Origin of the sequence: Nonomuraea sp. NPDC048901, from assembly GCF_040649695.1 — a bacterium.
GTDB lineage: Bacteria > Actinomycetota > Actinomycetes > Streptosporangiales > Streptosporangiaceae > Nonomuraea.
Window position 1 is genome coordinate 333,314 of sequence record NZ_JBEZFW010000009.1, and the last position, 57,671, is coordinate 390,984.

General features: G+C 71.2%; 30 protein-coding genes (2 of these 30 running past the window's edge). 22 read left to right on the forward strand and 8 right to left on the reverse strand.

Annotated features, from left to right (window positions below):
* From AB0C30_RS31310 to AB0C30_RS31325, 4 genes are all read left to right on the forward strand, one after another.
* Positions 1-7: the final stretch of an FAD-dependent oxidoreductase gene (locus AB0C30_RS31310; protein WP_357951418.1), read on the forward strand. It extends 1,181 nt beyond the left edge of the window; 7 of the gene's 1,188 nt are visible here — the last part of the coding sequence; its start codon lies off the left edge, out of view; the stop codon is at positions 5-7.
* 18 nt (positions 8-25) lie between these two features.
* Entirely contained in the window at positions 26-1,243 is a 1,218-nt protein-coding gene (locus AB0C30_RS31315; RefSeq protein ID WP_357951420.1) for a cytochrome P450, read from the forward strand.
* 32 nt (positions 1,244-1,275) lie between these two features.
* Positions 1,276-1,470, forward strand: a complete 195-nt coding sequence (locus AB0C30_RS31320; RefSeq protein WP_357951422.1) for a ferredoxin — start codon at positions 1,276-1,278, stop codon at positions 1,468-1,470.
* A gap of 119 nt (positions 1,471-1,589) precedes the next feature.
* Entirely contained in the window at positions 1,590-2,222 is a 633-nt protein-coding gene (locus AB0C30_RS31325; protein ID WP_357951424.1) for a hypothetical protein, read from the forward strand.
* Here the strand turns inward: AB0C30_RS31325 and rfbB are convergent.
* A complete protein-coding gene (gene rfbB, locus AB0C30_RS31330) occupies positions 2,108-3,091 on the reverse strand; it encodes a dTDP-glucose 4,6-dehydratase (protein ID WP_357951426.1) in 984 nt (327 codons plus the stop codon). The two genes, AB0C30_RS31325 and rfbB, sit on opposite strands and share 115 nt — an antisense overlap.
* Before the next feature lie 250 nt (positions 3,092-3,341).
* Between rfbB and rfbA the strand changes: the two genes are divergently transcribed.
* Positions 3,342-4,244, forward strand: coding sequence for a glucose-1-phosphate thymidylyltransferase RfbA (gene rfbA, locus AB0C30_RS31335; protein WP_357951428.1), 903 nt, complete (start codon positions 3,342-3,344; stop codon positions 4,242-4,244).
* A gap of 60 nt (positions 4,245-4,304) precedes the next feature.
* Positions 4,305-4,544, forward strand: coding sequence for a DUF5988 family protein (locus AB0C30_RS31340; protein WP_357951430.1), 240 nt, complete (start codon positions 4,305-4,307; stop codon positions 4,542-4,544).
* Positions 4,545-4,611: 67 nt separating this feature from the next.
* Here AB0C30_RS31340 and AB0C30_RS31345 read toward each other — a convergent pair whose 3' ends face one another.
* The gene (locus tag AB0C30_RS31345; RefSeq protein WP_357951432.1) at positions 4,612-5,370 is read right to left on the reverse strand and encodes a TetR/AcrR family transcriptional regulator; all 759 of its coding nucleotides are present in this window, start codon (positions 5,368-5,370) and stop codon (positions 4,612-4,614) included.
* 411 nt (positions 5,371-5,781) lie between these two features.
* Between AB0C30_RS31345 and AB0C30_RS31350 the strand changes: the two genes are divergently transcribed.
* The gene (locus tag AB0C30_RS31350; protein WP_357951434.1) at positions 5,782-7,314 is read left to right on the forward strand and encodes an MFS transporter; all 1,533 of its coding nucleotides are present in this window, start codon (positions 5,782-5,784) and stop codon (positions 7,312-7,314) included.
* 28 nt (positions 7,315-7,342) lie between these two features.
* Here AB0C30_RS31350 and AB0C30_RS31355 read toward each other — a convergent pair whose 3' ends face one another.
* Positions 7,343-10,096, reverse strand: a complete 2,754-nt coding sequence (locus tag AB0C30_RS31355; protein WP_357951436.1) for an AAA family ATPase — start codon at positions 10,094-10,096, stop codon at positions 7,343-7,345.
* A 470-nt stretch (positions 10,097-10,566) separates the two neighbouring features.
* On the opposite strand from AB0C30_RS31355, the gene AB0C30_RS31360 reads away from it, so the two are divergent.
* Positions 10,567-11,343 carry an alpha/beta fold hydrolase gene (locus AB0C30_RS31360; RefSeq protein WP_357951438.1) on the forward strand — a complete coding sequence of 259 codons (777 nt, stop codon included), beginning with the start codon at positions 10,567-10,569 and terminating at the stop codon, positions 11,341-11,343.
* 138 nt (positions 11,344-11,481) lie between these two features.
* Here the strand turns inward: AB0C30_RS31360 and AB0C30_RS31365 are convergent, their stop codons facing one another.
* From AB0C30_RS31365 to AB0C30_RS31380, 4 genes are all read right to left on the reverse strand, one after another.
* Positions 11,482-12,342 carry a 3-hydroxybutyryl-CoA dehydrogenase gene (locus AB0C30_RS31365; protein ID WP_357951440.1) on the reverse strand — a complete coding sequence of 287 codons (861 nt, stop codon included), beginning with the start codon at positions 12,340-12,342 and terminating at the stop codon, positions 11,482-11,484.
* Positions 12,343-12,426: 84 nt separating this feature from the next.
* Positions 12,427-13,425 carry a ketoacyl-ACP synthase III gene (locus AB0C30_RS31370; RefSeq protein ID WP_357951441.1) on the reverse strand — a complete coding sequence of 333 codons (999 nt, stop codon included), beginning with the start codon at positions 13,423-13,425 and terminating at the stop codon, positions 12,427-12,429.
* 31 nt (positions 13,426-13,456) lie between these two features.
* The gene (gene ccrA, locus AB0C30_RS31375; protein WP_357951443.1) at positions 13,457-14,815 is read right to left on the reverse strand and encodes a crotonyl-CoA carboxylase/reductase; all 1,359 of its coding nucleotides are present in this window, start codon (positions 14,813-14,815) and stop codon (positions 13,457-13,459) included.
* A gap of 30 nt (positions 14,816-14,845) precedes the next feature.
* Positions 14,846-16,267: a carboxyl transferase domain-containing protein gene (locus tag AB0C30_RS31380; protein WP_357951445.1), complete on the reverse strand. Its 1,422-nt coding sequence runs from the start codon at positions 16,265-16,267 to the stop codon at positions 14,846-14,848.
* Positions 16,268-16,766: 499 nt separating this feature from the next.
* On the opposite strand from AB0C30_RS31380, the gene rfbC reads away from it, so the two are divergent.
* The 4 genes from rfbC to AB0C30_RS31400 are packed head-to-tail and all read left to right on the forward strand — an operon-like array spanning position 16,767 to position 20,322.
* Positions 16,767-17,357, forward strand: coding sequence for a dTDP-4-dehydrorhamnose 3,5-epimerase (gene rfbC, locus AB0C30_RS31385; protein WP_357951446.1), 591 nt, complete (start codon positions 16,767-16,769; stop codon positions 17,355-17,357).
* Positions 17,358-17,361: 4 nt separating this feature from the next.
* Positions 17,362-18,477, forward strand: coding sequence for an aminotransferase class V-fold PLP-dependent enzyme (locus AB0C30_RS31390; protein ID WP_357951448.1), 1,116 nt, complete (start codon positions 17,362-17,364; stop codon positions 18,475-18,477).
* Positions 18,474-19,385 carry a proline iminopeptidase-family hydrolase gene (locus AB0C30_RS31395; protein ID WP_357951450.1) on the forward strand — a complete coding sequence of 304 codons (912 nt, stop codon included), beginning with the start codon at positions 18,474-18,476 and terminating at the stop codon, positions 19,383-19,385. Before AB0C30_RS31390 ends, AB0C30_RS31395 begins: the two co-directional genes overlap by 4 nt.
* Positions 19,378-20,322 (forward strand): ACP S-malonyltransferase, encoded by a 945-nt coding sequence (locus AB0C30_RS31400; RefSeq protein WP_357951451.1) that lies wholly within the window; start codon positions 19,378-19,380, stop codon positions 20,320-20,322. The genes AB0C30_RS31395 and AB0C30_RS31400 overlap by 8 nt, the downstream gene beginning before the upstream one ends.
* A gap of 95 nt (positions 20,323-20,417) precedes the next feature.
* On the opposite strand, the gene AB0C30_RS31405 is transcribed toward AB0C30_RS31400, so the two are convergent.
* Positions 20,418-20,660, reverse strand: coding sequence for a phosphopantetheine-binding protein (locus AB0C30_RS31405; protein WP_357951452.1), 243 nt, complete (start codon positions 20,658-20,660; stop codon positions 20,418-20,420).
* Between the two features lie 123 nt (positions 20,661-20,783).
* Between AB0C30_RS31405 and AB0C30_RS31410 the strand changes: the two genes are divergently transcribed.
* From AB0C30_RS31410 to AB0C30_RS31455, 10 genes are all read left to right on the forward strand, one after another.
* Positions 20,784-22,346 (forward strand): AMP-binding protein, encoded by a 1,563-nt coding sequence (locus AB0C30_RS31410; protein ID WP_357951454.1) that lies wholly within the window; start codon positions 20,784-20,786, stop codon positions 22,344-22,346.
* A 161-nt stretch (positions 22,347-22,507) separates the two neighbouring features.
* Entirely contained in the window at positions 22,508-24,004 is a 1,497-nt protein-coding gene (locus AB0C30_RS31415) for an AMP-binding protein (RefSeq protein ID WP_357951455.1), read from the forward strand.
* Positions 24,001-25,218 (forward strand): type III PLP-dependent enzyme, encoded by a 1,218-nt coding sequence (locus tag AB0C30_RS31420; protein WP_357951456.1) that lies wholly within the window; start codon positions 24,001-24,003, stop codon positions 25,216-25,218. Before AB0C30_RS31415 ends, AB0C30_RS31420 begins: the two co-directional genes overlap by 4 nt.
* Before the next feature lie 97 nt (positions 25,219-25,315).
* Positions 25,316-38,341: an SDR family NAD(P)-dependent oxidoreductase gene (locus AB0C30_RS31425; RefSeq protein ID WP_357951458.1), complete on the forward strand. Its 13,026-nt coding sequence runs from the start codon at positions 25,316-25,318 to the stop codon at positions 38,339-38,341.
* A gap of 142 nt (positions 38,342-38,483) precedes the next feature.
* On the forward strand, positions 38,484-39,260 hold the full coding sequence (locus AB0C30_RS31430) for an ATP-binding cassette domain-containing protein (RefSeq protein WP_357951459.1): 777 nt from the start codon (positions 38,484-38,486) through the stop codon (positions 39,258-39,260).
* The gene (locus tag AB0C30_RS31435) at positions 39,260-41,824 is read left to right on the forward strand and encodes an ABC transporter permease (RefSeq protein WP_357951461.1); all 2,565 of its coding nucleotides are present in this window, start codon (positions 39,260-39,262) and stop codon (positions 41,822-41,824) included. The genes AB0C30_RS31430 and AB0C30_RS31435 overlap by 1 nt, the downstream gene beginning before the upstream one ends.
* Before the next feature lie 44 nt (positions 41,825-41,868).
* The gene (locus tag AB0C30_RS31440; RefSeq protein WP_357951463.1) at positions 41,869-43,152 is read left to right on the forward strand and encodes an activator-dependent family glycosyltransferase; all 1,284 of its coding nucleotides are present in this window, start codon (positions 41,869-41,871) and stop codon (positions 43,150-43,152) included.
* 3 nt (positions 43,153-43,155) lie between these two features.
* Positions 43,156-49,626 (forward strand): SDR family NAD(P)-dependent oxidoreductase, encoded by a 6,471-nt coding sequence (locus tag AB0C30_RS31445; RefSeq protein WP_357951465.1) that lies wholly within the window; start codon positions 43,156-43,158, stop codon positions 49,624-49,626.
* Entirely contained in the window at positions 49,616-56,119 is a 6,504-nt protein-coding gene (locus AB0C30_RS31450) for a type I polyketide synthase (RefSeq protein WP_357951466.1), read from the forward strand. The genes AB0C30_RS31445 and AB0C30_RS31450 overlap by 11 nt, the downstream gene beginning before the upstream one ends.
* Before the next feature lie 22 nt (positions 56,120-56,141).
* A protein-coding gene (locus AB0C30_RS31455; RefSeq protein WP_357951468.1) for a type I polyketide synthase crosses the window boundary here: on the forward strand, positions 56,142-57,671 show its start. It continues 3,972 nt past the right edge of the window; only the first 1,530 of its 5,502 coding nucleotides appear in the window; its start codon is at positions 56,142-56,144; its stop codon lies off the right edge, out of view.

Sequence of the window (57,671 nt, forward strand, 5' to 3'; positions counted from 1 at the left end):
CCACTGACTTCCCTTGGAGAACCTGATGACCAGTACGTTGGACTCCGCGGCCGAGATTCCGGACTACCCGATGACGAGGGCGGCCGGCTGCCCGTTCGATCCGCCTCCGGTGCTGCGGGAGAAGCAGAAGGAGGGCCCGCTCACCAAGGTCCGCCTGTGGGACGGCAGCACGCCGTGGCTGGTCACCCGTTACGCCGATCAGCGGGCGCTGCTGGCCGACCCGAGGGTCAGCGCCGACGCCTACCAGCCCGGCTATCCGAGCCCGACCGCCCTTGTCGGCTCGGGCTCGCCCATCAGCTTCATCATGATGGACGACCCCGAGCATGCCCGGCTGCGGCGGATGGTGACGGCGCCGTTCACCATCAAGCGGGTGGAGGCGATGCGGCCGGCCGTACAGAAGATCGTGGACGACCTGATCGACGACCTGCTGGCCGGGCCGAAGCCGGTCGACCTGGTGGAGGCGTTCGCGCTGCCGGTCCCGTCGCTGGTGATCTGCGAACTGCTCGGCGTCCCGTACGCCGACCACGACTTCTTCCAGGACAACAGCAAGACCATCATCAACCGGGACGCCGACCCCGAGCAGCGGGCGGCCGCCCTCGGCCGGCTGGCCGGCTACCTGGACACGCTGCTGGGCGAGAAGCTCGCCAACCCCGGCGACGACCTGCTGTCCGGGCTGACCGAGCGGGTCAAGAGCGGGGAGCTGTCCCAGCGGGACGCGGCCGGGATCGGGGTGCTGCTGCTGATCGCCGGGCACGAGACGACCGCGAACATGATCGCGCTGGGCACGCTCGCCCTGCTGGAACACCCCGACCAGCTGGCCCTCCTGCGCGACACGGCGGATCAGAAACTGGTCACCTCGGCGGTGGAGGAACTGCTGCGCTACCTCCACATCACGCACAACGGGCGGCGCCGGGCGGTGCTGGCGGACATCGAGATCGCCGGACAGGTCATCCGCGCCGGCGAAGGGCTGATCATGGCCAACGACATCGGCAACCGCGACCCCGACGCCTTCCCCGACCCCGACCGGCTGGACCTCCAGCGCGACGCCCGCCACCACGTGGCCTTCGGCTTTGGCATCCACCAGTGCCTGGGCCAGCCGCTGGCCCGGATGGAGCTGCAGGTCGTCTACAGCACCCTCTATCGGCGCATCCCCACCCTGCGGCTGGCCACGGACCTGGACCAGATCCCGTTCAAGCACGATGGGTCCGTGTACGGGGTCTACGAACTCCCCGTGACCTGGTGACCTTCCCCCACAACGACGATCAAGAGGATCCCATGAAGGTCATCATCGACCAGGACAAGTGCGTCGCTTCCGGGCAGTGTGTGGTCGCCGCGGCGGAGGTGTTCGACCAGCGCGACGAGGACGGCATCGTGGTGCTGCTCAACCCGGACCCGCCGGCGGAGCAGGCCGCCGACGTCAGGCATGCCGCGGTGGTCTGCCCGGCGCTGGCCATCCACATCGAGGACTGACACCCGACCCGGCGCCCCCCGCACGCGCGACGGGGCGCCGCTGCGGCGACCGTCTGACCAGGAGGTTTATCCTTCGCGCCCTTCGGTAGTCCACCCTGTGACGAACGGGGGCCGACGCCATGCGAAAGAAGCCGATCCTGCGTTCCGGGGCCAGGGGCGCGATCGCCGCCATGGCGATGTCCGGCCTCAGGCAGTTCTCCACATCGATCGGCCTGATGGAGAAGGTGCCGCCGGAGGCCGTGCTGGAGCACACCGCGCCCCGATTCTTCCGCGGTGTCCCGGCCGCTCGCCGGCCCGCGATCATCGAACTCGCGCACTGGTCGTACGGGGCGTTCGGCGGCGCGCTCTTCGGGGCGCTGCCCGAGTCCGTGCGCCGGCACCCGTGGGCCGGGCCCGCCTACGGCCTGCTGGTCTGGGCGGGCTTCCAAGCCGTCATCGCGCCCGCGCTCGGCCTGCCGCACAAGGACAAGACCACAGTCACGGAACGTCTGACGCTACTCGCCGACCACGTGCTGTACGGGATCGTGGTGGCCGCCTCTCCCTGGCCGCACCACGACATTCCTGAAGACGCCGCACCGGAACGCCCAACCGGCCACCGCGAGCAGCCGACGCACTCGGACGCGTCCGTGGCTTGTCGTCACGCGCCTGGCGGCGTGCGGGCGGGCAGGAGTGGCTCCCACCAGGGGCGATTGTTCCGGTACCAGGCGACGGTCTCCGCCAGGCCGGTGTCGAAGTCCTTGCGTGGCCGGTAGCCCAGCTCGGTGCGGGCCTTGGTGCAGTCGACCGAGTAGCGGAGGTCGTGGCCCTTGCGGTCCTCGACGTAGGAGACCTGGTCCCAGTCGGCGTCGCAGGCTTTGAGGAGCAGGCCGGTGAGCTCCCTGTTGGTGAGCTCGGTGCCGCCGCCGATGTTGTAGATCTCGCCGGGACGGCCGCCGGAACGGACCAGTTCGATGCCCCGCACATGGTCGTCGATGTGCAGCCAGTCACGGGTGTTGCCCCCGTCGCCGTACAGCGGCACCCGCCGGCCGTCGAGCAGGTTGGTGATGAACAGGGGGATGACCTTCTCTGGGAAGTGATGGTGGCCGTAGTTGTTGGAGCAACGGGTCACCCGTACGTCGAGACCGTGGGTGCGGTGATAGGCCAGGGCGAGCAGGTCGGAGGCCGCCTTCGAGGCGGAGTAGGGGGAGCTGGGCCGCAGCGCGTCGCTCTCCAGCGAGGAGCCCTCCGCGACCGAGCCGTAGACCTCGTCGGTGGAGACGTGCACGAAAGTCCTGAGGCCGCTGCGGACCGCCGCGTCGAGCAGGGTCTGGGTGCCGGTCACATTGGTGCGCACGAACTCGGCGGCACCCATGATGGACCGGTCGACATGCGACTCGGCCGCGAAGTGGACCACCTGGTCGTGGCGGGCGACGAGCTGCTCGACGAGTCCGGTGTCGCATATGTCGCCCTGGACGAAGGTGAACCTCTCGCTCGTACGGACCTGCTCAAGATTCGCCGGATTGCCCGCGTAGGTGAGCTTGTCGAGAACGGTGATCTCCACGTCCCCGTCGGTCCCGCCGAGCAGGGTGCGTACGTAGTGGGAGCCGATGAAGCCGGCGCCGCCCGTCACCAGGATCCTCATCGGGTGATCTCCTCCCCAGGCTTCAGCACTGGACGCCGCTTCCCTGCGGTCACGATCTGTCTTTCGCCGTGGAAATCATATCGCCGGTAAACCGGGCGCAACCGTTTAGTGGCCGACATAGGGGGGCGCGGGGGGATGGCTAGGGGGTGAACGAGGGTCGTCTTGGAGTCCATTCCGATGTGCAGCGGTGTGATGCTCGGTGCACGAATATCGACTCCGGCTACCGGTTTTCCCTGACGAAGGGTATTTCGTGAAAGGCATAATTCTGGCCGGCGGGCACGGGACCCGGTTGTATCCTATTACGCTCGCGGTCTCGAAACAGCTCCTGCCGGTGAACGACAAGCCGATGATCTATTATCCCTTGTCCGTGCTCATGCTGGCGAATATCAGAGAGATCCTGGTGATCTCCACCCCGGAGGACCTGCCGAACCTGGCACGCCTGCTGCGAGACGGCTCCCACCTCGGGCTCGACATCAGCTACGCCCGCCAGGACGAGCCCGTCGGCCTGGCCGACGCCTTCATTCTCGGCGCCGACCATATCGGCGACGATTCCGCGGCGCTCGTGCTCGGCGACAACATCTTCCACGGAAATTCGTTCTACGACATCCTCCAGGAGAACACCGCGGACGTGGACGGCTGCGTGTTGTTCGGCCATCCGGTCAGCGATCCCGAGCGCTACGCCATCGCCGAGAGGGACGCGCTCGGCGGGCTCGTCTCCATCGAGGAGAAACCCGCGCACCCGCGTTCCAACTGCGCCGTCGTCGGCCTTTATCTCTATGACAACGACGTCATCGACATCGCCAAGAACGTCCAGCCGTCCGCTCGCGGAGAGCTTGAGATCACCGATGTCAACCGGGTGTATCTCGACCGGGGCAAGGCGAAGTTCGTCGAACTCGGCCGCGGGTTCGCCTGGCTCGACGCGGGCACGCCCGACTCCATCCTGCAGGCCAGCCAGTACGTTCACATGCTCGAAGCCCGGCAGGGCGTACGCATCGCCTGCGTCGAGGAGATCGCGCTGCGGATGGGCTACATCAACGCCGAGCAGTGCCACCGCCTCGGCGCGGAACTCCTGCCCTCCAGCTACGGCCGGTACGTCTGCGCCCTCGCCACCGAGTTCCGCCATGCCCGTCAACCGGCCGGCTCGTTCTCCTAGAGCCCCTAGAGATCGCCGATGGCCGGCCACCCCCGGCCACGATCACCGGAGGTACCCGACATGACCATCCCCTCCGCCGCCTCACCCCTGCCCGGCCGTGGACCCGTGGAGGTCGCGCTCGAAGGCGGCCCCGCCGATGTCCCGCGAACGCTCCGCGTCATGCACGACGTGGTCTCGGATGGAAAGATAAAGATTCCACGCAATGGCGGGTACGAGCATTTCGAACGGGTCGGCGCAGCGCCGGAGTCCGGCGGCCCGCCGCTGTTTCGGTGGACCACGCGGACCAAAGTGGCCGAATGAGCCGGCCCAGGGCGCACAGCCTCTTACCGCGACCCGGGGCGCACAGCACCTTTCCGAGTCTCGGGTCTCACAGCGCCTTGCGCAGGCCCGGTCCGAGGTCGGCCGAGCCGGAATTCTCCCGATCCTCGACGAAGACGGCCACCCCGTCGAGCAGTCGGCGCAGACTGAACCAGAGCCATTCGTCGATGTGGGCCACTTCCTCCTGTCTCTCCAGCAAGCTCGACAGCATAGGGAACTGCCCGGATTCGAGAATCTCCGACAGCATCGGCATCTTGGCCGCGCGCCATTGCCGCGTGGTGACGCCGGTGCGCCGCTCCGCCTCCCACTCGCTGACGCGAAGCAGGGCGGCGCCTTGTACCTGAGCGCTTACGGCGATGGTCACCCAATGCATCATCACCGGATCGAGGCCAAGGCCGTCCAAGGCACCCATGGCCCGCTCGAGGTCGGCCAGAATGTTCGGCCCGAGCGGAGGTTGCGGGGTCGCGATGACCTGCAGCACCCATGGGTGGCGCGAATAGAGTCTCCACTCGCGCAGCGCGGACAGTTCGAGCCGGGCGCGCCAGTCGTCCGGAACGGGCGTCAGATTCTTGTCTTCGCCGTGTACGCGATCGACCATCAATTCGATCAAGGCGTCCTTGCTCGACACGTATCGGTAGAGAGACATCGTGCCGACGCCCAGGTCCGCCGCCACCCGGCGCATGGACAGCGTCTCCAGGCCTTCGGTGTCGGCGATCTCGATGCCGGTGCCCACGATGCGTTCGAGAGTGAGCCCTTCGCGAGGCTCCCGCGGGATCGGCTCGGGCTTGGCAGGCTTGTCGACTTCCATGACCGGTTCCGCGGGGAGCTCTTCAGAGAGTGGCCCTTCGGAGCAGGGCAGGGCACGTGCCGCCACACGCGCTCTGTACGCCCGACCCTGGCACGACCGCGAGCAGTATCGCGGACGTCGCCCCCGAGGTGCGGCATACAACGGTCTGCCGCATTGTGCGCAGGTGAGCATCTGGCCTCACAGATTTTGTCACGCGCATATTGATATGTAGTGAAATTATATCACACGAAGTCGTGATGAAACTGATCGGCGAGTGTGATGAAATGCCCCCGACCGCCACCAAAATTGCGTGATATATACCCGCTGGTGCCTCTTTGTCGGAATTTATTACTCGATAAAGATCTTGAATTCGGTCGAAGGCAAGTCTGAGTACGTCGTATGCACGCGTACACGCTATCCGAGGAGTGTGGGATGGAAACGGCTTCGACGACCGCTGGACGACGGGAGTGGGTGGGACTGGCGGTTCTGGTCCTCCCCGTCCTGCTGATCTCCATCACCGTCACGGTCCTCTACTTCGCGCTGCCGTTCCTCAGCGCGGAGCTCAAGCCGAGCGGGCCCGAACTGCTCTGGATCGTCGACATCTACGCCTTCTGGCTGGCGGGCCTGCTGCTCGTCATGGGCACGCTCGGCGACAGGATCGGCCGACGGCGCCTGCTGCTCCTCGGCGCCGCCGTCTTCGGCATCACCTCCGCCGTGGCCGCCTACGCGCCCAGCGCGGAGATGCTCATCGTCCTGCGCGCCCTGCAAGGGGCGGCGGCCGCCACGCTCATGCCGTCCACCCTGGCGTTGATCCGCAACATGTTCCACGATCCGCGCCAGCGCCGGCTGGCCGTAGCGATCTGGGCGGCCGGGTTCTCCGGAGGCAGCGTGCTCGGCCCGATCGTGGGCGGGTGGATGCTGGAGAGATTCTGGTGGGGCTCGGTGTTCCTGATCAACGTGCCGATCATGGCCCTGCTGCTGGTGCTCGGTCCCATCCTGCTGCCGGAGTATCGCGATCCGCAGGCGGGCCGGCTCGACGTGTTGAGCACCGTACTGTCGCTGGTGGCCGTGCTCCCGGTCGTCTACGGGGTGAAGGACATCGCCGAGCAGGGTCTGACCCCGACGGCCGCGCTGGCCATGGCCCTGGGCCTGGCGGCCGGCGCCTCGTTCATCTGGCGCCAGCGCGCGCTGGCCGACCCGATGCTCGACCTGCGCCTGTTCGCGAATCGGGCCTTCGGCATCTCGTTGATCACGAGCACGCTCGCGATCTTCGCCCTCATGGGACTGTTCTACTTCATCGCCCAGTACCTGCAACTGGTGCTGGGGCTGCGCCCGTTCGTCGCGGGGATACTGACGCTGCCCGCCGCGGGGATGGCCCTCGTCGGGTCGATGCTGGCCGTGGCGGTGGTGCGCTGGGTCCGCCCCGGCTTCGTCATCGGCGGCGGCATGTTCGTCGCCGGTCTGGGGTTCGCGGTGCTCTCGCAGCTCGAAGGCGAGCCGGGCGTGCAGACACTCGTGATCGGACTGGGCCTGCTGGGCCTGGGCCTGGGCGCCGTACAGGCGGTGGCCTCCGACCTGGTGATCGCGGTGGCGCCGCCGGAGCGGGCCGGCTCGGCGTCGGCGGTGCTGGAGGCCGGCACCGAGTTCGGCGCCGCGCTCGGCGTCGCCGTCCTGGGCAGTATGGGGCTGTTGATCTACCGCTGGACGTTCGAGGTGCCCGTCGACCTTCCCGGTGAGGCCGCCCAGACGGCGCGTGAAACGCTCGGCGGGGCGGTCCAGGTGGCGGCCCAGCTGTCGGGCCCCGCGCAGGAGGCCCTTCTCCAGGCGGCACGTACGGCCTTCACCGAGGGCATGCGGGTGGCCGCGCTGTCGGGCACGGCCATCCTGGTGGCCACGGCGATCCTGGCCACGATCCAGCTCCGGCGGGTGTCCATCGAGGAGAAGAGCCCCGATCGGGCGATGTGAGGGTCAGCCGAGTTCGACAGATGTGAGGTCAGCGGAGTTCGACGTAGGAGAACTGTGAGGGCAGGTCTCTTCTGCCACGCACGTTGAGCTTGCGGTAGATCCGGGTCAGATGCTGCTCGACGGTGCTGATCGTGATGTAGATCTTCCGGGAGATCTCCCGGTTGGTGTAGCCCAGCGCGGCGAGGGAGGCGACCCGCTGTTCGGCGTCGCTCAGCAGGCCCATGCTCTCCGGGGTCTCCGCCTCCTGCTCGGCCGGATCGTCCTGCCGCACCGCCCAGCGCAGCGGCTCGGCCTGGCACTCGTCGGCGACCCGGTCGGCCCAATATCCGATCATCCTGGCCTTGTGGAGTTCGCCGATCTCGTTGAAGGCGTGGGTCAGATCGACGAGCGCGTACGCCATCTCCAGCCGGTCTCCCGCGTCCTGGAGCATGTCCACGGCCTCCCTGAGCAGGGCCGGGCGCTTCTTGAGGTCACCGATGGCGGCCAGCAGCCGCAGCGTGGCCCCTCTCGCCCTGAGCGAGTCGCCACCGGGCAGATCATAGGGTTCCTGGAGGAAGGCTCTGGCCTGGTTCAGCTGGCCCATCTGCAGGTGCGCGGCGGCCGCACCCTGCCGCCAGGGCACCAGCACGGGAGTGTCGAGGTTCCAGGCCCGCATCAGTCTCCCGCAGCTCAGGAAGTCGCTGAGCGCCGCGTGCGACAGGCCCGTCGCCAGGTGGAAATGGGCCCGTGCCTGGAGATAGTGCAGCCCGAACCGGGTCTGGTAGATCGCGGTGGGTACGGGATGCCTGAGCAGGCGCGCCGCGACGTCGAACTTCCCCATTTCGGTGTTGACCCGGATCAAGGCGGCCAGCGGCAGGGCGATATGAATCCCCAGGCTCCGGCGCGGTAGTACATCCAACGCTATAGAGGCATATTTAACGGCTATCGCTAGATCTCCGTGGCGAATGGCGATGTGTGCCCGGACGCCGGCCAGCACGGCGCGCCAGGTGGGGGAGCGCCGTTGGACGGCTTCTTCGAACAGGACATCACAGAGTGGTGCCGCCCGATCCGCCTGATCGGAGTAGAGCAATGTGAAAAGAGAGGACTCTACGGCTTCAAGGTTCGAGTCGTCCAGTGTGGTGGACTGGAGGACGCGTTCCGCGGTATCGATCTTTTGCTCATTCTCCTCCGTTCGCAAGAAGCGTGACAATAGGGCGGCCCCCGGAAGGGGAGATACGCCGGGTGTCCCCGGCTTGGGGGTGCCGGAAGGGGCGTCCGCCACCTCGAGGAGAATCGAGGGAAAGGCGGTGGACAACCACTGATGAGTGACTTCCAGCCGCATGGGCGTGTCTTTTTCGCCCGATTCGGCGGCCAGGACGTTCAGCCGCCGAAGCACCTCTGCGGCTTCTTCAAGTCGTCCGTGCCACAGGAAGAACCTCAGCAGCATGCGAAGGTCGTCGAAGCCGAGGCCGCCCTCTCGCGCGATCGACATCAGATGATCGAGATGCTGGGTGGTGGCCGCGGGGTTGATCAGCCACTCCGCCCGCGCGAGCGAGACCCGCAGGGACGCTCGGCGCGCGTCGTCGTGACAGAAGGCGATCGCCAGCTTCAGGCATTGGATCGCGAACTCGTGCTCGTCGTTGAGCAGCGTCTGATCGGCGGCTTCACGCAACTCCACCGTCGCCCATGGCTCCGGGCAGTCGGAGGCGTGGATGAGGTGCTCGGCGACCGCGGTGCTCGCCGCTCCCTCCATGTGGAGCAGCCGGGCGGCGCGCCGGTGCATCTCCCTGCGCTCTTCGGCGTCGAGGTCGTCGAGAACGGCGGAGCGGGTCTCAGGATGGCAGAAGTGCTCTCCATCGGTGATGCCGACGGCGGCGAGATGGTTAAGGGTCTGCTGGACGGTCGCCGGCGGAAGTTCGATTAGTTCGGGCAGTAGGTTGGGAAAGGCTCCCTCCCCGAGTACGGCGAGGCCGCGAGCGGTGCGCAGCGAGGTCGGGTCGGTGCGATGGAGCAGGGCGCGCACCGATCTGGAGAAGGCATCGCCGATGACCAGCGAATTGGCTTCGCCGGACTCGTGTAAATAGTCCTCCACCAACGCCTCGACAAGTAAGGGGTTGCCGCCGCCGGCCGCATGGAAATCAGGACCGAGTTTTTCCGCCGTATCCTGGTCCATGGATTTGCAGAGCATCTTCGTGACGCCTTCCTGGGAAAGCGTGCCCAATCTCATGTGCTGGCAGTGCGGGTGGCGCATCAGGTCCACCTCGATGAGCGGATCCATGCCCTGCGGGTTTTCTGTCGCGGTCACCACGACGAATACGTTCGCATTGTTGAGACGCTGTACGAAATTGAGCAGGAGTTGCCAGGACAATGCGTCCGAATATTCGACGTCGTCGACGGTGATGAGCACCGGCGCACTCGTGGAGAGCTCCAGGACTATCGACCACAGCCCCTGGATGGTGTGCAGCCAGTCAGGATTGTGCGCCGACGTTTCGATGGATTTCGCGCTGAAGGCGGCCTCCTCGATCAGCCGGGCCGCCTCCGAGGCGTGCTCGATCGGCAGCGCCGCGCTGTGAAAGCTCTGGCTGGCCATCCCGAGCGGCAGGTTGCGGTCGGCTCGTGAGCAGGTGGCGCTCAGCCAGGTGACGCCGCCCGCGGCGGCGCGCTGGCTGAAGGTGTAGGCGAGTTCGGTCTTGCCGACTCCTGTGGGTCCGGTGATCACCATGACCCGTCCCTTGCCTTGTAGGCAATCGGTGAGCAGGTTGTCCAGCTCCGTGATTTCGTGGTCACGCTCGATGAGGGTCATCGTGATTCCCGTTCGTCCCCTAACGCGGTATGAGGGATCATGCCCCGTCCCGATCCTTGCACAGACCCTTGAGAATCATTCTCCTACGGCCGCCACGGCACTTGTCAATACATTTGGACAAGCCTGGGAGTGGCGGTGGATTTCATCACATTGCGTCTCGGCTATTTCATCATTTCGTCACGCTGGGTCTGCGGTTTCGGGCTGGTACGCCGAGGTCGACTACCCGATGTGGACTATCGAAGCCCCCCTCAATGACCCTTACTCGGCGGATGAATCTAGGGGTCTCGTTGTGCGCGCGGCGGGACTGAATGAGTTATTCTCCTGTTCATCGCAAAGAGGGCCGGCCGAATGTGGGCGGCTACCGAGAGATTTCACCGCGCGGTGCAGCGCGAGGTGAAGTTTCGTAGATAAAGTCCACTGTTTTTCTTCATTTGCGCTAGCCCGAAAAACGAGCCGAGAAAGGGATTGCTGTGAGTGACGCGGTAAACACCGGTGAAGCCTGGATCCGGCGTTACCACCCTTCGCCCGAGGCGTCGTCCGTACTCGTCTGCCTGCCGCACGCGGGCGGCTCGGCCAGCTTCTATTTCCCGGTCTCGCGGATGACGCCGGCCTCGATGGAGGTCCTGGCGGTCCAGTTCCCCGGCAGGCAGGACAGGCGCGGTGAGCCGTGCGTCGAGAGCATCGGGGAGCTGGCCGATCGCGTCGTGGAGATGCTGCGGCCGTGGACCGGTATGCCCATGGGGCTGTTCGGGCACAGCATGGGCGCGACCGTCGCCTTCGAGGTGGCTCGCAGGCTTGAACGGGAGGGTACGTACCCTCTGGCGCTGTTCGCGTCGGGGCGACCGGCACCGTCGGCGCTGCGCCCCGGCTTCGCCGGGCGGCGCTCGGACGAATGGCTCCTGGGGGAGCTACGGGGTCTGGGCGGCACCGACGCGCAGGTGCTCGGCGACGACGAGTTCGTGCGGGCGATATTGCCGGCGCTCAGAGGCGACTACCGGGCGGTGGACACCTATCGCTACCTGCCCGGGCCGAGGCTGTCCTGTCCTGTCGTCGCTCTCAGGGGCGAGGACGATCCCAAGGTCGACCACGACGAGGCCCGGGCATGGGGCGACCACACAACGGCCGGATTCGAGTTGCGTACGTTCGCCGGTGACCACTTCTATCTCGCGGAGCACGCGGCGGAGGTCATCGCCCTGGTCGTCGACCGAATGAGCGCCGCGCTGAACTCGACCCGAGCGGCGCGCTAAATGCGCCCACCGCCCGAGTGGCGCGCTGAATGGCGCGCGTCCGGAGCGGATGCTGAACCGCGCGCGGCCCGATCGGGGCGTTGAACGAGGCCCGCGCGGGCCGCTGAGGACCCTTGAGCCCTGCGGTGCGAGCAGAGCCTACGAATAGTCGTAGAAGCCGCGTCCGGACTTCCTGCCCAGCAGACCACCCTCCACCATGCGCAGCAGAACCGGCGGCGGCGAGTAGCTCGGCTCCTTGAACTCGGCGTACAACGCGTCGGCGATGGAGGCCACCGTGTCGAGCCCGATCAGGTCGGCCAGGCTCAGCGGGCCCATCGGATGGGAGCACCCCAGCACCATGCCCCGGTCGACGACCTCCGCGGTGGCGAACCCGGACTCCACCATCCTCATGGCCGCGAGGAGATAGGGGATCAGGAGGGCGTTCACCACGAATCCCGCACGATCCGCGGAGTGAATCACCTGCTTGCCGAGCGTTCCGGTGACGAACGCCTCGGCGCGGGTCTTGGTCTGGTCCGTCGTGAGGAGCGACCCGGTCAGCTCCACCAGCGCCAGCGCGGGAACGGGGTTGAAGAAGTGGACGCCGATGACCTGGCCGGGCCGGCCGGTCGCGCGCGCGAGCCTGATGATCGGAATGGAGGAGGTGTTCGACGCCAGGATGGCGTCGGGGGATTCCACGATCTTGTCCAGCGCGCCGAACAGGTCGAGCTTGGTCGACTCCGTCTCGGGGACGGTCTCGAAGACGATCTGCCGATCGCCGAGATCGTTGAGATCCGCGGTGAAGACGACGCGGCCCACCGCCGCGTCCCGTTCCTCCTCGGTGATCGTCCCCTTGCGCAGGCCGCGGTCGAGCGACCTGACCAGGCGCCGCCGCCCGTGGGCCACGGACGCCTCCGTGGAGACCGCCACTCGCACATCGAGGCCCGCGCGGGCGCACACGTCGGCGAGGCCGGAGCCCATCACCCCGCATCCCACGATGCCGATCCTGTCGAACTGGGTCATCTCGCCTCCCGTGCTGCTCTGGTCGTCAAGCTCTGGTCGCTAAAGCTCTGGTCGCTAAAGCTCTGGTCGCTAAAGCTCTGGCCGTCATGCTCCGGTCGTCCAGCGGAGCAGGCAGGCGCCCACCGACATGCCGCCGCCGAAGCCGGCGAGCAGGACGAGATCGTCCTGTTTGAGGATTCCTGACCGATTCGCCTCGTCGAGCGCGACGGCCACGGAGGCGCTGCCCAGGTTGCCGTACCTCTCGAGGGTGCGCGGGGTGTGCGAGCCGGTGAGGCCGCAGCGCTCGACCAGTTCCGTCACCAGGCGGCCGTTCGCCTGATGGGGTACGAACGTGTCGATCTCCTCCAGCCCGAACCCAGCACGGTCCACCAGGCTCTTCATCGCGGGCGGCACATGCTCCAGCACGAACTCCGTCACCGCGCGGCCGTCCATTCTGAAGTAGTGCTCGCCGTCCGCGACGGTCTGAGGCGAGGCCGGATGCCTGCTGCCGCCCGCCTTGATGCCGATGAGCCGGTGATCGGCACCGTGGCTGGACAGCTCGAAGTCGATGAACCCCGAGCGCTCGGGCACCGCGCCGACGATGGCGGCGCCGGACCCGTCGCCGAACAGCACGGAGGTGCGGCGGTCGGTGAAGTCGAGTTGCCTGCTGTACAGGTCGGCGCCGACGACCAGGGCGTAGGTGTCCGGGCGGCGCGCGATGAGGCTGTCGGCGATGGCGAGCGCGTACACGAATCCGCTGCAGACGACGTTGATGTCGAAACAGGCGGCGGCACGCGCGCCCAGCGCGTCCTGTACGAGGTAGGACGTCGGGGGCTGGGGGAAGTCGCCGGTGGAGGTCGCCACGATGATGTAGCCGATGCGGCCCACGTCGATGTCGGCCCGCCGCAACGCGTCCAGGCCGGCCTGTATGGCCAGGTCCGAGGTCGCCTCGTGCGCCGCGGCGTGCCGGCGGAACCCGATCTGCGTCTTGCGCAGGATCCATTCCGCGTCGACGCCCACCCGCTCCGCCAGGTCCTCGTTGGCGACCTCGTCCCCGGGGAGATACGAACCGGTCGCCAGGATCCCGGTAGTGTGTCCGGCCACTGTCAGCTCCGCCTTCTCCTGGAAGCCACGCCTACGCCAGCGCCGCGGGGGCGGCGTCCGCCAAGCCGCGCAGCGGATTGATCCGCTGCTCGCCGATCTCGGCGCGCCGCGCGGGGTCGGTGACGCCCAGTCCGGGTTCGGGCGCCATGCACAGCACGCCGACCTTGCCGATGTGGCCGTTGGTCTGCACCAGCCGGGTGGCCTCCGCGACCTCGTCCAGCGGATAGACCGTCGACAGGGTCGGCATCACCATCCCGAGGTCGAACAGCCGCACGCACTCCCGCACCTCCTGCAGGTTCGCCGCATGGCTGCCGATGATGCGCTTGAGGTGCATCCAGAGATACCGGTTGTCGTAGTGGTGCTGGAATCCGGTGCTGGAGCCGCAGGTGACGACCGAGCCGCCCCGGCGGGTCACGAACACCGAGGTGGCGAACGTCGCCCGGCCCACGTAGTCCATGACGATGTGCGGGTCCTCGCCGACCGCCGCGCGGATGGCCGCTCCCAGGCGCTTGCCCAGCGCGATCGCCTGTTCGGGCGTGCTGTCGACGTCGTCGGTCATCCCGATGTCGTTGCGGTTGATGATGACGTCGCAGCCGAGACTTCTCAGGATCTGAGCCTTCGAGTCCGAGCCGACGACTCCCACGGGGATGCCGCCGCCGTTCTTCACCATCTGCACGGCGTACGCGCCAAGGCCGCCGGCCGCGCCCCAGATGAGGACGATGTCGCCCTGTTTCATCCGGGCGCCCCGGGCGCTGACCAGCATGCGGTAGACCGTGCCCGCGCACAGCGTGACGCAGGCGGCCTCCTCCCAGGTCAGGTGTGCCGGCTTGGGCGCCAGCTGACTGGCCCGCGCCAGGGTGTAGTGCGCCAGCCCGCCGAAGTTGGTCTCGAATCCCCAGACCCGCTGCTCGGCGCCGAGCATGCCGTCGTCGTGCGTCGCCGCTTCCTGGTCGTCGGCCTGGATCGGACTGATCACGACGTGGTCGCCGACGCTCCAGCGCCGCACGCCCGCGCCGACCGCGACGATGACCCCGGCTCCGTCGGAACCCAGCACGTGGTACGGCTGGTCGTGCCGCGCCGCGAACCCGCCGGTCCGGCCGAAGCGCTTGAGGAAGCCGAACGTCGGCAGCGGCTCGAAGGTCGCCGACCAGACGGTGTTGTAGTTGATCGAACTGGCCATCACCGCCACCACGACCTCGTCGGGCGCGAGCTCCGGCATGGGCACCAGGCCGACGCGCAGCGATTTGCGCACGTCCTTGTCCTCCATGCCGGCGAACATCTCGGTGTCCTCGACCCGGAGGTAAGAAGCCGGATACTCCTTCGGCAACGCGATCTTCGCCAGGTCGCCGGGCGCGGCTCCGCCCAGCAGGGCCTCGGCCATGGGATCCATGTCACTCCTCTTGATGTGGTGGTAAGCCGGTCACAGCGGGATGTTGCCGTGACGGCCTCGTGTCGCCGCGGCCGCCGCGAGCGCCATGGCGAGCTTGGGCCGGGTCTGCGCGGGGTCGATCACTTCGTCGACGACGCCCAGCGCCACGGCGCGGGCGACACCTCCCGCGACGAGGGTGTGCTCGGCGACGAGCCGCTGCCGCAGCTCCGCACGCTCGTCGTCGTCGTGCGCGGCGGCCAGGCGCTTGCGGTGCAGGATGCCCACCGCCGCCTCCGCGCTCATCACCGCGATCTTCGCCTCCGGCCAGGCGAACACCGCGGACGCGCCGAGCGAGCGGGAGTTCATGGCGATGTACGCCCCGCCGTACGACTGGCGCGTGACCAGCGTGACGCGGGGGACCGCCGCCTCGGCGAAGGCGTGCAGCAGCTTGGCGCCCCGCCTGACCACGCCGCCCCATTCCTGGGTGACGCCGGGCAGGTAGCCGGGAACGTCGACGAGCACGATCAGCGGAATGCCGAACGCGTTGCACATGCGGACGAATCGCGAGGCCTTCTCGGCGCTCAGCGAGTCGAGGCAGCCGCCCATGCGCAGGGGATTGTTGGCGATCACGCCGACGCTCCCGCCGGTCAGGCGGCCGAGACCGACGACGACGTTGGGGGCCCAGCGCGGCTGGAGCTCCATGAAGGGGGTGCCCTCGTCGAGGATCTCGCGTACCAGCGGGCGCACGTCGTAGGCCCGCCGCGCCCGCTCCGGCAGCAGTGAGCGCAGGTCCTTCCCGGCCGTGGCGAGGTGGGGTTCGATGCGGGCGCGATGGGCCAGCAGCAGGGTCACCTGGCGCGTGGCCTCGTACGCGTCGCTCTCGGAGTCGACCACGATATGCGCGACGCCCGACTTGCGGCTGTGCGTCTCGGCGCCACCCAGCGACTCCATGTCGATCTGCTCACCGGTGACGGACCGCACGACGTCGGGACCGGTCACGAACATCCGGCCGGCCCTGGACATGATCACCACGTCGGTGAGCGCGGGACCGTAGGCGGCGGCTCCGGCGGCCGGGCCGAGGATGACCGAGATCTGCGGCACGCGCCCGGAGGCACGGGTCATCGCGGCGAACATCCGCCCGACACCGTCCATCGACTCCACGCCGTCCGCCAGCCGGGCGCCGCCGGAGTGCCACAGGCCGATCACCGGGCAGCCTTCGAGCAGCGCCGTGTCGATGGCCGACACGATCTTGTCGCAGCCCGCGGCGCCGAGCGCGCCGCCCATGTTGGCCGGGTCGGTGCAGAAGGTGATCACCTTGTGGCCCGCGATGCGGCCGCTGGCCGCGGACACGCCGCTGGCGTCCGGGTCATGCAGGGGCACGACCGAGTCGGCGTCGAGCAGCCGGGCCAGCCGTACGGCCGGCGCACGCTGATCGAGCGGGAAGTGTTCCTGCGTGATCGGTGTGGCGGTCAACGCCGTCTCCCGTTCTCATGCAGGGTTGAATTTATTGTTTCCCGCATGTTTCCTACCTCCAGCGCCAACGCTGAGGACTTTTCTGATGGATTCCAGCAGACTGCTGAAAATAGGCTTATCTACGCACTATCTCCACACAACCCTTACCAGTCCCCCTAAGCGCCCTGTAGCGTTGCTGAGCGAGGGCGAACGGCGTCGTCCCGGTGCTGATCCGCGGCGATGTTTCGTGGGCGAAGCCACCACTGCCGCGATCATGTCCGCACGTCAGGCCCGATGCCGATCCGCATCCGGGTCGTCCGGCCGACGACGCAGGCCCTGCGGAGTGGGAACGTTCCGAAAAATAATGACTTTATCCCATATTGCGCCATAGTTGCCGCTAGGGGGGCCGGTAGGGGTTGTTCCGCGCGTCTCCGACAGCCAATCATGGTGCCGTCATTTCGACGTACGGCCAGATTTCCTATGGCTGAAAGGCATGCGCATGGAGATAGCCGAGCTTGGCGTGGAGAAAGCTTTCCTGATCACTCCGGACGTCCACTCCGACCACCGGGGAGTTTTCCTCGAAGTGTTCAGTCAGCCGGCGTTCGAGCGGGCGGTGGGCCATCGGTTGACGGTCGCGCAGCTCAACTGCTCGCTGTCCCGGCGCGGGACCATCCGCGGCATGCATGCCATCGCGCTGCCGGGTCAGGCCCGTTATGTCAGCTGTGCGCAGGGGGGCATCGTCGACATCGTGCTCGACATCCGCGTGGGCTCGCCCACGTACGGCGAGCACGTCGCGGTCGAGCTGACCGCCGCGAACCGGCACGCCCTGTACCTGGCGGAAGGGCTGGCGCACGGGTTCGCGCCGCTGACCGACGAGGCGACCGTCGTGTACATGTGCTCGAGCACCTGGTCGCCGGGCTCTGAGGTCATCATCAACTCGCTCGACCCGGAACTCGGCCTGCCCTGGCCCACCGAGCCCGAGCCCGTGCGCTCCGACAAGGACGCGGCGGCGCCTTCGCTGCGCGAGGCCGCGAAGCGCGGGCTGCTGCCCACCATGGCCGAGTGCCGGGCGTTGTACGCCGAACTCGACGATCTCACCCTCACGAGGTGACGGCATGATCCCACTGTTCCGGGTGGCGATGTCTCCCGAGGCGCCGGCCATGGCCGCCCAGGTCATCGGCAGCGGCATGATCGGCCAGGGCGCCAAGGTCCAGGAGTTCGAGCGGGCGCTCGCCGGGCGGATCGGCCGGGACGAGGTGGTCACGGTCAACAGCGCCACGGCGGGCCTGCACCTCGCCCTGCACATGGTCGCCCGCAAGGATGCCGACGACGGCGGCGAGGTGCTGTCCACGCCGTTGACCATGGAGGCCACCAACTGGGCGATCATGGCCAACCGGCTGCGCGTCAAGTGGGTGGACGTCGACCCGGCCACCCTCAACGTCGATCTGGACGACCTGGCCCGCAAGATCTCGCCGAAGACGCGGGCGATCATGATCGTGCACTTCGGCGGCTACCCCCTCGACCTCGACCGGCTCCGCGCGATCCTCGACGAGGCGGAGGCCAGATTCGGGTTCCGCCCGCCGGTGATCGAGGACTGCGCGCACGCGTGGGGCGCGACCTACCGCGGCGCGCCCATCGGCAGCCATGGCAACCTGTGCGTGTTCAGCTTCCAGGCCATCAAGCACCTGACCTGCGGCGACGGGGGCGCTCTCGTCCTGCCGAACGAGGAGCTGCGCCGGCGCGCCGAGCGGCTGCGCTGGTTCGGCATCGACCGTACGGCCGACCGGCTGCGCAACCCGCCGGACGTCACGGAGTGGGGCTTCAAGTTCCACATGAACGACATCAACGCCTCCATCGGCCTGGCCAATCTGGCGTGGGCGGAGGAGGTGGTGGCCCGGCACCGTGCCAACGCCGCCTTCTACGACAGGGAACTGGCCGGCGTCCCCGGCGTCGAGCTGACCGAGCGGGCCGCCGACCGCCAGTCCTCCTTCTGGATCTATCCGATGAAGGTGGAGGACCGCGAGGGCTTCATGAAGCGCATGGACGAGGCCGGGATCATGGTCAGCAACGTGCACGAGCGCAACGACCTGCACACGGTCATGCGCCCGTACGCGTCGCTGCTGCCCGGCCTCGACCACGTGGCCCCGCGCGTGGTGTGCGTGCCCGTCGGCTGGTGGGTCACCGAGGAGCAGCGCGCGCACATCGCGGACACCGTCAGGCGGGGCTGGTGACCGCGCCGGCCGCCGTCCACACGAAGGGCACGGTGCCGTTCGGGGAGCACCGGACCTGGTACCGGATCACCGGCGAGCCGGGCGGCGCGGGCCGTCCGGCCGTCATCGTCCTGCACGGCGGCCCCGGCAGCACGCACGACTATCTGGTCGGCCTGGCCGTCCTCGCCCAGCACGGCTGGCCCGTCGTGCACTACGACCAGCTCGGCAACGGTGGCTCCACCCATCTGCCCGACAAGGGGGCGGAGTTCTGGACGCCGCAGCTGTTCCTCGACGAGCTGGACAACCTGCTGCGCCGGCTCGACGTGCGCGACGACTACGTGCTGGTCGGACAGTCGTGGGGCGGCATGCTGGCCGCCCTGCACGCCTCGGCCAGACCGGAGGGCCTGCGCGGCCTGGTGATCGCCGACGCCCCCGCCTCCTACCGGCTCTGGCTGAGTGAGATGCGGGTGCTGCGCGACCGGCTGCCCGACGGCGTCGACGAGACGCTGCGCCGGCACGAGGCCGCGGGCACGACCGACTCCCAGGAGTACTTCGACGCGATGATGGTCTTCTACAACCGGCACGTCTGCACCCTGGACCCCTGGCCGCGCGAGTTCGTCGCCACGTTCATGGAGATCTACAACGACCCGACGGTCTACTACGCCATGAACGGCCCCAGCGAGTTCCACGTGATCGGCTCGCTGCGTGACTGGGGCGTGGAGGACCGCGTCGCGGACATCGAGGTGCCCACACTGCTCATCTCCGGGCGGCACGACGAGGCCACGCCCGCCACCGTGCGACCGTACTTCGACCTCATCCCCGACGTGCGGTGGGAGGTCTTCGAGGAGTCCAGCCACACGCCGCACCTGGAGGAGCCCGAACGGTTCACCCAGGTGCTGATCGACTTTCTGAAGGGCCTGGGTGAGTGAAGTGGACATGCGGACCGCGATCGTCTTCCCCGGGATGGGACCCACCCGGTTCACCGACGTCGACGCGTTCATGCTCGGCGACCCCGTCGCACGGCGGCTGGTCGCGCGCGCCGACGAGGTGCTGGGCTACTCGCTGGCCGACCGCTTCCGCGACTCGGAGGACGATTACTCGGAGGCGGCCCAGGTGGCGTTCCTGGTGAACAGCCTGGCCCTGGCCGAATGGGCCGAGCGGACGCTGGACATCGCCCCGCACGTGTGCGCGGGCCCGAGCTTCGGCGGCAAGGCGGCCGCCGCCTACTCGGGCGCGCTGTCCTTCCCCGACGCCGTGCGCATGACCGCCGAGCTGGCCCGCTGTACGGCGGACTACTTCGCGCACGAGCACCGTGACCTCGTCACCTGCTCCTTCGTCCGCGTTCCCGAGGACAAGCTGAGCGAACTGCTGGCCGAACTGCGCGAGCAGGGGGAATGGCACGAAGTCTCCTGCTACATCGACCACGACTTCTCCATGGTCTCGCTGCGGGAGCGGCGGGCGGCGTGGCTGGAAGGCAGGATCCGGGCGCTCGGCGGGCTGCCGCTGTACAGGATGCGGCCGCCCATGCACGCGGCCGTGCTGGAGCCGCTGCGCAAGAGGGCCGAGGAGGAGGTGTTCGGCGCTCTGCGCTTCACCGACCCGCGGCTGCCGGTCGTCGACGATCACGATGGGACGCTGCTGACCGGCGCGGCGGGCGTGCGGGCCATGGTGCTCGACGGCTTCGTCCGGCCGCTGCGCTGGCCCGAGGTGGTGGCCACGCTGCGGCGGCTCAACGTCACGAAGATCGTCGTCAGCGGCCAGGACGCCATGTTCGGCCGGGTGCCGGTCACCACGCGGAGCTTCACCGTGGTCCCGGTCAACCCGAGGATGGCGGTGCTGCCGCGGCCATCGGTCCCATCGGCCTGACGAGGCCCCGTGGACCTCGTCAGGCGCCGGTCGATCAGGCGGACGGCCGGTCGGGCGGCGGCCGGTCGGGCGGCGGTCGGTCGGGCGGCGGTCGGTCAGGTCGCGGGAATCCCGGACAGGACTTTCCAGAGTGTGCCCGGAGTCGCGAACGTCTCCTTCGTCAGCGCCTCGTCCCTGAATCGCACGCCGTACGTCTCCTCGAGCGCGGCCAGCAACTCGACGATGCCGAGCGAATCGAGGCCGAGACCGGGAAGATCGGCATTTTCGGCGAGCTTGTCATCAGGCGGCAGAAACGGCAGAAGTGGCCGCAGGAGTTCTTCGAATCGGGCATCCCACATGACAGCTGATTTCCTTTCTCCTGGTCGCGAATCTCCTTGTCGCGAATCTTCGGTTATCGCGAAAGAGCTCACGGCGCCGACGTTATCCGGCGGCAAGGCGAATGTCCATAATGGGTGGTTCAGATGAGCGCAGATTATTCGCGACCCCTCTACGCGCATTTCCTGCGCGGCCTCGGTATGGCGCCCGAGCGGCCGGCCTTCCGGGCCGGGCCGGACACGGCGAGTTACGCCGAGCTCCATCGGTCGGCGCTGCGCTGGGCCGGCGCGCTGCTGCGGGCCGCGCCCCGCCCGCTCGGCGCCGTAGGGGTTCTGGCCGACAAAGGGGGCACGGCCTACGCGGGCCTGCTCGCCGGCCTGTACGCGGGCGCGGCGGTGGTGCCGCTCCAGCCCGACTTCCCGGCCGCCCGGACCCGCCAGATGATCGAGGCCGCCGGGGTGTCGGCGCTGATCGTCGATGATCGCGGCCAGAAGCGGGCGGCCGAGCTCCGCGCCCAGGGGGTGGACGTGCTCGTCCTCACCCCCGACGCGCTCGGCGGCGGGCGGGCGCTGGCCGCGCCGCGGCCGGTCGACCCCGCCGACACCGCGTACGTGCTGTTCACTTCGGGGTCGACGGGCCGTCCCAAGGGGGTGCCCATCACCCACGGGAACACCGCGCACTACTTCGAACTGCTGGCCGGACGCTACGACTTCACCCCTGACGACGTGTTCTCGCAGACCTTCGACCTGACCTTCGACTGCGCCATGTTCGACCTGTTCTGCGCCTGGGCCGCCGGCGGGACCGCGGTGGCCGTGCCGCCGCACGCGTACGGCGACCTGCCCCGATACCTGGCCGAGCAGGGGATCACCGTGTGGTTCTCCACCCCCAGCGCGATCTCCCTGGTGCGCAGGACGGGCGGGCTCGGCGCGGGCGCGATGCCGACCCTGCGCTGGAGCTTCTTCGCCGGAGAGGCGCTGAAGTGCGCGGACGCCGCCGACTGGCAGCGGGCCGCGAGCGCCTCCATCGTGGAGAACCTCTACGGCCCGACCGAGCTGACGATCACGATCACCGGTCACCGCTGGTCGGGGGAGACCTCGCCCGGCCGCTGCGTCAACGGCCTGTCCCCGATCGGCACGGTACATCCCGGCCACGGCCACCTCCTGGTGGACGAGGACGGCCGGACCGTCCGCGACGAGGGGGAACTGTGGATCACCGGGCCGCAGCTGACCCCGGGATACCTCGATCCGGCCGACGACAAGGGCCGATTCGTCGAGCGGGACGGCCGCACCTGGTACAACACCGGCGACCGCGTCCGGGTCGCCGACAACGGCGAACTCGTCTACCTCGGCAGAGCCGACGCCCAGATCCAGGTGCACGGCTGGCGGGTCGAGCTGGCCGAGATCGATCACGCCGTGCGCGGCGTCGCCGGAGTGGCCGACGCGGTCACCGTGAGTGCCGAGAAGGACGGCACCGCCGTGCCCGTGGTGTTCTACACCGGCGTTCGGCTACCCCCTACCGATTTCACCACCCGGCTCGTCGAGACGCTGCCGGCCGGTCTCATTCCGCGGCACTATCGGTATCTCGACGAGCTGCCGCTGAATCCCAACAGAAAAGTCGACAGGGCGGGTCTGCGGGAGCTGGCGGCGGGCCTGGTGGGTAAACGTGAGCGGGTCGCGGAAGAGGGGAGGGGCGCTTTAGGGGGGCGGTAGGGGTCTATTGGAAATCAGGGTTCGGGATAACTTTTCAGTGATTTGCTTTTTCATTGATCGACATTCCTGGAAATTCCTTTTCCCACCTGGGCGGGAGGACGATATTGGACGGGACGCGGTTTCTTCGATCGGGCCTCATCCACGATCTGCTCGATGAGGCCATGGACGCGAGACCCGAGGGCGACGCGGTCCGCGACGCGCGCGGAGCGTGGAGCTACCAACGGGTCGGCGAGCTCAGCCACGCCGTCGCCCGCCGGCTGGCGGCCAGTGGCGTGGGCCCGGGGGACCGGGTCATCGTCCAGCTGGCCAACCGGCGGGAGACGGTGCCCATCGTCTACGGCCTCTCGCGGCTCGGCGCGGTCTTCGTGCCGCTGCACCCCGAGATGAAGGCCTTCCACCTCCGCTCCGTCCTGCAGGACGCGGAGCCCACGCTGGTCATCGGGGGCGGCGAGGCCATGCGCGAGGTCGCCACCATGCCGGTGCGCGACATCGACGACTTCTGGCCCGAGGTCGAGGACCTGGCGGGGCAGCCGGCCGCGCATGAGCCGGCCGCGTACAAGCCGGCCGGGCGTGAGCCGGCCGCGCGTGAGCCGGTCAAGGTCCTGCCCTCGGACGTCGCCATTCTGATCTACACCTCGGGCAGCACCGCCGCGCCCAAGGGGGTGATCTGCCCGCACGCGCAGGTCACCTTCGCCGCCTCGGCGATCAACGCGGTGCTCGGCTACGGGCCGGACGACGTGGTCTTCTGCCGGCTGCCCATGTCCTTCGACTACGGCCTCTACCAGATCTTCCTCGCCGCCCTCGGCGGTGCCGAGCTGGTCCTGGCCGAGGACGGATCCGACCTGATGCTGCTCGGCCAGATCAGCGACGCCGGCGCGACCGTCGTACCCGTCGTCCCCTCGCTGGGCGGCATGATCGCGACCCTGGCCCGGCGGGCGACCGGCTCGGTGTCGAAGGTGCGGATGTTCACCAACACCGGGGCCGCGCTGCCGGAGGCGACCATCCGCAGCCTGCGCGCCTGCGCCCCCGGCGCTCGGGTGGTGCGCATGTACGGCATCACCGAGTGCAAGCGCGTCACGATCATGGAGCCGGAGCTCGATCACGACCGGCCCGGCGCGGTCGGCCGTCCGCTGCCCGGCACCCGGGTGGACATCCTCGACAGCGCGGGCCGCCCGCTGCCGGCCGGGGAGACCGGGGAGATCGTGGTCGCCGGTCCCAACGTGATGGCGGGCTACTGGCGCGACCCCGAGCTCACCGCGCGCGCCTACCGCCGCGACCCGGTCACCGGCGAGGTCCGCCTGCACACCGGCGACTACGGCCGGCTCGACCAGGACGGCTACCTGTACTTCGAAGGCCGCAGAGACGACATGTTCAAACGCCGGGGCACCCGGATGAGCACGACCGAGATCGAGGCGGCCGCCATGGACGTCCCCGGCGTGCGCGCGGCCGTGGTGCTGCCCCCGGCCGACGGCCGTGACCTCGTGGTCTTCGTCGAGGCCGATCTGACGCCCAGCAGCGTGCTCAACGCGCTGAAACAGCGGCTCGAACCCGCGAAGGTGCCGGCCGCCTGTCATGTCCTGCCCCGCTTCCCGCTGACGCTCAACGGCAAGAACGAGCGCAAACAGCTGGCCCTGCTGCTCGACGGAGGTCACGCGTGAACTGGTACGCCGAGCTCGCCGCTCGCTACGGCTCCCCGCTGTACGTCTACGACCTGGACCGCGTCGCCACCGCGCAGAAGGACCTGCGTCAGGCCCTGCCCGGCGGGTTCTCGCTGTTCTACTCCTTCAAGGCCAACCCGCACCCGGAGATCGCGCGAGCGCTGCGCGACGGCGGCGCGCTCGCCGAGATCAGCTCGACCGGCGAGCTGAACGCGGCGTTCGCCGCGGGCTTCGACGGCTCCGAGGTGCTCCTCACCGGACCGGGCAAGACCACCGAGGAGCTGGAGGTCGCCGTCGACGGCGGCGTCCGCCTGTTCTCCGTCGAGTCGCCCACCGATCTGTGGCATGTCGGGCAGGTCGCCTCCCGGCGCGGCGTGCTCGTGGACTGCCTGCTGCGCGTCAACAGCGCCGAGCCCGGCGCCGCCACCAGCATCCGGATGACCGGTGCGCCCTCCCAGTTCGGCTTCGACGAGGAGACGATCCCCGCGCTGATGCCGGAGCTCCGGGCGGTGCCCGGCACGCGGCTGGCGGGGGCGCACCTTTTCTCCCTGAGCAACTCCAAGGACGAGGAGAGCCTGGTCGCCGAGTTCGACCACACCATCTCGGTGGCCGCGCGCCTGGAGCGGGAGACGGGCCTGCCGATCCGTCTGCTGGACATCGGCGGCGGATTCGCCGCGCCGTACCTCACCGGTGGAGAGCGGCCCGTGTACGGCGGCCTGCGCGCCGGGCTGGAGACCGTCCTCGACGCGAAGTTCGCCGGCTGGCGGGCGGGCACGCCCCAGATCGCCTGCGAGTCCGGCCGTTACCTGGCCGGCGACTGCGGAACGCTGGTCTGCACCGTGGTCAACGTCAAGGAGAGCCGCGGCCGCAGATTCGTCATCCTGGACGCCGGCATCAACACCCTCGGCGGCATGTCCGGCCTGGGCAGGCTCCTGCCGGTCTCGGTGGAGCTCAACGGCGCCACCCACGACGGCGAACGGTCGCCCGCGACCCTGGTCGGCCCGCTCTGCACCCCCGGCGACATCCTGGCCAGGAACGTCTCGCTGCCCCCGCTGGCACCCGGCGACGTCGTGACCATCCCCAACGCGGGCGCCTACGGCATGACCGCGAGCCTCGTGATGTTCCTGGGCCACCCCGCGCCCATCGAGGTCGTCGCGCACGGCCACCAGGTGGTGTCCGTCTCCCGGATCGAATTCAACCGCAAGTACGAGTGACACCCCCCGGATCGCCTTCAGCCGCGAGTACGAGTGACCCCCCCGGATTGACGTCAACCGCAAGTACGAAATGACACGAGTGAGCGGAGTGTGTGTCTTGAGCGAGCAGCGTCGCTTCCTCGCCGACCTGGTGCACGACCTGACCGTCGAGGTCCTGCGGACCGTGCTCCCAGACGCCCCCGACGCGGTGGATCCCCAGCGCGGCTTCAGGGAACTGGGACTCGACTCGCTGGCCGCCGTCGAGCTGCATGATCGCCTGGCGCAGGCGGTCGGCGCCGAGCTGCCGGTCACGATCGCCTTCGACCACCCCACCCCCGAGGCGGTCGTCGAGTACCTGTTCACCGAGGTGCTCGGGCTGGCCGACACGGAGGCTGACGATGCGGAGATGGCTGAAGCCGATCCGGTCACCGCCGGGGCACGGGCGGACGAGCCGCTCGCCATCATCGGCGTCGGCTGCCGCTATCCGGGCGGGATCACCACTCCCGAAGAGTTGTGGCGGCTGGTCGCCGAGAGCGGGGAGACCCTGACCGGGTTCCCCGTCGACCGGGGCTGGGACCTCGACCGGCTGTTCGACGACGACCCGGACGCGCCCAACGCCACCTATGTCCGGTCGGGTCACTTCCTGCACGACGCCGGTGAGTTCGACGCCGACTTCTTCGGCATCAACCCGCGTGAGGCCGTCGCCATGGACCCCCAGCAGCGGCTGGTGCTCGAGGCCTCCTGGGAGGCGTTCGAGCGGGCGGGCATCGACCCGCGCTCGCTGCGCGGCAGCCAGGCCGGCGTGTTCATCGGCGCCGAGCCGCAGGACTACGGCCCCCGGCTGGACAAGGCGCCGGAAGAGGTCGAGGGCTATCTCGTGACGGGCAACGCCCCGAGCGTGGTGTCCGGCCGGATCGCCTACGCCCTCGGTCTCGAAGGGCCCACGCTCACCGTCGACACCGCCTGCTCCGCCTCCCTGGTCGCCCTGCACCTGGCCTGCCAGGCGCTGCGCAACGGCGAGACCGACCTCGCGCTGGCCGGTGGCGTGACCGTGATGTCCACCCCCGGCACCTACACCGCGTTCAGCCGGCAGCGGGTGCTCGCCGCGGACGGCCGGTGCAAGGCGTTCGCCGCCTCCGCCGACGGCACCGGCTTCTCCGAGGGTGTCGGCATCCTCGCGATCGAGCGGCTGTCGGACGCGCGCCGCCGGGGCCACCCCGTGCTGGCGGTCATCCGGGGTTCGGCGATCAACCAGGACGGCGCGAGCAGCGGCCTGACCGCGCCGAACGGTCCTTCCCAGGAACGCGTGATCCGGCGGGCGCTGGGCAACGCGGGCCTGTCCCCGGCCGACGTCGACGTGGTCGAGGCGCACGGCACCGGCACCAAGCTGGGCGACCCGATCGAGGCGCACGCTTTGATGGCGACGTACGGCCGTGACCGGGGCGAACGCGGGCCGCTGCGCATCGGCTCCCTCAAGTCGAACATCGGGCACACCCAGGCGGCGGCCGGCGTCGCCGGTGTGATCAAGATGGCCATGGCCATGCGCCACGAGACGCTGCCGCGCACCCTGCACGTGGACGAGCCGTCGCCGTACGTCAACTGGTCCCTCGGCGAGGTCGAACTGCTCACCGAGAGCCGCCCCTGGCCCGCGGGCGGTGCCCCGCGGCGAGCCGGCGTCTCCTCCTTCGGCGTGAGTGGCACCAACGCGCACCTGATCCTGGAGGAGCCGCCCGTAGCAGCCACCCCGGATGGGGACGGCGGTTCGCCCCCGGCCGTCGTCCCCCTGGTGTTGTCGGGCAAGGCGCCCGAGGCGTTGCGCGCGCAGGCCGCCCGGCTGGCGGCCCATCTGGCGGAACACGAGGACCTTCGCCCAGTCGACGTCGCCCACTCGCTGGTGACCTCGCGCTCGACCTGGCAGCACCGCGCGGTGGTCGCCGCCGGTGACCGGACCGGCCTGCTCGCCGGGCTGACCGCGCTGTCCGAAGGCGAGCCCGCCGCGGAGGTGACCGAGGGCGAGGCCACCGCTGAGCGCCGCGTGGTCTTCATCTTCCCCGGCCAGGGCTCGCAGTGGGCCGGCATGGCGGTGGACCTCCTGGACACCTCGCCGGTCTTCGCCCGGAGCATGGCGGAGTGCGCGGCGGAGATCGAGACCCACGTCGACTGGCGGCTGCTCGACGTGCTGCGCGGCGAGCCGGGCGCGCCCTCGCTGGACCGGCTCGAGGTCGTCCAGCCGGTGCTGTTCGCGGTGATGGTGTCGGTGGCCGCCCTGTGGAAGTCGCTGGGCGTGCGGCCCGCCGCCGTCGTCGGCCACTCCCAGGGCGAGGTCGCCGCCGCGTACGTGGCCGGCGGGCTGTCCCTGGCCGACGCCGTACGCGTGATCGTGCTGCGCAGCCGCCTGTTCGCCGAGCGCCTGGTGGGCAAGGGCGCCATCGCGGCCATCGCCGCGGCGGCCGGCGAGGTGGAGGAACGGCTGGCCCGCTGGGACGGACGGCTGTCCATCGGGGCGAAGAACGGCCCCTCGTCGTGCACCGCGGTGGGCGATGAGCAGGCGCTCGCCGAGCTCGTCGCCGAGTACGAGGCGGCGGGCGTCCGCGCCCGCCTGCTGGCCAGCACCGTCGCCTCCCACTGCGACCAGGTCGACCCGCTGCGCGAGGAGCTGACCCGGCTGCTCGAAACCGTGTCCCCGACCACGGGAGAGGTGCCGTTCCACTCCACCGTCACGGGGCGGCTCCTGGACACCGGCGAGCTGACCGCCGACTACTGGTTCCACAACGCCCGCCAGCCGATCGAGTTCCAGGCCGTGATCGAGGAGCTGCTCGCCGGGGGACACGACGCGTTCCTCGAAATGAGCGCCCATCCGGTGCTCGTGATGAGCGTGCAGGACACGATCGACGAGGCCGGGGCCGACGCGTTCGCCGGCGGCACTCTGCGCCGTGGGGAAGGCGATCTGCGCCGCGCGCTGACCTCGGTCGCGGAGGCGTACGTGCGTGGCGTGGCCGTCGACTGGGACGCCCTCCTCCCCGGCGCGAACCTGGTCGAGCTGCCCACGTACGCCTTCCAGCACCGCCACTACTGGCTGGAGACCCGCACCTCGGCCGGCGACGTCGCCTCGGCGGGGCTGACCGACGCCGGCCATCCGCTGCTGGGCGCGGCCGTGACGCTCGCCGAATCCGGTGGCGCCCTCCTGACCGGACGCCTCTCGGTCCAGCTGCACCCCTGGCTGGCCGACCACGCGGCCGCGGGCACGCCGCTCCTGCCCGGCACCGCCTTCGTCGAACTCGCCATCCGCGCGGGCGACCAGGTCGGCTGCGGGCTGCTGGAGGAGCTGACGCTGGAGGCCCCGCTGGTCGTACCCGAGCGCGGCGGGGTGTGGCTGCAGGTGTCCGTCGGAGCGCCCGAGGACGCGGGCCGGCGCGGCATCACCGTGCACTCACGGGCGGAGGACGCCCCGGCCGACGCGCCGTGGATCCGCCACGCGAGCGGGTACGTCGCCCCCGACGTCGCCCCCGAGGTCTTCGACCTGGCCCAGTGGCCGCCGGAGGGAGCGACTCCCGCGGACCTGGACGGCCTCTACGACCGGCTCGCCGACGCCGGCTACGGCTACGGCCCGCTGTTCCAAGGGCTGAAGGCGGCGTGGCTGCGCGGTGACGAGGTCTTCGCCGAGGTCAGGCTGCCCGAGCAGGCGACCCGCGACGCCGAACTGTACGGCCTGCACCCGGCGCTGCTCGACGCGGCGCTGCACGCGGGGTCGCTGCTGGACCCCGCCGACGACCGTCTGAGCCTGCCCTTCGCCTGGACCGGCGTGTCCCTGCGCGCCACGGGCGCGGCGGCCGTACGGGTCCGGCTGTCGCCGACGGGCCCCGACACCCTGTCGCTGTGGCTGGCCGACGCCTCGGGCGCGCCCGTCGCCACGGTGGACTCGCTGGTCTCGCGGCCGGCCTCGGCACAGCAGCTCTCCGCCGCCTCGGTGGCCCACGGCGATTCGCTGTTCCGCGTCGAGTGGACGGCGGCGCCCGCCGCTCAGCCGACGCCGGCCGGGGGCGCCGCGGTGCTCGGGCCGGACCCGTACGGCTTGCGCCGGGCGGGCGTCGCGAGCGCCGAGTACACGGACCTGGCGACGCTGACCTCGTCGAATCCGCTCCCCGACACCGTGTTCGTGAGCTTCCGGTCGGACAGCGTGAGCTTCTCGCCGGACGGCTCCGCACCGTTCGTGAGCGTCGGGCCGGACGGCTCCGCACCGCTCGTGAGTGTCGGGCCGGACGGCTCCGCACCGGGAGAAGTGGTGGGTGGCGCGCGGTCGGCCACGCATCGGGCGCTGGGGCTCGTACAGGCCTGGCTGGCCGATGAGCGGCTGAGCTCGGCGCGGCTCGTCGTGGTGACCCGTGGCGCGGTGGCGGCGGGGCCCGACGCGGAGGTACGGGACCTGGCGAGCGCGCCGGTCTGGGGCCTGCTGCGGTCCGCGCAGTCGGAGCACCCCGGCCGGTTCGTACTGCTGGACCTCGACGACTCCGAGGTGCCGGTGCCCGCCGTGCTGGCGGCGCTCGCCGAGCCGCAGCTGGCCGTGCGATCCGGCGAGGTGCTGGTGCCCAGGCTGGCCCGCGCGGCCACCAAGGACACGCTGGCCCTGCCCGTGGGCGTCGCGGAATGGCGCCTGGACGCGGCGGTCAAGGGCAGCCTGGACGGCCTGTCCCTGGTTCCCTGCCCGGAGGCGGCTCGGCCGCTGGGGCCGGACGAGGTGCGGGTGTCGGTGCGGGCGGCCGGTCTCAACTTCCGCGACCTGGTCGTCACCCTCGGCATGGTGCCCGAACACGGCGAGCCCATCGGCGGCGAGGTCGCGGGCGTGGTGCTGGAGGTCGGGTCGGCCGTGGCCGATCTGGCGCCCGGTGATCGAGTGCTGGGGCTGCTGGACGGCGCGTTCGGTCCGGTAGGAGTGACCGATCGGCGGTTGCTGGCGCCCATGCCCGCCGGTTGGTCGTTCGCGGAGGCGGCGTCGGTGCCGGTGGCGTTCCTGACCGCCTACTACGGCCTGGCTGATCTGGCCGACCTTAAAACGGGTGACCGGGTGCTGGTGCACGCGGCCGCCGGTGGGGTGGGCATGGCGGCGGTACAGCTCGCCCGGTCGTTCGGCGCGGAGGTGTTCGGTACGGCGAGCCCCGGCAAGTGGGCGGCGACGACCCTGGACGACGCGCATGTGGCCTCCTCGCGGACACTGGAGTTCGCGCAGAAGTTCGGCCAGGTCGACGTGGTGCTCAACTCGCTGGCCGGCGAGTTCACCGACGCCTCCCTGGACATGGTGGCCTCGGGCGGCCGGTTCCTGGAGATCGGCAAGACCGACCTGCGCGAACCCGGCCAGGTCGCCGACGCGCACCCCGGCCTGCGTTACCTCCCCTACTCCCTGATGGAGGCCGGTCCCGACCGCCTGGGCGAGCTGCTGGCCGAGGTGATGGCCCTGTTCGAGCGGGGCGCGCTGGAGCTGCCGCCGGTCCGGGTCTGGGACGTGCGGCGGGCCGGCGAGGCGCTGCGGTTCATGTCGCTCGCCCGGCACACCGGCAAGATCGTGCTGTCGATGCCGCCCACGTTCGGCGGCGGCGGGACGGTGCTGGTCACCGGTGGCACGGGCGGCCTGGGCGCGCTGGTGGCCCGTCATCTGGTGACGGTGCACGGCGTACAGGATCTGCTGCTCGTGAGCCGGTCCGGGATCTCGGCCGCCGGAGCGCCGGAGCTGCTGGAAGAGCTGTCCGAGGCGGGCGCGCGGGTGCGCGTCGTGGCCTGCGACGTGGCGGATCGGGCGGCCCTGGCCGAACTGCTGGCCGAGGTACAGACTCCGCTGCGCGGGGTGGTGCACACCGCCGGGGCGCTGGACGACGGCGTGGTGGCCGCGCTGACGCCGGAGCGCGTGGACGCGGTGCTGCGGCCCAAGGTCGACGGGGCGTGGAACCTGCACGAGCTGACACGGGAACTCGACGTCTCGGCGTTCGTGCTGTTCTCCTCCGCGGCCGGTGTCCTGGGCGATGCCGGACAGGGCAACTACGCGGCGGCGAATGTGTTCATGGACGCGCTGGCCGCTCACCGGCGTGCCCACGGCCTCGCCGCCGTATCGCTGGCCTGGGGCTTCTGGGAACAGCGCAGCAACATGAGCGCCCATCTGCAGGACACCGACATAGCGCGGATGGAGCGGTCGGGCGCCCGTGGCCTGTCCTCCGAGGACGGGCTGGCGCTCTTCGACGCCGCCCTGACGGTGGACGAGGCCCTGCTGGCGCCGATCCGCCTCGACCTCGCCGCGATGCGCCGCGACCCCGCCGGGGTCCAGCCGATGCTGCGCGGCCTGGTCCACGCGCCCGCGCAGCGCAACGTCGCGGCGGGCGCCGTACCCGGCGGTGTCGCCTCCGCGCTGGAGCAGCAGCTGGCCGGGCTGCCCGAGAGCGACCGCGACCAGGTGCTGGTCTCCCTGATCCGGGCGCAGGCCGCCACCGTGCTCGGCCACGCCGACGCCGGCTCGGTGGACGCCGGCCGGGCGTTCAAGGAGCTCGGCTTCGACTCGCTGACCGCCATCGAGCTGCGCAACCGGCTCAACGCCGCCACCGGGCTGCGGCTGCCCGCGACGCTGGTCTTCGACTATCCGACGCCCGCCGCGCTCGCCCAGCACATCAAGGGCAGGCTGCTCGGCGCGGCGGCCCCCGTCGCGCCGGTCGCCACCCCCGCCGCCTCGCTCGACGACGATCCGATCGCCATCGTCGGGATGGGCTGCCGCTATCCCGGCGGCGTCGACTCGCCGGAGGCGCTGTGGCGCATGCTCGCCGAAGGCCGGGACGCGATGTCGGAGTTCCCCGCCGACCGCGGCTGGGACCTGGAGCGGCTCTACGACCCCGACACCGAGAGCGCCGGCAGCAGCTACGTGCGGGTCGGCGGCTTCGTGTACGAGGCCGGGGACTTCGACGCGGCCTTCTTCGGGATCTCGCCGCGTGAGGCGCTGGCCACCGACCCGCAGCAGCGGCTGCTGCTCGAAGCCGCCTGGGAGACCCTCGAACGCGCGGGCATCGACCCCGGCGACCTCAGGGGCAGCTCGACGGGCGTGTTCGTCGGCGCCTCCGCCACCGGCTACGGCACCGGCCCCGGGCCCCTGCCCGAAGAGGTGGAGGGATACCTGATCACCGGCAACTCCAGCTCGGTGATGTCCGGCCGCGTCGCCTACGCGCTTGGCCTGGAAGGTCCGGCCGTCACCTTGGACACGGCGTGCTCGTCGTCCCTGGTCGCGCTCCATCTGGCCTGCGAGTCGCTGCGCCGAGGCGAAAGTACGCTCGCGCTCGCCGGTGGTGTGACCGTGCTGTCCACGCCGGAGATCTTCGTGGAGTTCAGCCGGCAGCGGGGTCTGGCGCGGGACGGGCGTTGTAAGGCGTTCGCGGAGGCGGCGGACGGTACGGCGTTCGCCGAGGGCGTGGGTCTGCTGCTGCTGGAGCGGCTGTCGGACGCGCGTCGCAACGGCCACCAGGTGATGGCGGTCGTGCGAGGGAGCGCGGTCAACCAGGATGGTGCCAGTAATGGGCTCACCGCGCCGAACGGGCCGTCCCAGCAGCGGGTCATCCGCCAGGCGGTGGCCAACGCCGGTCTCGGCCTGGCCGACATCGACGCGGTCGAGGCCCACGGCACCGGCACCACGCTCGGGGACCCGATCGAGGCGCAGGCGCTGCTGGCCACGTACGGACAAGACCGTCCGGAGGATCGGCCGCTGTGGCTGGGCACGGTCAAGTCCAACATCGGGCACACCCAGTGCGCCGCCGGCGTCGCCGGTGTGATCAAGATGGTCCTGGCGATGCGGCACGGCGTACTGCCGAAGACGCTGCACGTCGACGCCCCGTCCTCGCACGTGGACTGGTCGGCGGGCGCGGTGTCGCTGGTGACCGAGGCGACCCCCTGGCAGGACCGCGACGGGCGGCCACGCCGGGCGGGCGTGTCGTCGTTCGGCATCAGCGGGACCAACGCGCACGTGGTGATCGAGGGTGTTCCCGCCGAGGAGCCGGTCCCCGCTGAGGTGCCGGTCGCCGACGTACCGGTACCGGTGGTGGTCTCCGCGCGTGGCGCGGACGCGGTGCGGGCGCAGGCGGAGCGGCTGCGGGACTTCGTGGCGGCCTCCGAGTACGTGGGCCCCGCGCAGGTGGGGTACTCGCTGGTCAGAACGCGGTCGCTGCTGAGCCATCGGGCCGTCGTGGTGGCGGCCGATCGGGCGCAACTGGTCGCGGGTCTGGCGCGGGTCGCCGAAGGGGCCGAGCCGGTCGACGTCGTGAGCGGTCCCGGGGACACTGAGGGCGCCGGGCTGGGCTTCATGTTCACCGGCCAGGGGAGCCAGCGGGTGGGGATGGGCCTGGAGCTGACCAGGGCGTTCCCCACGTTCAAGAAGCACCTGGAGGCGGTCGCCGCGGGCTTGGACCGCCATCTGGACGTGCCCCTGACCGAGGTGATGTGGGGCAGGCCGGAACTCCTCGACCAGACGCAGTACGCCCAGACCGGGTTGTTCGCCCTGGAAGTGGCCCTCTATCGGCTCCTGGAGTCGTGGGGGATGGCGCCGGACTACCTGATGGGCCATTCGGTGGGCGAGCTCGCGGCGGCGCACGTCGCGGGCGTGCTGTCACTGGAGGACGCGTGCGCGCTCGTGGCGGCGCGGGGCCGGCTGATGCAGGGGCTCCCGCAGGGCGGGGCGATGCTCGCGGTCGCGGCGGGAGAGGCAACGGTCGCCAAGCTGCTGGCCGAGCTCTCCGACGTGGCGGGCCAGGTGGAGATCGCCTCGGTGAACGGACCGGCCTCGATCGTGGTCTCGGGCGACGAGCCCGCGGTGGAGCGGGTGGCGGCGGAGTTCGGCCGGCGCGGGCTGAGATGCCGGCGGCTGCGGGTCAGCGACGCGTTCCACTCCCACCGCATGGAGCCGATCCTCGGCGCCTTCGGTGAGGTGGCCGCCGGACTGGAGTACCAGGACGCGGCGATCCCGGTGGTGTCGAACCTGACCGGTGAGCCGGTGTCGCGGTTCTCGGCCGAGTACTGGGTGCGGCACGTGCGCGAGCCGGTACGGTTCGCCGACGGCGTCGCCTTCCTGCGCGAGCGGGGCGTACGGACCCTCCTGGAGCTGGGTCCCGACGCGGTGCTGTCGGGGCTGGTACAGGAAGGCGCCTCAGAGCGGGAAGCCGCGCCGGTGGCGGTGCCGCTGCTGCGGCGAGACCGGGACGAGGCCGGGCAACTGATCACGGCCGTCGGCCGGGCGTACGCGCGCGGCGCGGAGGTGGATTGGGACACCTTCTTCACCGGAGCCGAGCGGGTGGATCTTCCCACCTACGCCTTCCAGCGCCGGCACTACTGGCTGAAGCTCGCCCACCACGGCGGCGATCCCGCCTCGCTCGGACTCGAGGCCGCGGCTCACCCGCTGCTGGGCGCCGCGGTCGAGCTGCCCGACACCGGTGGGTCGCTGTACACCGGCAGGCTCTCGCTCGCCGGCCACCCCTGGCTGGCCGATCATCGGATCCTCGGCACCGTGCTGGTTCCGGGCACGGCCTTCGTCGAGCTCGCCGTCGCGGCCGGTCACCAGGCCGGGTGCGACCTCGTCGAAGAGCTGACCCTGGAGGCTCCCCTCGTACTGGGGGAGCGGGACGCCGTCACGATCGAGGTGATCGTCTCCGGGGCGGACGACTCGGGCCGCCGTACGGTGACCGTCTACTCGCGGGCCACCACGGGCGAGCGGCCCTGGACCCGGCACGCGACCGGGACGCTCGCCGTCGCGGACCAACGAGCCGCCTTCGACCTGGCCGAATGGCCGCCGCCCGGCGCCACGCCCATCGACGTCGGCGACCTCTACGCGCAGCTGGCCGTCGAAGGCACCGAATACGGGCCCGCCTTCCGCGGGCTGCGCGCGGCCTGGCGGCGCGACGGCACGGTGTTCGCCGACATTGAGCTGCCCGACGGCGTGGTGGCGGACGCGGGCAGCTTCGGCCTGCATCCCGCGCTGTTCGATGCCGTGCTGCACGCCATCGGGCTGGCGACCGAGGATCCCCGGGACGGCAGGGCGATGGCGTCCGGGGATCCTCGGGTTGAGCTGCCCTTCAGCTGGACCGACGTCAGCCTGTACGCGACCGGCGCCACTGCCGTCCGCGTCCAGGTGTCCGCCGACGGCTCGGGCGCGCCGCTGCTGACCGTGGCGGACGCGACGGGCGCGCCGCTGGCCAGCGTGGGCTCGCTGGCCATGCGGCCCGTCTCCGGCGCCGGGCTCGGCGCCGGCCGGAGCGGGGCGGGCGCCTCGCCGTACCAGGTGAAGTGGACGCGGGTGGCCATCGGCGGCCCGCACGAGGACTGGGCGGTGCTCGGCGCCGACGACGGCGAGCTGCTCACGGGCCTGCGCGCCGCGGGACTCTCCGCGCGCGCCGTCCCGGACCTGGACGCACTGGCCGCACTGACCCCGCCGCCGACGGCGGTGCTGGTCCGCGCCGGGTACGAGCCTGCGGGGCTGGTCTCCGCAGGACGCGAGCCCGCGTCGGCGGATCCCTCGGCGGATCCCTCGGCGGACGCGCGCGAGCTGACCGGCCGCACGCTCGGCCTGCTGCAGGGCTGGCTGGCCGATGAGCGCTTGGGCGGCGCCAGGCTGGTGCTGGTGACCGGCGACTCGGTGCGCACCGGTGCCGACGACGGCACCCCCGATCTGGCCCACGCCCCCATCTGGGGTCTGGTACGTGCCGCGCAGGCCGAGAACCCCGGCCGGTTCCTCCTCGTAGACGTGGACGGCACGGCGGCCTCCTACCGGGCGCTGCCCACCGTACTGACAGGTCAGGAGCCTGAGCTGGCCCTTCGCGACGGCGACACCCTCGCGCCACGGCTGGCCAGGACCGGCGAGGACGGCCTGCTGAGGCCGCCGGCCGGTGCGGAGTCCTGGCATCTGGAGATCACCGAGCCGGGGACGATCGACGCCCTGGCGGCGACCGCCTGCGACGCGGCCCGGCGGCCGTTGGAGGAGTTCGAGGTACGCGTGTCCATGCGGGCCTGCGGACTGAACTTCCGCGACGTCCTGATGGCCCTCGGCATGTACCCGGGCGAGGCGTCCATCGGCGGCGAGGGCGCCGGCGTGGTCGTCGAGGTCGGCTCCGGCGTCACCCGGTTCGCTCCAGGAGACAGGGTGTTCGGGCTGTTCGAGGGTGGTTTCGGGCCCTATACGGTGACCGATCACCGGATGGTGGTGCACATGCCGGACGGCTGGTCCTTCGTGGACGCGGCCGCCGTGCCGGCCGTGTTCGCGACCGCCTACTACGGGCTGGTCGATCTGGCCGACCTTAAAACGGGTGACCGGGTGCTGGTGCACGCGGCCGCCGGTGGGGTCGGCATGGCGGCGGTGCAGCTCGCGCGGTGGCTGGGCGCGGAGGTGTTCGGTACGGCGAGTCCCGGCAAGTGGGCGTCGCTGCCGCTGGATGAGGAGCATGTGGCCTCGTCGCGGACGCTGGAGTTCGCGGCGAAGTTCGGCCAGGTCGACGTGGTGCTCAACTCGCTCGCGGGTGAGTTCACCGATGCCTCCCTGGGCATGCTGGCTCCCGGTGGCCGGTTCGTGGAGATGGGCAAGACCGACATCCGGGACGTGGAGACGATCGCCTCCGGCGTCCGTTACGCGCCCTTCGACCTCTCCGACGCCGGGCCGGATCGGACCCAGGAGATCCTGACCGAGCTGGTGAAGCTGTTCGAGGAAGGCACCTTCGCACCCCTCCCGACCCGTGTCTGGGACGTGCGACGCGCGCCCGAGGCGTTCCGGTACATGGCGCAGGCCCGGCACACCGGCAAGATCGTGCTGACCGTGCCCGCGCCGATCGGCGGAGTCGGCACCGTGCTCGTCACCGGCGGCACGGGCGGGCTCGGCGCGCTGGTGGCCCGGCATCTGGTGGCCGCGCACGGCGTACGCGACCTGCTGCTGGTCGGCCGCAGGGGGCTCGACGCCCCGGGCGCCGAGCGGCTGCGCGCGGAGCTCACCGAGCAGGGGGCCCGCGTCGAGGTCGCGGCGTGCGACGTCGCCGACCGCGACGCGCTCGCGGAGCTGCTCGCGGGCCGTCCCATAACCGCGGTCGTGCACACGGCGGGCGTCGTGGCCGACGGCGTCATCGGCTCGCTCACGCCCGCGCAGGTGGACACGGTCTGGCACCCCAAAGCCCGCGCAGCCTGGCATCTTCACCAACTCACGAAAAATCTCGATCTGTCGGCGTTCGTGCTCTTCTCCTCCTCGGCCGGCACGCTCGACGCCGCCGGGCAGGGCAACTACGCGGCGGCCAACGCCTTCCTCGACGCGCTGGCCGCGCACCGCAGGGCGGCCGGTCTGCCGGGGCTCTCGCTGGCCTGGGGCATGTGGGCGCCCGAGGTGGGCGGCATGACCGCCCAGCTCGGCGAGGCCGATCTGCGCCGGCTGCGTCACTCCGGCCTGCTGCCGCTGTCGGCCGAGGCGGGGCTGGCGCTGTTCGACGAGTCGCTCGCGCTCGACGAGGCCGCGCTGGTGCCGATCCGGCTGGATCTCGCGGCCGTCCGGTCGCGGGAGGAAGGGCCGCCGCCGATGCTCCGGGGCCTGGTCACCGCCCCTGTCGGGCGGGCGCCCGCCACGGCCTCGGTCACGGCCCCCGCCGCCGCGCCCGTCTCGTTGACGGACCGGCTGACCCCGCTGTCCAGGGCGGCGCGTGACCGCATGCTGCTGAGCCTGGTACGTACCCATGTCGCCGCCGTGCTCGGCCACGACACCGAGGACCCGGTCGATCCGGTGCGGGGGTTCAAGGAGCTGGGGTTCGACTCGCTGACCGCGGTCGAACTGCGCAACCGGCTGAGCGCGGCGGCGGACGTACGCCTGCCCGCCACGCTCGTCTTCGACTACCCGACACCGGAAGCCGTTGCCGCCTTCATCAAGGCCGAACTGCTCGGCGACGACGACACGGCCGCCGAACCGCTGGAGGCCGAGCTGGCCGAGCTGGAACAGGCGCTGGACCGGCTCGTACCGGATCCCGACGGGCACGCGCGGATCACCGCCCGGCTCAAGGCGCTCACGGCGAAGTGGGCCGAGGCGCACGGCCGGACGGAGGACCCGGCGGAGCCGACGCTCGCATCGGCCAGCGCCGAAGAACTTTTCAACATTCTCGACAAAGAATTCTGATGCCATGTCATGGCCGCCGACAAAGAGTCCGATTTTCCGTCCCGAGTACCGTTCATGCCACCGAACCATCCCTGAAGAGGAGGGCCCGGATGGCCCTTCAGGCCGATGCGCGGAATATGAATCGGTGATTAACATCCGTTCTATGAGCAGACCTGCGGACAATCCAAGGAGCGAAGAGGACGACATCGTGCGGTTGAATTCCGTACGACAGACGTACCACACGAGGAAGGGCAGCTTCGAGGCGCTGAGCGGCGTCACGATCGGCTGCCGGAAACGGGCGCTCACCGCGGTCATCGGGCCGTCGCGGTCCGGCAAGAGCACGCTGCTGCGCTGCGCGTCGGGGCTGGAGCGGCCGGCGTCAGGGTCGGTGCTCCTCGACGGCGAGGAGCTGACCGACCTCGACGACGCGTCGCTGACCAGGCTGCGGCGTGACCGGCTCGGCTTCGTCTTCCAGGGGTCCAATCTGCTGCCCGCGCTCAACGTGGCGGAGAACATCGCGCTGCCCGGCTACCTGGCCGGCCGGAGCGTCGACACCGTCCTGCTGGACCGGGTGATCGCGCAGATCGGCCTGACCGACCACCTGCACGACCTGCCGCACCGCCTGTCCTTCGCCGAGCAGCAGCGGGTGGCGGTCGCGCGGGCCCTCGTCGGCCGGGCGCCGGTGATCTTCGCCGACGAGCCCACCTGCGCGCAGGACAACGAGGGCGTCGGCCAGGTGCTCGGCCTGCTGCGCGAAGCGGCGCGGGCGGGACAGACAGTGGTGGTGGCCACGCACGACTCGCGGATCGCCGCCTACGCCGACCACGTCTTCTTCATGGCCGGCGGCCGGGTCGTGGAGGAGCTGGAGCTCCCGCCCAGCAAGGCGGCGGCGGAGCGGATGGCCCACCTGGCGATGTGGGACCGGGGAGAGCCGTCCTGATGTGGCGCCTGGCCCTGCGCACTCTGTCCCACCGCAGGGGCGCGTTCTCGGCGGTGCTCGCCACGGTCTTCGCCGCCACCGCCATCGTGGCGGCGTGCGCGGGGCTGATGGCGGCGGGGATCCAGGCCGCGTTCCCGCCCGAGCGGCTGGCCGGCGCCGCGGTGGTGGTCGCGGGCGACCCGTCCTACCGGCTGCCGGACACCGACCCCCGCGACGACGACGTCGAATGGGCGAGCCTGTCCGAGACCGTACGCCTGAGCCGGTCCCTGCTGGAGACCGTACGGGCGGTGCCCGGCGTCGCCGACGTCATCGGCGACGTCTCCATCCCCGTCACCATGCTCGGCGGGGACACGCCCCGGGCCACGGGGCACGAATGGACCTCCGCCGGGCTGCTGCCGTACGAGCTGCGGTCCGGCACCGCGCCCGCGACGGCCGGAGACGTCGTGCTGGACGCGGCGCTCGCCGCGCGATCGGGCAGCCGCGTGGGCGACCGGATCCAGGTCGTGGCCCGCGGCGCCGTAGCGACCTTCCGGGTGACCGGTGTGGTCGCCCCGGCGGCGGGACGTACGGCCACGGCGGCCGCGTTGTTCTTCACGCCCTACGACGCGCGGTGGCTGTCCGGCCATCCGGACTCGGTGGACGCGATAGCCGTGATCCCCGTGCCCGGGACGGGCGAGCAGGCGCTCGCCGACCGGGTGCGCGCCACCCTGCGCGGCCAGCCCGCGGTGACGCTCACCGGGGACGACCGGGGGCTCGCGGAGTTCGCGCAGGCGCGCGCCGGCCGCGAGAACCTGATCACCATCGCCGGCCTGATCGGCGGCACGACGCTCCTGGTCGGCATGCTCGTCCTGGTCAGCACCATGAAACTCCTGGTCGAGCACCGGGCGCCGGAGCTGACGCTGCTGCAGGCGATGGGCACGCCGCCGCGCCGCGTCCGCCTGATGATGTTCGGCGAGGTGACGACGATCGCGGTGGTCGCCACGGTGGCGGGCACGGTGCTCGGCGGCCACCTCGGCGGTCAGTTGTTCGGGCACCTGGTGCGCGACGGGGTCGTACCGGCGGCGCTGCGGTTCGACCCGGGCTGGCTCCCGGCCGCGCTCGCGGCCGCGGTGTGCCTGTGCACCGGGCTGGCGGCCGCCTTCTTCCCGATCTGGCGGGCCGCGCGACCTCGCCCCGCCACGGCGCTCAGCTCGGTGCCGCAGGACCACGGGCTCGACCGGGCGCGCGCGGCGCTGGCCCTGATCTGCCTCGGCGTGGTGGGCACGACGATCTGCTCGGCCATGGTGATGATCCGCTCCGCCGCGGTGAGCGTCGCCTGCCTCGCCGCGATCGTGGTGATCCTCGGCGTGGCCGTGGTGGCGTCCAGGATGACGAAGGCGATGAGCGGGCTGGTCGGCCGGGCCGTACGCGCCCGGCCCAGGACGATCGGCCGCCTCGCCCTGCTCAACAGCTGCGCCCGGCCGTTCGGCATGGCCACCGCGATCCTGCCCATCATGCTCGCGACCGGCATCAGCACCGCGAACATCTATCTGCAGATGACGCAGGCCGACCAGGTCCGGCAGGTCCGCCTGGAGGACCTGCGGGCCGACCACGTGATCACCGGCGGCCTCGGTCCCGGCCTGCTCGGCCGCGTCCGGTCCGTCCCAGGGGTCATGGCCGCGTCGGAGCTGGCGACCAGCAGCGGGTACGTCGAGAGCCCGTACGACTCATCGCAGAGCGAGCACGGCTGGCCGCTCCTGGGCCTCACGGCGGACGGCGCGGCCGGGGTCACGGACATCTCCCTCACGGCGGGCACGCTCACCGGGCTGCGTGGCGACTCCGTCGCCCTCACCCGGCAGCACGCCCGCGAGCTCGGCAAGGGGATCGGCGACGCGATCACCCTGCGGCTGGGCGACGGCGCCAAGGTGGACCTGAGGGTGGTCGCGCTGCTCGCGGACCGGCCCGGCGGCGAGATGATCCTGATGCCCGCCACGCTGCTCGCCGCCCACACGACCGCCGGCTCGCCGACCCAGATCCTGGTCCTGGAGGCGCCTGGCAGCGACCCGCGGAAACTGCGCGCCGACCTCGTCGAGGCGACGGGCCGCCTGCCCACGCTGCGGGTCAGCGACGGCATCGGGCCGTCCACGACCGCCGTCGAGCAGGGGCGGACCCGGGCCTGGATCAACTACCTGTTCACCGGAGTGATCATCATCTTCGCCGGTATCTCGGTGATCAGCGCCCAGGCGATGGGAGCCGGCTCGCGGCGCAGGGAGTTCCGTCTACAGCGCCTGATCGGGTTCACCCGTGGCCAGATCCTGCGCATGGTGGGGATCGAGGCCGTGGTGGTCGCCATGGTCGGCGTCGTGCTCGGCACGGCGGCGGTCGCCCCCATCCTGATTCCGTTCGCCATGGCGGTCAACGGCTCACCGATGCCCCCGGGGCCGGCCTGGGTCTATCTGGCCGTGATCTGCTCCGCCACGCTGTCCGCCCTGGTGGCCACGCTGTCTCCCGTGTGGGCGATCATCCGGCCGCGCACAGGGGAGCGTGAGGGGTCCCCTAGGGGTCGGGCGGTCATCCGCGCATAGGTAGCGTCCCATTCGACGCGATAAATAATTTGGAGGAATTGTTCATGCGTGTTCTGTTCACTCAACACGCGGCAAACGCGCACCTCTTTCTCATGGTCCCCATCGCCTGGGCGATGAAAGCCGCGGGCCACGAAGTAATCGTCGCCGGCCAGCCGGACATCGTCGACGCCATTACCCGGACCGGCTTGACCGCTTTATCGGTCGGCGGAAAGTCCGACGTGGCCGAGCGACTGGCGGAAACACCACTTGACCGGCAGATATACGGCTCCGGATACGACATCGCGGAGGAGCGCCCCGAGGTGCTCACGTACGAGTACGTCCGCGACTGCCTGGACGCCTTCTGCTCCCCGATGGCCCTGGACTTCATCACCGACGAGTCCATGTACGCCGACCTGGTCGCCTTCTGCCGGAGCTGGCAGCCCGACCTGGTGGTCTGGGACTCCATCACCTTCCCGGGCCCCGTGGCCGCCCGGGCCTGCGGCGCGGCGCAGGTACGGACCACCTTCGGGCGCGATCACTGGGCGCGGATGCGCTCGCTGTTCCTCCGGCTGCGCGCGGAGCAACCGGACGATCCGCGTGAGGACCCCGTGGTCGAGTGGATCACGGCGAAGCTGGCCGCGTACGGCTGCGACTTCGACGAGGAGGTGATCCTCGGCCAGGCCACGGTCGACTCCATGCCGGCCTGGCTGCGCTTCCCCGGCGAGGACGACCACCTGCGCGTCCGTTTCATCCCCTACAACGGCCCCTCGACCATCCCGGCCTGGCTCAGAGAGCCGCCGTCCCGGCGACGCGTCTGCTTCACCCTAGGGGTGTCCGGCAGGGAGGTCTGGGGCGGGCGCGGCAGCGTCAAGGCCGCCGAGCTGTTCGAGGCCGTGGCCGACCTGGACGTCGAGGTGGTCGCCACCCTGAAGGAGAACCAGCTGGACGGCGCGAAGGTCCCGGCGAACGTCCGCATCGTGGACTTCGTCCCGCTCAACTCCCTGCTGCCCGGCTGCTCGGCCATCGTCCACCACGGCGGCACGGGGACCACCTGCACGGCCATCACCCATGGCGTGCCCCAGCTCATCGTCCCCGCCCAGCTCTACGACGAGACGGGCATGGCCCTTCAGATAGCCCAGCAGGGAGCGGGCCTGGTCATCGAGCCCGATCAGCTCTCGGCGCGGACACTGCGCGACGGGCTGGTGCGGCTGCTGGAGGACGAGGGGTTCCGGCGGAACGCGGTCCGGATCCAGCAGGACATGGCGAAGACGCCGACCCCCGCCGACAGCGTACGTGATCTAGAAGAGCTGGTCGCCCGTCACCAGGCGGCTTCCCCGACCCGGAGATGAGCCGTGGACAACGAGACCAGGCTGCTGGAATACCTCAGGCGGGCCACCGCCGACCTGCGGGAGACCCGCCGCCGGCTGCGGCAGGCCGAGGACAGGGACGCCGAGCCCATCGCGATCATCGGGATGAGCTGCCGCTTCCCCGGCGACGCGGGCTCGCCCGAGGAGCTGTGGCGGCTGCTGGTCGCCGGGACCGACGCGATCTCGCCGTTCCCCACCGACCGGGGCTGGGACGTCGACCTCTATGACCCGGATCCGGACAGTCCCGGCAAGAGCCTGACGAGTTCCGGCGGCTTCCTCCACGACGCGGCGCGGTTCGACCCGCACTTCTTCGGGATCAGCCCGCGAGAGGCCCTGGCGATGGATCCGCAGCAGCGGCTGCTGCTGGAGACCGCGTGGGAGGCGTTCGAAGGCGCGGGCATCGATCCGGCCTCGGCCCGGGGCAGCTCCACGGGCGTCTTCGCCGGAGTCATCTACCACGACTACGGCTCCAGGGTCCGCGCCGTGCCCGCCGACCTCGGCGGCTACATCGGCAACGGCAGCGACGGCAGCATCGCCTCCGGCCGGGTCTCCTACCTGATGGGCCTGGAGGGCCCGGCGATCACGGTGGACACGGCCTGCTCATCCTCCCTGGTGGCGCTGCACCTCGCGGCCCAGGCCCTGCGCCAGGACGAATGCGCCATGGCGCTGGCCGGCGGCGTCACGGTGATGTCGACCCCGAGCACGTTCGTGGAGTTCAGCAGGCAGCGCGGGCTGTCACCGGACGGCCGGTGCAAGGCGTTCTCGGCGGCCGCCGACGGGACGGGCTGGGGTGAGGGCGCGGGCATGCTCCTGCTGGAGCGCCTGTCGGACGCCACCCGCAACGGCCACCAGGTGCTGGCCGTGATCCGCGGCAGCGCGATCAACCAGGACGGCGCCAGCAGCGGGCTGACCGTGCCCAACGGTCCCTCCCAGCAGCGGGTGATCGCCCGGGCGCTGGCCGCCGCGGGCCTGACTCCCGCCGAGGTCGACGTGGTCGAGGCGCACGGCACCGGTACGACGCTGGGCGACCCCATCGAGGCGCGCGCCCTGTTCGCCGCCTACGGTCAGGGCCGCCCGGCGGACAGACCCCTCTACCTGGGCTCGATCAAGTCGAACATCGGCCACACCCAGGCCGCCGCCGGCGTGGCCGGGGTGATCAAGATGGTGCTCGCGATGCGGCACGGCACCCTGCCCAAGACCCTGTACGCCGACGAGCCCTCGCCGAACGTGGACTGGTCGTCCGGAAGCATCGCCTTGCTCACCGAGAACGTCCCCTGGGACACGGCGGAGGACACCCCGCGCCGCGCGGCCATCTCCTCGTTCGGCGTCAGCGGCACCAACGCGCACGTCATCATCGAGGAACACCCGCACGCCGAGGCCCCCCGCGACGAGACGGCCACCCCTGTGGTGCCCTGGGTGGTCACGGCCAAGAGCGAGCAGGCGCTACGGGCCCAGGCCGGGCGACTGGCCGCCCGCGTCGAGCAGGACCCCGGGCTGTCGCCGGTCGACGTCGGCCACTCCCTGGTCAGCTCGCGCGCCGCCCTCCCGTACCGCGCGGCGGTGATCGGCGACGACCGTGACACCCTCCTTGCGGCCCTGCGCGCCGTCGCGGACGCGGTCCCCGACCCGAACGTCGTGTACGGCACGGCGACCGCCTCGCCCCGAGTGGCCTTCGTCTTCCCCGGCCAGGCCGTCCTGTCGAAGGACATGATCCTCGGACTCCTCGACGCCGCGCCGCCGTTCGCCGCCCGCATGGCGGAGTGCGCGGACGCGCTCGAGAAGTTCGTGGACTGGAAGCTGATGGACGTGCTGCGCGGCGAGTCGCCCGCGTGGCCACTCGACCGGATGGACGTGATCCAGCCCGCGGCATGGGCGGTCATGGTCTCGCTGGCGCACCTGTGGCGCTCCTACGGCGTCGAACCCGAGGCCGTCGTGGGGCATTCCCAGGGCGAGATCGCCGCCGCCTGCGTGGCGGGAGCGCTGTCCCTCGAAGACGCGGCCAAGGTGGTGGCCCTCCGCAGCCGGGCCATCACCGAAGACCTGTCCGGCCGCGGCGGCATGCTGGCCGTCTCGCTCCCGCCCGCCGAGGCGCTCGACCGGCTCGCCCCCTGGGCGGACCGTCTGTCGATAGCGGCGGTGAACAGCCCGACCGCGGTCGTGGTCGCCGGCGACTCGGCGGCACTCGACGAACTGCTCGAGCTCCTGAAGGCCGAGGACGTCAGAGCCAAGATGATCCCGGTCGACTATCCCTCACACACGGCCTACGCCGAGCCGCTGCGCGACCGGCTGCTGGCCGACCTGGCCGGGATCGTGCCCTGGACGGCCGAAGTGGCGTTCTGCTCCACGGTGACCGGCGAGCCGCTCGACACCGAGGAACTCGACGCCGCCTACTGGTACACCAACCTGCGCCGCCCGGTGCGCTTCGAGCAGGCGGTCCAGAGCCTGGTCCAGCAGGGCTACGGAATGTTCGTCGAGGTCAGCCCGCACCCGACGCTGACCGCCGCGGTCCAGGAGACGGCCGAGGCCGCGGGCGCCGGCGTGGTGGCCATCGGCTCGCTGCGCCGCGACGAGGACGCGGCGGCCAGGTTCGTCACCTCGGTCGCGGAGTCCTGCGCGCACGGCGCGCCGGTCGACTGGACGCCCCTGTTCGCCTCGGCCGACGCCCGCAAGGTGGACCTGCCCACGTACGCCTTCCAGCGCGAACGCTATTGGCTGGAGGCCGGCGACTCGGCCGACGTCGAGCAGGCGGGCCTGACCGCGGCCGACCACCCCTTCCTCGGCGGGGCGCTGTCCCTGGCCGACTCCGACGAGATCGTCCTCACCGGCCGGCTGTCGCTGCGCTCGCACCCCTGGCTGGCCGGCCACACGGTGTCCGGCACTGTCCTGTTCCCCGGAGCGGCCTTCGCCGAGCTGGCCGTCAGCGCGGGCCGCCAGGTCGGCTGCGCCCTGCTGGAGGAGCTGGTCCTGGAGGCGCCGCTGGCGCTGCCCGCGCAGGACGCCGTGTTGGTGCAGGTACGGATCGACGCGCCGGACGAGACCGGGCGACGGCCGCTGACGCTGCACGCGCGCCCCGAGAACGACACGGACTGGACCCGGCACGCGACCGGCGTCGTGTCGGCCGCCCGTCCCACGGCGGACTTCGACCTGTCCGCCTGGCCGCCGCCGGGCGCCGAGGCCGTCGACGTGACCGAGGTCTACGACCGCCTCGCCGCGCGCGGTCTGGACTACGACGGGCCGTTCCGCGGGCTCCAGGCCGCGTGGCGGCTCGGGGACGAGGTGTTCGCCGAGGTCACCCTGCCACAGCGGGAGACGGGGGGCTTCGGCCTGCATCCCGCGCTGCTCGACGCCGCGCTGCACGCGGAGTCGCTGCTTGACGGCGCCGCCGCAGGGGTGAGCCTGCCGTTCACCTGGTCCGGCCTGTCGCTGTACGCGGAAGGCGCGTCCACGTTGCGGGTCCGCCTGACCCCGTCGGGTCCGGACGAGATCTCGCTGCGGCTGGCGGACCCCTCGGGAGCTCCGGTGGCCGCGGTGGAGTCGCTGCTGTCCCGGCCGCTCGCGTCGTCGGCGCCGGATCCGCGCCGCGAGTCGCTGTTCCGCGTCGGCTGGATCGCCTCGCCGTACACCGGCGACCCGACGCCGACGCACTCCCGGAGCCGCTGCGCCGTGGTGGACGCGAGCGGGCTCGCTGCCACGCCCGGAGTGGACGCGAGCGGGCTGGGTTCTGGGCTCGCCGCTGCCCTGGGCGCCCCCGTCTATCCCGATCTGGCCTCCTTGCCGTCGGCTCCCGAGCTGGTGTTCGTCACCTTCTCGGGCGGCGGAGACGTGCGGGAGGCGATCCATCGGGCCCTGGCCACCGTACGGTCCTGGCTGGCCGACGACCGGTTCGAGGAGTCCACGTTCGCCCTGGTCACCAGGGGAGCGGTCGCCCTGGAGGGCGAGGACGTGACCGACCTGGCCGCCGCCGCGGTGCTCGGCCTGATGCGCTCCGCGCAGTCGGAGCACCCCGGCCGGTTCGTGACGCTGGACCTCGACGACTCCGAGGTGCCGTTGCCCGCCGTGCTCGCCGCGCTCGCCGAGCCGCAGCTGGCCGTACGCGGGGGAGCGGTATGGGTGCCCAGGCTGGCGCGGGCCACGACCGGCGAGGCGCTGCTGCCACCCTTGGGCGGCGAGCCGTGGCGGCTCGAAGCCACCGGCGCGGGCACGCTGGACGGCCTGGCGCTGGTCCCGTGCCCGGAGGCGGCCCGCCCGCTGGGGCCGGGCGAGGTACGGCTGTCGATACGGGCGGCCGGGATGAACTTCCGCGACGTCGTCGTGGCGCTGGGCATGGTCCCGGAGCGCGACGTCCCGATCGGCGGAGAGGTCGCCGGTGTGGTGCTGGAGGTGGGCTCGGCCGTGACCGATCTGGCGCCCGGTGATCGGGTGCTGGGGCTGCTCGATGGCGCGTACGGTCCCGTGGGAGTGACCGATCGGCGGTTGCTGGCTCCGATGCCCGCCGGTTGGTCGTTCGCGGAGGCCGCGTCGGTGCCGGCGGCGTTCCTGACGGCGTTCTACGGCCTGGTGGACGTGGCCGGTGTGCGGGCCGGTGATCGGGTGCTGGTGCACGCGGCCGCCGGTGGGGTCGGGATGGCCGCCGTACAGGTGGCTCGCTGGCTGGGCGCGGAGGTGTTCGGTACGGCGAGCCCCGGCAAGTGGGCGTCGCTGCCGCTGGACGATGACCATGTGGCCTCGTCGCGGACGCTGGAGTTCGCGGAGAAGTTCGGCCAGGTGGACGTGGTGCTCAACTCGCTGGCCGGGGAGTTCATCGACGCCTCGCTGGGCATGCTGCCGGTCGGTGGCCGGTTCGTGGAGATGGGCAAGACCGACATCCGGGACACGGAGACGATCGCCCCCGGAGTCCGTTACACCGCCTTCGACCTGATCGACACGGGGCCGGACCGTCTGGGCGAGATGCTGGCCGAGGTCCTGGGCCTGTTCGAGGAGGGCGTGTTCGAGCGGTCGCCCATCCAGGTGTGGGACGTGCGGCGGGCGCGGGAGGCGTTCCGGTTCATGTCGCAGGCCCGGCATGTCGGGAAGGTCGTACTCACGCTGCCGGTCCCGTTCGACCGGGAGGGCACCGTGCTGGTGACCGGAGGCACCGGGATGATCGGCGGGCTGGTGGCCCGGCACCTGGTTGCCGAGCACGGCGTACGCGATCTGGTGCTCGTGGGACGCAGAGGCATCGAGGCCCCCGGCGCGGAGGAACTGCGCGCCGAGCTCGCGGCCTCGGGGGCGCGGGCCGAGATCGTGGCGTGCGACGTCGCCGACCGTACGGCGCTGGCCGGGCTCCTGGACCGCCTGCGCGCGGAACACCGGCTGTCCGCCGTGGTGCACGCGGCCGGGGCGCTGGACGACGGAATGGTGGAGTCGCTCACGGCTGAGCAGGTCGACGCGGTGGTGGGCGCCAAGGCGGAGGCGGCCTGGCAGCTGCACCAGCTGACCGAGGGCCTGGATCTGTCGGCGTTCGTGCTGTTCTCCTCGGCGGCGGGCGTACTGGGCGAGGCCGGGCAGGGCAACTACGCTGCGGCGAACGCGTTCCTGGACGCGCTGGCGGCCCACCGGCGGGCGCACGGCCTCGCCGCGATGTCGCTGGCCTGGGGCTTCTGGGAGCAACGCAGCGGCATGACCGCGCACCTCGACGACACCGCCATGAGCGGCATGGCACGGTCCGGCTTCGTCCAGATCCCCTCCGCCGACGGGCTGGCGTTGTTCGACGCGGCCCGGACGGTGGACGAGCCCGTGCTGCTGCCGATCCGGCTGGACCTCGCCGCGCTGCGGTCGAGCGCCACCCCGCCGCCGGCGCTGCTGCGCGGCCTGGTCCGCGACCAGACTCGCGCCCACGTACGGCGGGCCGCCCAGTCCGGCATCTCGACACTCAAGCACCGGCTCGACGGCCTGCCCGAGGAGGAACGCAAGGCCGAGCTCGTGCGGCTCGTCCGCGCCGAGGCGGCCGGCGTGCTCGGGCACCCGAGCCCCGACTCGGTGCTACCCGACCGGGCCTTCAAGGAGCTGGGCTTCGACTCGCTGACCGGCGTCGAGCTGCGCAACCGGCTCAGCGCCGCCACCGGCCTGCGCCTGCCCAGCACGCTCGTCTTCGACCACCCCACGCCGAACGCCCTCGCGGACCGGGTGGGAGAGGCGTTCCGCCCGGCCGTCCAGGACTCCGCCGCCGCCGTACTCGCCGAGGTCGACCGGCTGGAAGCCGCACTCGCCACGGTGGCGGCGACCGACGACCGGCCGGCGGTCACCGCCCGGCTGCGGTCACTGGTCCGCAAATGGAACGACCTGCAGGGCGAGGCGCCCGAGTCCGAACAGGACGGCTCCGAGCAGTACGAGTCGGCCACGGACGACGAGCTCTTCACAATCCTCGACAACGCGCTTGGCTCCTCGCGACGGAGGTCTGAGTCTGATGGCGAATGACGGCAAGCTCCGCGAATACCTGAGGCTGGCGACCGCCGAACTCCAGTCGGTCCATCGCCGGATGGACGAGATGGAGGCCCGGCGGCACGAGCCCATCGCTATCGTGGCCATGAGCTGCCGCCTGCCCGGCGGAGTGAACGATCCCGAACAGCTCTGGCGCCTGGTCGCCGAAGGCCGGGACGCGATGTCGGAGTTCCCCGCCGACCGCAGCTGGGACCTGGAGCGGCTCTACGACCCCGATCCCGAGCGCGCCGGTACGTGCTATGTCCGCACGGGCGGCTTCCTGACGGACGCGGGTGACTTCGACGCGGGCTTCTTCGGGATGAGCCCGCGAGAGGCGCTGGCCACGGATCCGCAGCAGCGGCTCCTGCTGGAGACCTCATGGGAGCTGCTCGAACAGGCCGGCCTCGACCCCGCGACGCTGCGGGGCAGCGAGACGGGCGTCTTCGTCGGCGCCGCCTCCACCGGCTACGGCGTCGGCCCGGCCGGATTCCCCGACGGGGTCGAGGGCCATCTGCTGACCGGCGGCTCCACGGCCGTGATGTCCGGCCGCATCGCCTATGTCCTGGGCCTGGAGGGTCCGGCCGTCACCTTGGACACGGCGTGCTCGTCGTCCCTGGTCGCGCTCCACCTGGCCTGCGAGTCGCTGCGCAGGGGCGAGTGCGCCCTGGCCATCAGCGGTGGCGCCACCATCATCTTCACGCCGGAGATCTTCGTGGAGTTCAGCCGGCAGCGGGGTCTGGCGCGGGACGGGCGTTGTAAGGCGTTCGCGGAGGCGGCGGATGGTACGGCGTTCGCCGAAGGCGTGGGTTTGTTGCTGCTGGAGCGGCTGTCGGACGCGCGCCGTCACGGTCACCGGGTGTTGGCGGTCGTGCGGGGGAGCGCGGTCAATCAGGACGGCGCGAGCAACGGGCTCACCGCGCCGAACGGGCCGTCCCAGCAGCGGGTGATCCGCCAGGCGCTGGTCGACGCCGAGCTGTCTCCCGCCGACGTGGACGCCGTCGAAGCCCACGGCACCGGTACGACCCTGGGCGATCCGATCGAGGCGCAGGCGCTGCTGGCCACGTACGGCAAGGACCGGCCGCAGGATCGGCCGCTGTGGCTGGGCACCGTCAAGTCCAACATCGGGCACACCCAGGCCGCCGCCGGCGTCGCCGGTGTGATCAAGATGGTCATGGCGATGCGGCACGGCGTACTGCCCAGAACCCTGCACATCGACACCCCCTCCTCGCACGTGGACTGGTCGGCCGGGAACGTCCGGCTGCTGACCGAGCCGATCCCCTGGCCCGGTGGCGAACGCCCGCGCCGGGCGGGCGTGTCGTCGTTCGGCATCAGCGGGACCAACGCCCATGTCGTCCTGGAAGCGGTCGAGACCGAACACGAAGAGCCGACGGCCCTGGCTTTGCCGGCCTTGCCGCTGCCGATCTCCGGGAGGAGCGCGGCCGGGTTGCGCGCTCAGGCGGAGCGGCTGAGGTCATACCTGGAGGAGCGGGAAGACGCTTCTCTGCCGGACGTGGCCTACTCGCTGGCGACGGCACGGGCGGCTCTGGAACATCGTGCCGTGGTGACCGCCTCGGACCGCGCCGGGCTGCTGGCGGGTCTGTCGCAGGTGGCCGACGGCGTGGTGAGCGGCGGGAAGCTGGCGTTCCTGTTCACTGGACAGGGGAGCCAGCGGGTGGGGATGGGGCGCGAGCTGGTGGCGGCCTATCCGGTGTTCGCCGAGCACCTGGCGGCGGTGTGCGCGCGGCTGGATCCGCTGCTGGAGCGTCCGCTGACGGAGGTGATGTGGGAGCGGCCGGAACTGCTGGACCAGACGGGGTACACCCAGGCCGCCTTGTTCGCGGTGGAGGTGGCGCTCTATCGGCTGGTCGAGTCGTGGGGCGTCGTTCCCGACTTCCTGCTCGGGCACTCGATCGGGGAGGTGGCGGCCGCGCACGCGGCGGGGGTGCTGTCGCTGGATGACGCGTGCGCGCTCGTGGCGGCCCGGGGCAGGCTGATGCAGGCGTTGCCGACCGGCGGGGCGATGGTCGCGGTCCAGGCCGGAGAAGAGGAGGCCAGGCGGATTCTCGCCGAGGCCGGCGAAGAGGACGCCGGGCAGGTTCTTGCGGGCGCCGGTGGAGTGGTGATCGCGGCGGTCAACGGGCCCGCCTCGGTGGTCCTGTCCGGTGACGAGGAGGCGGTGCTGCGGGTCGCGGACCGCTTCGCCAAGTCCCGCCGGTTGCCGGTCAGTCACGCCTTCCACTCGCCCCGGATGGAGCCGATGCTGGCCGCCTTCCGCGAGGTGACCGAGGGCCTGTCGTACGGGAGCGCGTCGGTCCCGGTCGTGTCGAACGTGACCGGTGCGCCGGTGCGGGAGTTCACGGCCGAGTACTGGGTGCGCCATGTCCGCGAAGCGGTGCGGTTCGCCGACGGCGTCGCCTTTCTCCATGGTCAGGACGTACGGACCTTCGTCGAGTTGGGCCCCGACGGGGTGCTGTCGGGGATGGGGCAGGAGTGCGTGCCCGAGCCCCAGGACGGGCGCGGCCCGGTGTTCGTACCGGCGCTGCGTCGCGGCAGAGACGAGGCCGAGCAGGTGGTGACGGCGGTCGGGCAGGCGCACGCCGGTGGCGCGGCGGTGGACTGGGAACGGTTCTTCGCCGGGACCGGCGCCCGCCGGGTGGACCTGCCCACGTACGCCTTCCAGCACCGGCGCTACTGGCTGAACCCCGCGCAGTCGAGCGGTGACCCCTCGTCCATCGGGCTGGACGCCCCGGGCCATCCGCTGCTGGGCGCCGGGGTCGAGCTGCCCGACTCGGGCGGATTCCTGTTCACCGCCCGGCTCTCCCTCGCCTCGCACCCCTGGCTCGCCGATCACGTGGTCGGCGAGGCGGCCGTGTTCCCCGGCACCGGCCTGGTGGAACTCGCCATCAGGGCGGCCGACCAGGTCGGCTGCGGGAAGGTCGAGGAGCTGACCTTGGAGCGGCCGCTGCTCGTTCCGGGACACGGCAGCGTCAGGCTGCAGATCGTGGTGAGTGACCCGGACGACTCGGGCACCCGGACCATCACGATCTACTCACAGACCGACGACGCCCCATGGGACAGACACGCCACCGGCGCCCTCGCCCCGGCCTCCCCGGTCTCGGGGTCCCTAGGCTCCTCGGGCTTCCCCGCCGCCGCGTTCGAGGCGAGTTCGTGGCCGCCGGCCGATGCCCAGCAGGTCGAGGTGGACGGGCTCTACGAGCGGCTCGCCGATCTGGGGCTTCCCTACGGGCCGACCTTCCGTGGGCTGCGGGCTGCCTGGACCCGTGGCGAGGAGGTCTTCGCCGAGATCGAGCTGCCCGAGCAGGCGGCGGCGGACGCGGCCCGTTTCGGTCTGCATCCCGCACTCCTCGACGCCGCGCTCCACGCCTTCGGGTTCAGTCCCGCCTCGGCCGAGCACACCGCGTTGCCGTTCACGTGGGCCGACGTGGAACTGCACGCCGCCGGGGCGTCCAGCCTGCGCGTACGGGTGACCCCGATGGGAGAGGACTCCTTCCGACTGGAGGCGGCCGACCCGCTCGGTCAGCCGGTGGTGTCGATCGGCTCGCTGGTCCTGCGCCAGATCACCCTCGACACGCTCTCCGGTCCACGGCCCGGCGCGGAACGCTCGCTGTACCGCCTGGACTGGACGCCGATCCCGGCCGAGCCGGTGTCCCTGGCGCGGTGCTGGACCATCGGCGGCGGTGAGATCGTCGGCGCCGAGGCGTACGACGACCTGGCCGCGCTGCTCCGGGCCATCGACTCAGGAGAGGACCCGCCCGAGCTGGTCATCGTGAACCCCGACGTCACGAACCGGGCCGACGCCACCGCCACCACCGCGACCGACGCCGCGACCGCCGACGCTACGGTCGATGCCACGGCCGCAGCGGTCCGCTTGGCGGTTCACCGTGCGCTCGACCTGGTGCGGACCTGGATCGCCGACCCGCGCCTCGCCGATTCGCGGCTTCTCTTCGTGACCAGGAAGGCGATGGCCCCCGACAGCGGGCGTGACCTCGCGGGCGCCGCGGTGTGGGGCCTGGTCCGGTCCGCGCAGGCCGAGAACCCCGGCCAGTTCGTCCTCCTGGACCTCGACGACCGCAACGACCGGAACAACCGCAACGATCGCGACGACCTCAGCGACCACGCCGCCGCCGGTCTGATTGCCGCCGCGGCCTTCAGTGGCGAGCCGCAGCTCGTCCTGCGAGAGGGCAACCTGCTCGCGGCCCGGCTCACCCCCGCGCCCGACCCCGGCCTCACACCGCCGGCGGACGGCGCCGCGTGGCGGCTGGACAGCCGGGCCAAGGGCACGCTGGACGGCCTGGCCTTCGTCGACGCGCCCGAGGCCGTCGCGCCCTTGCGGCCGGGAGAGATCAGGATCGCCGTACGCGCGGCCGGCATGAACTTCCGCGACGTCCTCAACGCCCTCGGCATGTACCCGGGCGAGAGCGGCGCGATGGGGCTGGAGGGCGCCGGTGTGGTCGTCGAGGTCGGCTCCGGTGTCACCGGGTTCGCTCCCGGAGACAAGGTGTTCGGGCTGTTCGACGGCGGCGCCTTCGGCCCGCTGATGGTCACGGATCACCGGCAGGCGGCGCCGATGCCCGCCGGGTGGTCGTTCGCGGAGGCGGCGTCGGTGCCGGTGGCGTTCCTGACCGCCTACTACGGCCTGGTCGATATGGCCGGCCTCCAAGCAGGGGACCGGGTGCTGGTGCACGCGGCCGCCGGTGGGGTCGGCATGGCGGCGGTGCAGCTTGCCCGCTGGCTGGGCGCGGAGGTGTTCGGTACGGCCAGTCCCGGCAAGTGGACGTCGACGACTCTGGACGACGCGCATGTGGCCTCCTCGCGGACACTGGAGTTCGCGGAGAAGTTCGGCCAGGTCGATGTGGTGCTCAACTCGCTGGCCGGGGAGTTCATCGACGCCTCCCTGGGCATGCTGTCCGCGGGTGGCCGGTTCGTGGAGATGGGCAAGACCGACATCCGGGACACGGAGCCGATCGCTCCCGGCGTCCGCTACACGCCGTTCGACCTCGTCGAGGCCGGTCCCGAGCGGATCGGTCACATGCTGCGCGAGATTCTGCGCCTGTTCGAGCAGGGTGAGATCCAGCCGCTCCCCATGAGGGCCTGGGACCTCCGGCGTGCCCCCGAGGCGTTCCGGTACATGTCGCAGGCCCGGCATATCGGGAAGGTCGTGCTGACGGTCCCGGCGCCCCTCGATCCTGAGGGGACCGTGCTGGTGACCGGTGGCACCGGCGCGCTCGGCAGGCTAGTCGCCCGCCATCTCGTCGCCCGCCACGGCGTACGCGATCTGCTGCTGACCAGCCGTCGCGGCGCCGCCGTCGAGGGTGCCGAGAAGCTCCGCGCCGAGCTCGCGGAGCTCGGCGCGCGGGTCGAGATCGCGGCCTGCGACGTCGCCGACCGCGACGCGCTCGCGGAACTGCTCGCGGGTCGTCCGCTCACGGCCGTGGTGCACGCCGCGGGTGTCCTGGACGACGGACCGATCACCGCGCTCTCGCCCGAGCGGATGGACGGTGTGCTGCGGCCCAAGGCGGACGCGGCGCTCAACCTGCACGAGCTGACGCACGACCTCGACCTGTCGGCCTTCGTCATGTTCTCCTCGGCCGCCGGGACGATGGGCAGCGCGGGACAGGGCAACTACGCGGCCGCCAACGCGTTCCTGGACGCGCTGGCCCACCGGCTGCGGACGCAGGGGCTCCCGGCGACCTCGCTGGCCTGGGGTCCGTGGACAGGCGGCGGAGGCATGCTCGACACCCTCGCCGAGGCGGAGGTCGCCCGGATGGCTCGCGAGGGTATCGTCCCGTTCACCCCGGAGACGGGCCTGGCGCTGTTCGACACCGCCCTGCTCCGGCCCGAGGCGGCCCTGGTGCCGATTCGCCTGGACGTCAAGGCGCTGAGCGCGCGCGGCGACTCCCTGCCGCCGATGCTCAGCGAGCTGGTACGAGCCCGCCCACGCCGCGCCGCCTCCGCGGAGCGCGGCTCCGGCGCCGGTCTGCAGGCCAGACTGGCCGGGCTTCCGGAACCGGAGCGGCGGCGGATCCTGCTCGACCTGGTGCTCGACCAGGTCACCGCCGTGCTCGGGCACGCCTCCGCCGAAGAGGTGGACCCGCACCGGCCGTTCGACGAGCTGGGGTTCGACTCGCTGACCGCGGTCGAGCTGCGCAACCGGCTGAACGCCGCCGTCGATCGGCGGCTGCCGTCGACACTGGCGTTCGACCACGCCTCGCCGATCGCGCTGGCGGAGTACCTGCTCACGGAGATAGCGCCCGACGACCGGCCCACGGGCGAGCGGGCGCTGGAGGAACTCGACCGGCTGGGACGCCTGCTCGGCGCGCTCACGCCCGACGAGGAGACACGGTCGACGGTCACCGCCCGGCTGCGCGGACTGCTGGCGCAATGGCGCGGCGAACAGGCGGACACCGGCCAGACCGTGGAGTCGGCGAGCGCCGACGAGCTGTTCGCGTTGATCGACAAGGGGCTCTGAAACTTCCGGAAGGTGACGTGACGTGGCGGACGAGCAGAAGCTCCTCGACTACCTCCGGCGGGTGACCGCCGATCTCCAGCAGGCCAGGGAACGGCTCCGCGAGGCCGAGGCCCGCGAACACGAGCCGATCGCGGTGGTCGCCATGAGCTGCCGGTTCCCCGGGGATGTGCGCGACCCCGAGGGGCTCTGGCAGCTCGTGGCGGACGGCCGCGACGGTGTGTCGTTGTTCCCCGACGACCGGGGCTGGCAGCTGTCCACCCTGTACGACCCGGACCTGACCCGTCCCGGCACCACGTACACGCGCGAGGGCGGGTTCCTGCACGACGCCGCCGACTTCGACGCCGGATTCTTCGGCATCTCGCCCCGCGAGGCGCTGGCCGCCGACCCGCAGCAGCGCCTGATGCTGGAGGTGGCGCTGGAGGCGTTCGAGCGAGGCGGCATCGACCCGCGCTCGCTGAAGGGCAGCCAGGTGGGCGTCTTCGTCGGCGCCTTCGCCGACGGGTACGGAGGCAGCCTCGGCGCACCCGCGGAAGGAGCGGAGGGCCACCTGCTGACGGGCAACTCCACCGCGGTGATCTCGGGCCGGATCTCGTACGTGTTCGGGCTCAAGGGCCCCGCGGCCACCATCGACACGGCCTGCTCATCGTCGCTGGTGGCTCTGCACTGGGCGTGCGAGTCGCTGCGGAGCGGAGAGAGCACGCTCGCGCTGGCCGGCGGGGTGACCGTCATGCCCACCCCCGACATCTTCGTGGAGTTCAGCCGCCAGCGCGGCCTGGCGCCCGACGGGCGGTGCAAGGCGTTCTCCGACGACGCCGACGGCACCGGCTGGGGCGAGGGCGCCGGTCTGTTGCTGCTGGAGCGGCTGTCCGACGCGCGCCGCAACGGTCATCCGGTGCTCGCGGTCGTCCGCGGCTCCGCGATCAACCAGGACGGCGCCAGCAACGGCCTGTCCGCCCCGAACGGGGTGTCCCAGCAGCGGGTCATCCGCCGCGCGCTGGCCGACGCCGGAGTCGCAGCGGCCGACGTGGACCTCGTCGAGGCGCATGGCACCGGTACCACGCTGGGCGATCCCATCGAGGCGCAGGCGTTGCTGGCCACCTACGGCGCCGACCGCCCGGCGGACCGGCCGCTCTGGCTGGGGTCGATCAAGTCCAACATCGGCCACACCCAGTCCGCCGCCGGGGTCGCCGGGGTGATCAAGGCGGTGCTGGCCATGCGGGCGGGCCTGCTGCCTAAGACGTTGCATGTGTCCGAGCCCTCGTCCCACGTGGACTGGTCCGCGGGGAACGTCCGGCTGCTGACCGAAGCCGTCGACTGGCCGGACAGCGGCGGGCCCCGGCGCGCCGGGGTGTCCGCGTTCGGCGTGAGCGGCACGAACGCGCACGTGATCCTCGAACAGGCCCCCACAGACGACCAGGTCCCGACCGACCCCCCGTCTCGGGCAGATGCGACGGCGACAACGGGTGCGACGGCGACAACGGGCGCGGTCGCGTGGACGGTGTCGGCCAAGAGCGCGGCCGCCCTGCGTGCCCAGCTCGACCGGCTCGGCGCC

Coding starts and splice junctions, on each gene's coding strand:
- AB0C30_RS31325 (WP_357951424.1), top strand. CDS start 1,590: ATGCGAAAGAAGCCGATCCTGCGTTCCGGGGCCAGGGGCGCGATCGCC.
- AB0C30_RS31340 (WP_357951430.1), top strand. CDS start 4,305: ATGACCATCCCCTCCGCCGCCTCACCCCTGCCCGGCCGTGGACCCGTG.
- AB0C30_RS31405 (WP_357951452.1), bottom strand. CDS start 20,660: ATGTGGGATGCCCGATTCGAAGAACTCCTGCGGCCACTTCTGCCGTTT.
- AB0C30_RS31355 (WP_357951436.1), bottom strand. CDS start 10,096: ATGACCCTCATCGAGCGTGACCACGAAATCACGGAGCTGGACAACCTG.
- AB0C30_RS31320 (WP_357951422.1), top strand. CDS start 1,276: ATGAAGGTCATCATCGACCAGGACAAGTGCGTCGCTTCCGGGCAGTGT.
- AB0C30_RS31365 (WP_357951440.1), bottom strand. CDS start 12,342: ATGACCCAGTTCGACAGGATCGGCATCGTGGGATGCGGGGTGATGGGC.
- AB0C30_RS31350 (WP_357951434.1), top strand. CDS start 5,782: ATGGAAACGGCTTCGACGACCGCTGGACGACGGGAGTGGGTGGGACTG.
- AB0C30_RS31345 (WP_357951432.1), bottom strand. CDS start 5,370: ATGGAAGTCGACAAGCCTGCCAAGCCCGAGCCGATCCCGCGGGAGCCT.
- ccrA (WP_357951443.1), bottom strand. CDS start 14,815: ATGGATCCCATGGCCGAGGCCCTGCTGGGCGGAGCCGCGCCCGGCGAC.
- AB0C30_RS31450 (WP_357951466.1), top strand. CDS start 49,616: ATGGCGAATGACGGCAAGCTCCGCGAATACCTGAGGCTGGCGACCGCC.
- AB0C30_RS31415 (WP_357951455.1), top strand. CDS start 22,508: ATGGACGCGAGACCCGAGGGCGACGCGGTCCGCGACGCGCGCGGAGCG.
- AB0C30_RS31315 (WP_357951420.1), top strand. CDS start 26: ATGACCAGTACGTTGGACTCCGCGGCCGAGATTCCGGACTACCCGATG.
- AB0C30_RS31390 (WP_357951448.1), top strand. CDS start 17,362: ATGATCCCACTGTTCCGGGTGGCGATGTCTCCCGAGGCGCCGGCCATG.
- AB0C30_RS31430 (WP_357951459.1), top strand. CDS start 38,484: ATGAGCAGACCTGCGGACAATCCAAGGAGCGAAGAGGACGACATCGTG.
- AB0C30_RS31440 (WP_357951463.1), top strand. CDS start 41,869: ATGCGTGTTCTGTTCACTCAACACGCGGCAAACGCGCACCTCTTTCTC.
- AB0C30_RS31410 (WP_357951454.1), top strand. CDS start 20,784: ATGAGCGCAGATTATTCGCGACCCCTCTACGCGCATTTCCTGCGCGGC.
- rfbB (WP_357951426.1), bottom strand. CDS start 3,091: ATGAGGATCCTGGTGACGGGCGGCGCCGGCTTCATCGGCTCCCACTAC.
- AB0C30_RS31435 (WP_357951461.1), top strand. CDS start 39,260: ATGTGGCGCCTGGCCCTGCGCACTCTGTCCCACCGCAGGGGCGCGTTC.